Origin of the sequence: Nostoc sp. DedQUE08 (assembly GCF_034530895.1) — a bacterium.
Taxonomy (GTDB): Bacteria; Cyanobacteriota; Cyanobacteriia; order Cyanobacteriales; family Nostocaceae; genus Nostoc.
In genome coordinates this window covers 1-48,279 of sequence record NZ_JAVRCD010000061.1, presented here as the reverse complement: position 1 = coordinate 48,279, position 48,279 = coordinate 1, and the positions used below count along the sequence as shown (strand labels likewise).

Sequence of the window (48,279 nt, the reverse complement as noted above, 5' to 3'; positions counted from 1 at the left end):
TTCAGGGAAGTGAGTTGTTGCAGGCGGGCGATCGCTTCTGGCAGTGTCGTTAATTTGTTGTGGCTTAAATTCAGGGAAGTGAGTTGTTGCAGGCGGGCGATCGCTTCTGGCAGTGTCGTTAATTTGTTGACGCTTAAATACAGGGTGGTGAGTTGTTGCAGGCGGGCGATTGCTTCTGGCAATCTCGTTAATTGGTTGTAACTTAAATTCAGGGTGGTGAGTTGTTGTAGGCGGGCGATCGCTTCTGGTAGTCTCGTTAATTGGTTGCCGCTTAAATTCAAAACCTCCAACCATTCCAGTTCAAACACCTCAGCAGGAATTTCTGTTAATTTTTCCTCGTCATTAATAAGCCAATCATTGCTTAAATCTAATTCTTTAAGCTTTTTCTTTTTCGCTTCTCGGATTTTTTCAAGGTAACTTTGAGGCGTGTTTGCCATACTGAGGTTCAGCTGTCAACGAAAGTTATATATAATGCCCCTGATTCGCTGCACAATTTTGCAACTACTTATATTTTGCACTAATCCCAACAACCACCACAGGTTTTAGTCGATTTGAGTGGCTTTGGCTATTGGTTCTTAGAACTTCGAGTTTCAGGCGATCGCGGCTACTAATTGAGAATGCTACAAGATATCAAAGCAATTTACTATCTTGTGTAACACTACATGAGCGCTAATAATTTTTACGGAATCTAAAAATAATTTATGATTACCAATGGCTCAGATTAGCTTGTAAACGAGTCTTTAATACTCATTAATGGGGCTATGAACTCCGTTAATGAGTCTTTAATACTCGCCGATGAGTCTTTGATACTCGCCGATGAGTCTTTGATACTCGCGGACGAGTCTTTGATACTCACCGATGAGTCTTTGATACTCGCCGATGAGTCTTTGATACTCGCCGATGAGTCTTTGATACTCGCGGACGAGTCTTTGATACTCTTTTACTTTTTTAGCCCTTGTTTACGCGACTTCTCCAGCCCGAAAAATCTGTTCAGCAGTTAAATTCAACTCTGGGAACGCTGGCGACTGAATATGGTCATTTCCCCTAAATTGTCTAACCTGATACTCACCTTCAATTAGTTGGTAAATCGAGATAGTTGGTTGTTTAGGATTGCCAATAAACCGCCTACCACCTAAACCTAGATAATCTACAATCCAATATTCAGGAATACCCAAAGATTCGTAATCTTCTAACTTCAAAGCATAATCATCACTCCAGTTGGTTGAAACAACTTCTACAACCAACTTGACGGAACTACCCCGCGTAATGATAGATTCTTTTTGACAACGAGGCTCATCCATAACAGCTTGTCTATCAAGAACGATTACATCTGGTTCATAACCTGAATCAGTGTTAACTGACTTGATAAGGCATTCTTTAGGGATAAACCAAGGAATAGACAAACGGGTGATTTCAATAAACAAAGAACCATTGATAAACCCGGCTATCTCTGAGTGTTTCCCTGTTGGCTTAGGCATTTCAACAATTACCCCATCATGTAGTTCATAATGCCTGTCTGAAGATTCGGGATACCAGGCGATAAATTCATCAAATGTTACTTGTTTGGCTAAGGCTTGAGTCATACTTTGCCCTCTTTATGTCAAATTTGACCCCTCTCCAAACCTCTCCCCGACACGGAGAGAGGCTTAATCAGCGAACTGAGGTTAAACTTTCGCCGCCGCAGCACTTGGTAAACTCACTTTCAATCGTTTAAACATCGCTTCTCGTGCTTGTGTAGCGAGGCTATCGTCAAAAGATTTTAAGGTAATTTCCTGTTGATACTTTAGCCGCAGCGCTGTTTGAATTAACCAATCTGCAACAAAAGGATTTTTCGGTAACAAAGGGCCGTGAGAATAAGTAGCGATCGCATTCTGATAAAATGCTCCTTCTGTCCCATCTTCACCATTATTTCCCAAACCGTACACCACGCGCCCCAATGCTTCTACTTTCCCCAGTTTGGTGCGTCCGCCGTGATTTTCAAAGCCTACCAAATACGGTGTGCTACCTGTCATCTCTTTTAAATCTCGCGCTAGACGTGAGGCTGTCACTTCAATTACCAAGTTCCCAATACAGCGTTTAGTATTTTCACCAGGATGCACGGAAACTAAATCGAGTATTCCCAAACCATCAATTCGTTGTCCCAAGCCTGGTTCATAATAATGTCCCAGTAATTGAGGTGAACCACAAGTAAATACTCCTGGTGTGCCATTTTCGATTTTGTCGCGCATTGCATCAGCTTTCGTACCTTGCAAATCACGCATGACAATTTCTTGCTGACGATCTTGTGCGCCACCACCCACGATTACATCGACAGTTTTAATATCTGCGGCTGTGGAATTTTGATCCAGGGGTAACACTTTAACATCGTATCCCCGCCACTCGGCGCGACGTTCTATAGTAATTACATTACCGCGATCGCCATAAGTACTCATCAGCGTCGGATAAAGCCAACCAATTGTTAATTCCAAATTTTGAGAACTCATAAATTTAGGGAATGGGGAATAGGGACTGGGGACTGGGGACTAGGGACTGGGGATGGTGGGGCCCCCTCTGGGGATAAGGGGTAATGGGGACTGGGGGAGATGAGGAAGCAGAGAGTAATAAAGAATATCTCCTCTACTCCTTTGCACCTCTGTATGTATGCCTTTTCCCAATACCCAGTCCCCAGTCCCCAATTTCCCAGTCCCCAATTTAAAGAATTTTACGACCAGTAAGTACTTCTCGCACTTCTAGCATGGCTGAGTAGGTGGGTAGAATATGCAGAGTTTCATTCTCTGGTGTATGCTCTAATGCAGTAGCGATCGCTTGTCGCAAATCTTCTTCCACTATTAAATTTAAGTTACTCTCAGGGGACTTTTGGCTGTAACGTAGACGTAGTGCCATATCGTAGACGCGATCGCCACTCACTACTAAAGTCCCGCCGCGTTCGACTAGTTTCTCGGTATCCACGTCCCAAATCCAGGATACATCAGTGCCATCGGGCGTGCGATCGTTCAATACCAGCAGTGTGGTTTTATCTGTGCTTTGAGTAACTACGCGAATGGTTTCATTCGTTCCCACAGGATTTTTTGATAACAATATTCGCACTCGTTTACCGTTAATTACTAAATCTTCAGCCCGACCAAAAGCAGCTTGGAAGTTGTTAATAGTATCTCTGATTGTTGCTTCATCAATTCCTAATTCAATAGCCGCAGTTGCAGCCGCCAAAGTATTATATTTATTGTATAAACCAACTAGAATTTGCGACCATTCACTACTTTCGAGAGTCGGTTTACTTTTACTAAAACCACACTTAGGACAAGTAAAATCTCCCAAATGAGACAAATAAACACCCTTGTAATCTAGGGAATGTCCACATTTTGGACAATAAATAGAATCAACAGCGTGAGGAATAGCTTCTAGATAATGTTCTGGTTCATTCAAGCCAAAGAATAACACCCGTTGAGGTAACTGCTGACCAAGGTTAGATAAAGTTGGGTCATCAGCATTAGGAATTACCACCGTTTCTACTGGTAGGGTAGAAATAACTTTTGTCCAACGCTTACTAATTGTATCTACTTCGCCGTACCTATCGAGTTGGTCGCGGAACAAGTTTAAACAGAGAATGATTCGCGGCTGGAGTGGCGCTAATACTTTCGGTACAATATTTTCGTCAACTTCTAAAATGGCGTAATCAGTATTTAGCGTACCTAGTAAGTTGGTGCTTTCCAACAGCGCTGTCATCAGGCCATTTTCTAGATTTGCACCTGTAGAATTATGAGTGACACGAAAACCCTTGCGTTCTAGGATTGTGCATAAAAGCAGCGCTGTAGTGGTTTTGCCGTTAGTACCAGCAATTAAAATCACTCCGTTTTTAACTTGCTGACTCAATAATTGTAAAAGTCTGGGTTCAATGCGACGAGCAATCGAGCCTGGTAATACACTAGCAGCACCCAGACGGAGCGATCGCACTATAAAGGTCACACTCTTTGCCACTGACACCGCGAAACCCAATCGCAGTCTATCTATGAATTGTATTTTGTTTCCCACATCTGTACCCTAGTCTTCTGGCGGTTGTTAATTAAAAGTGCAAATTTAATCTTGTGAGTTTAGCGAATCCTGGCTAAAAAAGCCAGTATTCGCAATTTTAGATTTTGGATTGTTGCGCTACTTTACCTCTGTTTTGACTTCTGCGTAGCGATACCAGCCACTTGCGAGAGATAATCTCAGTAGGCGTTATCTTAAAAAATAGTGCGTGGGCGTAATTACATATCCAGCCCAGTTGGTCAAATTCAGCACAAACTCACAACAAGTAGTAGCTTGCAAGGTTCCTTTTGATGAATAGCACAAAGTTTCTTTTTTTACATAAACAAATTACTGGCTGGCAAAGGTGGTTGTCCAAATGCCTGTTGTTGCTTGTAAGTCTTTTCATTATAAGTATGCAACCTGCATCTGCTGGTCTGAATAATGATTTATATGATGGCAACATCTTTGTCGTTTATGCTGGCAATGGTTCATTGGTTCCTCCCAGACAGACACTAGCACAGACTTTAGCGGAACATAAACCCGTATTTTTGGCTTTTTATCTGGATGATAGTAGCGATTCCAAAAGATATGCCATTTCCATTTCACGGGTACAGGAATTCTACGGTCGGGTAGCAGAGATTATGCCGATTAATGTAGATACTATCCCGCAGAAAGAGACCTACGACCCAACTGAACCAGGATATTACTATGCTGGAAGCGTTCCTCAAGTAGTGGTGTTAAATAAGTCAGGTGAAGTAGTTTTGAATAAAAAGGGTCAAGTACCTTTTGAAGATATAGACGATGAATTTCGTAAAATCTTTGATTTATTACCACGCACTGAAACAGCACAGCTAAAGCGGCGAGCTTTTAACGAGTTTAGTAGTGAGTTAGCTAAGTAACCTATGGGGTAGACCAATTTGGTCTACCCTAATTTTTAGTTATATCTGTTACTACATTGCCGCCGATGTCAAAGGATAATGATTAGAAAGTTAATCTATAGTCTATAAGTCCGTAACAACTGATTAATGACTAATGACCAATGACCAATGACTAAATAGAGTGTATTCTGATGTCAAAGGTTTACACCACTCAGGAACTAATTCAAATTTTGGCAGCCGAACGCCAAGCTTGCCTGAAAGGAAAACGCTTAAAGTTAGAAATAAAAGTCTCTGGCAATCCTGTAATTGACCAGTTTATCAGAACTGATGGGTTGCAACAGTTTACTGCCTATCAAGATTTCAAAACTGCAATTCACGACTATCAGAGAGAAAATCGAGTTTCTGGTATTATTTGGCGGGAAATGACAGTTAAAGGAAAAAACTTGCATTATCCCGAAATAGATAGTGAGTTAATTGCCCTCAATGGTGACTTAGAGATATTAAAAGCCGCTAAAAATTCCATCGTAGAATTTTGGTATGAAGTCTCTATGGGGATGGATTTATATTTGAGTTTCAATAATAGTAAACAATACCAACAAATTGTCACCTCTGATGTAGAGAGAATTGTTCAGAGAACAGAGTGGGCAAGTTTATGTAAGTGGGAAAATTCTAGCTTTTTGGAAATGATTTTGCAGCTAGGATGGGGTAAACCAGAAGAAGCTTATTATAAACGAGGAAGACCGCGATCGGGTAGTGAATATATTCATGCAGTCAATCCCGGAAATCGCCCTATTGGTTGATTGATGTTGAGTAGGAATACTAAAACCCATGACAAAATGACGGACAGAATTGCGACATAATTGTGTTTACTTTGCTTTCTCAATAAGGCACTCTATCTGTAACAGAAATTTTACCTGTACAGATAAGTAGTAACAAGAAAGTACGTAATGTAATCAAGCGACTGGAAGCTGATGGTTGGTATCTTGATAGAACTAAAGGTAGTCATCGACAGTTCAAACATCCTGATAAACCCGGTGTGGTTACAGTTCCAGGTAAATTGTCTGACGACTTAGCCCCTGGTACTCTCAGTAGTATTTGGAGGCAAGCACAGTTATAAGGAGAACCGCAATGCAGTATGTAGTGGTGATTGAAAAGGCTGAAGGTAATTACTCTGCTTATGTCCCTGATTTACCAGGTTGTGTCGCTGTGGGTGAAACTTTAGAAGAAGTCAAGCAGATGATTGCAGAAGCTATTGAATTTCATATTGAAGGGATGCTAGAAGATGGTTTACCTATTCCTAAACCTACAAGCATCGCTCATGAGGTTGAAGTTGCAAACTATAGCAAAATCTAATTATAGAAAACTACTAAATTAGTACCAAATAATCTTTCTAATATTTTGTCAAATTAGTTTTGAGAGTTTGTAGTAAGGACTTTAGTGCTTAGAAAACAAGGACTAAAGTCCTTACTACGAACTTGTAAACAAACAATGCTTATCGACCTTGAACTATGGACTCTTGACTAGAGTTTTCAAGTTCTGGAAGTTCTACTCTAGCGGGTTTCCAACCACCTGCCCAAGCAAGGCATAGATGACGGAAGCGATCGCCCCGCACCTCAAAATTCGGGTACTGGTCGAAACTCGCACAAGCCGGAGATAGCAACACCACAGGCGCTTGATACTGCTTGGCTAATTCTGCCGACTTGGGAATTGCCCTTTCCATAGTTTCCACAATATGGTAGTTATGATACCCCACCTCTCGGAGACGTTTGGCAAATGCGGGTGCAGCCGAACCAATCAATAACACAGCAGCAGCTTTGGTTTGAATTTGTGCTAACCAAGCAGTATCATCACCTGCTTTAGCTTCTCCACCAGCAATTAAAATCGCTGGACTGTTAACAGATGCTAAACCTACTTCAGCCGCATCGTAATTAGTAGCTTTGCTATCGTTAATGAAATCAATACCTTCCCATGTGCAGATATGCTCCAGACGATGGGCAACACCAGGAAATTCCCGAACTGCACGCGCGATCGCATCACGATTAATTCCCGCTAATCTTGCTGTTGCTACTGCCATCAACAGATTTTGCTGGTTATGTTCTCCCACCATTCGCAAACTAGATACTTTCACAATCGGTTCTGGTGCCGAGGTTGCAGTCAATTTTTCCACAACCCAGCCGTCTTCGATGTAAAAGCCTTTTTCGCTAATCAGAAAATCTTTTCCTCTGACACTTGTCCAATAGGCATCAGGCCAAGCACTTAAACCTAACTGGCTCAAGTACGCATCATCGCCATTGAACACTTGCAACTCGGACTGACGCAATAGCTTGGCTTTGATGTTGTAATAGTTCTCTAAAGTCTTATGGCGACTAAGATGATCCGGTGTAAAAGTCGTCCAAACACCGATCCGGGGAGCAAGAGAACTCGAAGATTCTATTTGATAGCTGCTAACTTCCGCAATCACCCAATCGAGTGAAGAGTGAGGAGTTAGGAGTGAGGAGTTAGGAGTGAAGAGTGAGGAATTATCAAATGCCTCCGCTGCTTCCCCTGCTCCCTGCTCCCTGCTCCCTGCTCCCTGAGATAGGGCAACTTCACAAGCGGCGTAGCCAATATTACCGCAGGCGGGTGCATTTAATTCTGCTGCTTGGAAAATGGCAGAAATTAAAGCTGTGGTAGTAGTTTTGCCATTAGTGCCAGTAATTCCTACCCAAGGTAGCGATTGTAAATTTCGCCATGCGAGTTCCATTTCCCCAATGGTTTCAATACCTAATTGGCGTGCCTCAACTAATACGGGAATATCCCAAGGCACGCCAGGACTAACGACTATTAATTGCGGTAAATTAGCACCATTCAATTCTAGGGATTGTCCTAGTTTAACGGTTATTTGCTCGGCAGCGAGTTCTTGTTGTTGTTCTAGGAGGGTTTCGGAGGTGTTGCGATCGCTCAGCTCTACCTCCCAACCTTCCCGTTTCAACAATCTCGCCGCAGCAACACCGGACTTTCCCAATCCAATAACATGAGCTTTGGACATAGATTGCAGCAGAGTCCCTGGTTAAGCACTCCCTATAGTAGCCTTTCTTGGCAAAAATTACACAAGTTTTTGTTGACCTACGCTACAGATTTTTGACGATCGCACCGAAGTCAGCTAAAACACGGGCATGATTGCGAACTAATCCGAGCAGATGTAACCGATTACGCTTGATTTCTGGATCGGAGTCCATAACTAAAACGCTATCTGGCCCATCAAAGAAGTTACTAACTGCCGGAGCAATTTTTGTGAGTGCTGCTACTAATAGTTGATAATTTCGTGTCTGCTGTGCTGCTTGAGTTTGTGGTACTGATTCGATTAGTGCATTATACAAAGCGTCTTCAGAGGGCTTTTGGAATAATTCTTGACGAACTACGGTTGTCGGTTCTAGCTGTTTTGTATCCAAATCACCTTGAGCGGCTAATCGTGTGGAACGGTTAACGGTTTCGTAGATGTTATCTAAGGTACTGTCGTTGCGGATTTGTTGTAAGTACAAGGCGCGATCGCGGACATCCAATAAATCTTTTAACGTCCGTTCTGTGTATTCTGGGTCATTTTCTCCCAAAACTGCATTTACTAAGTCGTAATCAATCTGTTTTTCTTCTTGTAGTAAAGTACGGATGCGTTGCAAGAAAAACTCTTGTAATGCTGTGGTTAATAATGCCTGGTCTTTATGATATTTTGCTGCAAAGTCCGTGGCTATTTGTGCCAATAAATTATCTAAATTTATCGGTAAATTATCAAACCAAGCAATTTTCATTACAGCATTAGCCGCACGGCGTAAGGCGAAGGGATCGGATGAACCGGAAGGAATTAAACCTAAACCAAAGATACTCACTAAAGTATCTAATCTATCTGCCAAACCAACAATTTTACCCGTGAGTGTTTCCGGTAAAACATCACCGGCTCCCTTTGGCAAATAATGTTGATAAATTGCCTTTGCTACTTCGGCATCTTCATCACTGGCTAAGGCATATTTTTCTCCCATAATGCCTTGCAATTCGGGGAATTCATACACCATTTGAGTGACTAAATCTGCTTTACATAATAAAGCAGCACGTTGGATTCTTTGGCTTTGACTTTCCGCTAATTCTAATTGGCTGCTAATTTGCTCGGCGATTTTAACTATTCTATCTACCTTGGCACGCACCGAACCCAATTCTTCTTGGAAGGTGACTTTTTCCAATTGCGGTAAAAAGCTTTCTAATGGTTTAGTTAAATCAGCTTCGTAGAAAAATCTCCCATCAGCTAATCTGGCACGAATTACCCTTTCATTTCCGACGGCAACAATATCTGATTTTTTGGGATCGGCGTTAGAAATGGTGATGAAGTTGGGCAATAATTCTTGCTCAAAACTCCCTGGTTTGAATACAGGAAAATAACGTTGATGAGTAACCATGACTTCCGTAATTACCTCAGTTGGTAATTCCAAAAATTCTGGTTCAAATTTACCAACAACTGCGGAAGGATATTCTACAAGGTTGGTTACTTCCGCTAACAAATCGGGGTAAATTACTGTATACCCGCCTAAATTCTCTGCAACTGCATTTACTTGCTCTTTAATCAGATTTACCCGTTCTTCTGGGTCAACGGTGACATAAGCAGACTTGAGGGCGGTAACATAATCAGTCGCTTGGGCAATTGTCACAGGTTCAGGATGCAAAACCCGATGACCTTGGGAAATGCGATCGCTCTGAATAGTTTTAGAACCATTTACTAATTCTAAAGGCAGCACCGTCTCATCTAACAAAGCTACCAGCCAACGAATTGGTCGAGAAAACCTGGCATCCCCATTCCCCCAACGCATCAACCGCTTACCTTCTAAACCCCAAATCCACTGGGGAACAAGTTCTGTCAAAATTTCCGCCACAGGACGACCGGGAATTCTTTTTTGTACAAAGACAAATTCCCCTTTGTCAGTGGGGCGAACAGACAGCGCATCTAGTTCCACACCTTGCTTTTTGGCAAAGCCTGCTGCTGCTGCTGTTGGCTGACCATCTTTAAAGGCGGCTTGGGCGGGGGGCCCTTTAATTTCTTCTTCTCGATCTGGTTGCTGCGATGGTAGACCTTTAATCAATACCGCCAGCCGCCGGGGAGTACCGTATATCTGGACACTTTCGCCCTTGAGACTGTTTGTTTCCAGGCTTTGGGGAATGCGTTCCTGCCATTGCACTAAAGCATCACTGAGAAAACTTGCAGGTAGTTCTTCTGTACCAACTTCTAATAGAAACCCAGGCATATAACACTGTTTTCAACTTTGCGTAGCTCAACTTTATCAGTTATTCTCAGGCGATCGCTCGTGATTTTTAGCTGAATCGGTCATCGAAGAGAATAAAGGGAAAACCTCATAGTTAAAAATTCTAAATTCAACCAACATTAAAGATATTTTGTCTGCGGTACGCTATGCAAATAGACGAGGATTTTAACCCCTAATGTTAGAAGATCCCCCAGACTAACTGGGCTACGTAAAAACGCAGGGATTTCAAACCCTTTAATTTCGATAAATAAGGAATGGAAGTTAAGCTACGGTGGATTGCATAGAAAGAAGCGTAGACGCAGAGGAGTTTGTTGTCAGACATCACTATAGACTTGACATTTTATGCAAAACTTTATAAAACAAGTGCTTCTCTTCATAGATTCATTACATTACATACCGTATTTTATGCGGTATTTACGGATATATATTTCTATCGTAAGCTTAGTCTTGATTGATGCATTGATATATGCATCATGAGAATCAATTTTGGAGTTATGACCATGAAAAATATTCTCGCCCAAATTACTGCGATCGCAGCAACCAGTGTTGCGATCGCTACTAGTGCTAACAACCCAGCCCAAGCTATTGAATTAAACTTTAATTGGCAAGGTAATGCTGGTTACTCAGCAACAGGTTCATTTAGCTACGACGAAACTACAGCACCAACAATCATTTCAGAACTTGGTAGTGGAGCCACCAACTTTTTACAATCCTTGAATGTCTCCTTCTTAGACCCATCTAAAAATCTTCTGGGAACCTATAATACCGTTAGTGGTGGAGTATCAGAATCTAATTTCTTCGCTTTCAATTTTAATACTTCCACTCAGACATTATTTGGCCCCTTTGATGTCGCCGGAGGAACGGGTGTAATTGGAGAATATTTCTTTCAAGGAACGGTTGGCGACTCTTTGCAATTACGTCAGGATGTCGATCAACAAGGAACGTCAACAACACTAGATCAAAATTCTGGCTTTATTCAAGTATCCAAAGTTCCAGAGCCTGCTTCTTTGTTGGGTTTGCTAGCATTTGCTGGTTTGGGTATAGCTTCAACTCTAAAGAAAAAGCAAGCCTTTTACTAGAAATTAGGGCTTTCTAGTCAGAGCTTGCCAAATTTACTGAATCTCTATTCTAGCCCTACTAGTTCAGTTAACTAGTAGGGTTATCATATAACCTCATTAAAAATATGAGTGAAATTAATTTTACTTTTACCTCAGCATTTATTACTCAGCACTCAACACTGTTTTAGTCAGCGCCTTTGAACTACTCAAAAAGTGGGATTCTCCTCAATTAATACAATACTGGTGACTTGGTTAAAAATACTTCATGTGCCAGTTGAAAAGGCGGAATGAGGGTTATATGCATAACAGTGGATATAATGTTACAATTCCTCCAGTGTAAATTTAGGCATTGATTCGTAAATAAAGAGACCAACTCTTGTCATAATCATCAGAAAATAAAGTCTATATTTATCAATAATATCACCTGTTTATACAAAGTCATATTTTGATTTTTAAGTGTTTTATGCCTGACAAAAATTATCTTTTGAAAACTATAAAGAAAATTTATAAGCAATGTTTAACACCTTTTTTTTAATTAAACAATTTAACCAGTCAAAATACAGCATTTGTAAATAAATGAGGTAAGAAAAAACAGAGAGAAAAACCAGATATAAACAGTTTCTACCTCTGCTTCCTGCCTCTAAACCTATAGCTTTATGCAAAAGAAAACGTTGTAAGCAATAAAAATAGCAGCCCCTACTGGCTATTAATAAGTAATTTGCTCGTCTCATGCTGTATTCACAAAATTCACAAATAGTTCATGCATATTCTGATTTATTCCTACAACTATCATCCAGAGCCAATTGGAATTGCTCCGTTAATGACTGAATTGGCAGAAGGGTTAGTAAAGCGAGGTCATAAAGTGCGAGTGATTACGGGAATGCCCAACTATCCTCAGCGCGAAATTTACGATGGGTATCAAAATAAATGGTATCTTACGGAACAAAAAAATGGCGTTACAATTGCGCGAAGTTACGTGCGAATTAAGTCTAAACCTAACCTCGTAGATCGCCTGTTACTGGAGTTGAGCTTTGTTTTCACGAGCTTACCCCAAGCCTTTAAAGGTGGGCGACCAGATGTGATTATCTTAACAGTTCCGCCGCTACTAGGTACATTGCCAGCAACAACATTGGGCTGGTTATACAACTGCCCAGTAGTTCTAAATGTGCAAGATATTTTACCAGAAGCTGCTGTGCGTATCGGGCTATTAAAAAACAAGTGGATGATCCGAACTCTTGCAGCTTTAGAGAAATTTGCATATCGGACTGCACACACTATTAGTGTGATCGCTGATGGGTTTCGTGAGAATTTAGTAAATAAGGGAGTACCTGTTAATAAAATCGTTTGTATTCCCAATTGGGTAAATGTAAATTTCATTCGCCCGTTACCGAAACAGAGCAACTCTTGGATATCTAACCACCAATTAGATGGGAAATTTGTAGTACTTTATTCAGGCAACATTGCTCTAACGCAAGGTTTAGAGACAGTAATCGAAGCAGCCGTTTGTTTACGTCATATCAAGGATATTGTCTTTGTCATTGTTGGCGAATCAAGAGCATTGCAAAGATTGCAGGAATATTGTTTATCAAAGGGAGCAGATAATGTTTTGCTACTACCATTACAGCCGCGAGAAAAACTACCTGAAATGCTAGCGGCTTCTGATGTTGGGCTAATTGTGCAAAAGCACAATGTGATTTCGTTCAATATGCCTTCAAAAATACCACTTTTGTTGGCGAGTGGTCGCCCAATTGTGGGTTCAGTTCCCGCCACTGGTACTGCTGCTAAAGCCATCGAACTCAGTGGTGGTGGGATAGTTGTTGAACCAGAATCGCCCCAAGCAATGGCTGCTGCGGTGCGTAATTTATATGCTAATCCGGCTCTAATGACGAAGCTAGGTAACACAGGAAGACAATTTGCCGAAGAAAACTATTCCTTAGAGCAAGCGCTCGATCGGTATGAGTGGCTTTTTTCTCATATTGTTACCAACCGAAAATCAACTGTGGGGATTTTACCAAAATTCGATTCTAAGAAATCAGTTGTGGATGGTTGAAGGGGATTGAGGATTTCTCACTCGTTAGCTACACAAATAAAACCCCGATTGGAATAAATTAAATCACCCGAATGGGTGATTTAAAGATCAACCGGTCAGGTGAACTAACTGTAGGAAGTTGAGACTGCTCAAAAATAGGAATCTAGAGAACACTAATTGATTGCACGTCGTTCTCGGTGAGGATAACTTGATGATTAATAAAGCTGAATTAATCAGCGTAGGCGTAGCCCGCCGTACCATAGGGGGAAGCAAGCTAGGCGTTGGCAAAGCCTCTCGTAAAGAAGTGTCTTCTAGAGAAGGCATCGCCCCAGACTTTTTTCTTCCCTAAGATCAGTATTCAGTACTACTCAAGAGGGATAAACTCATCTATAAATAATACTAATCTCGTTTGCTATGTGGTTATAATGCAAGCAAGCGCTTGCAAACACTCATAGAAAACATTACCATCAAGTACGGCACAAACTTATGCACCCTTGATCTAATCAGCAACTAAGGTATTTGCAACGACAGGTTTAATCACAGCGACAACGCGAGAAATTACTCGTGTTGCTGCGGTCAATGAGGTAACTTTATTTCGTCATTTACATAACTACAAAAGCAACTGCTAACTTGCTCTAATTACCAAAACGATGCCTTCTCTACAAGACGCACTCGCGTTCGGCGGGCTACGCCTACGCTTTACAGGCAGAAGCTTTAGCTGCAACAACATCAACCGTGCTTTAGCTTAGAGAGAAAGCACTGTGTTTATACTGACTACCAAAAAACTATAAATTACACTTTAAGAAATTGAACGGAGTTAAGTAATGTACAAATCAACCATAATGTGCTGAACAAAATTCCTTGATTTTAGGTGCTAGACATCGTGAGCGATCGCCCAAATACCAAAACATATTTTTCACCAACCTAGAGAAAAAAGGGCTAAAAAACTATTCAAAATAATGCTTTTTTAGCGAAAAGTAGATTGCCCAAGTCTAAATCCACAAGACGAGAAAACGAAGATGTCCCATTCTGAGTTCCCTGACTCTCCCTTACCCATTGAAATAGAACAGCCTGCTGTTACTGATTCTAGTCAAGAGTCGCAACAATTGCCAGAGCGATCGCCTAAACCACCTCAAAAACGTCGTTGGCCCCTACTATTAGGAATCGTTTTATTAATTGCAGGTGTAGGTTTTGGTTGGCGCTGGTGGCAAACTAGTAATGCTAGCAATGCACCTGCGGCTGGGGCAAATGCCGGTCAACCTAGAGCAGTTCCAGTCAAGCTAGCGACAGTGAAAACTGAAACCGTTCAAGACAGTTCGGAGTTTATTGGCTCCTTAGAAGCTCCACGTTCAGTAATCATCAAGCCACAGGTTGAAGGGCGAATTACCGAGATTTTCATCCAAGAGGGCAACCGCGTTCAACAAGGACAAGTCATTATTAGTCTGCAAAGTGATAATGTCCAAGCTCAATTATTACAAGCTAGAGGCACACTGCAAGAAGCCCAAGCAAAGCTTGCTGAACTTCAAGCAGGTACGCGACAAGAAGAAATTGCCCAAGCCAGAGCGCAGTTAGCTCAAGCCCAAGCTCGCTTTAGAGATGCTCAATCGGGATCGCAACCAGAAGAAATTGCTCAGGCTGAGGCTCAAATTCAGTCAGCTAAATCTGATGTGGAACTAGCACAGTCACGCGCCAAACGATATGCACAATTGAGAAAAGAGGGCGCAGTTTCCCAAGATACCTTAGAAGGATATGTCAAAGAACAGCAAAGTGCTGAAGCTGCTCTGGTCGTAGCCCAGAAACGCCTAGACCAACTCCGCCAAAGCAGAAGATCGAGTATCAACGAGCTAGGTGGTGCTTTGGAACAACAAAAACAAAACTTAAGGCAACTAGAAAATGGTTCCCGCCCAGAAGAAATTGCCCAAGCGCGATCGCAAGTAACTCAAGCAGCTGCCCAAGTTCAAGCGGCCCAAGTCCAATTGCAATACACAAAAGTTCTAGCACCTTTCACTGGCATTGTTGGTGATATTCCAGCAAAAGTGGGAGATTATGTACAAAAAGCCGATCAACTCACTACACTAACTAGAAACGACTCTTTAGAACTGAATATTTCCGTTCCCGTAGCCGAAGCCAGAAAGTTGCGCTTGGGTTTACCTGTGCAAATGCTGGATGTCCAAGACAAACCCATAGCAAGGGGTAAGGTGAGTTTTATCTCCCCAAATGCTAGTTCCGATTCGCAGACAGTTTTGGTAAAAGCCAACTTTGGCAATTCGAGAAATCGACTGCTTAATCTTCAATCAGTGCAAACCAAAGTGATCTGGAACGAACGTCCGGGAATCTTAATTCCAGTTACAGCAGTATCTCGCTTGGGTGGAGAGACTTTTGTATTTGTAGCTGAAGCGCCAACAGAAAAGAACGCTGAACCAACAGAAAAAAAAGCTGAAGCACCAGCAGAAAAGAAAGCTGGAGCGCCATCTTTAGTTGCTCAACAAAAACCTGTGAAATTGGGAGTTATTGAGGGGAATAATTATCAAGTTATCGAAGGACTAAAAGCTGGAGACAAAATTGTTGTTTCCGGTATTCTCAACCTAACTAATGGCGCTCCCATTACTCCTGAAAAAGAAGAAGTTGGTAGCCAGAAGCCTTAGCTGAAGAGGGAACGATGAAGGCACGGGGGCAGAGGAGCAGAGGAGCAGGGGGGAAATAACCAATGCCCAATGTCCCTATGCCCCATGCCCAATGCCAAATACCAAATACCCAAAGCCCAATTTTTAAACTATGTTTGTTGACTTCTTTATTAAGCGGCCAATTTTTGCGTCGGTATGTGCGATCGTCATCCTTTTAACAGGATTAATTAGTATTCCCTCACTACCGATCGCTAGATTCCCAGAAATTAGTCCCACCCAAATCACTGTAACTTCCAACTATAGCGGAGCTAGTGCAGAAGTCGTAGAAAGCGGAGTGACAAATATCTTAGAAAGGCAAATCAACGGGGTTGAGGGACTAAGATATCTCACTTCTAGCAGCAGTAACGATGGTACTAGTACCATTACAGCCACCTTCGATTCATCGCGTGATAAAGATATTGCAGCTGTGGATGTGCAAAATCGTGTATCTGTTGCCCAGCCACAACTACCAGACTCTGTGCAACGCACGGGAGTACGAGTATCAAAAGAATCTAGTAACATCCTCTTAGCGATTGGTTTATTCGCTGAAAATAAAGAGTACGACAATACATTCTTAAGTAACTATGCCGACCTTTACTTAGCAGATGCCTTAAAAAGAGTCAAAGGTGTGAGCAACGTTCAAATTTTTGGCGAACGCCGCTATGCAATGCGCCTGTGGTTAGATCCAACTCGCCTTGCCAATCGGGGGCTAACAACTCAGGATGTAGCGAATGCTTTATCTGAACAAAACTTGCAAGTTGGTGCAGGGAGAATTGGACAAGAACCTGCTCCTGAAGGACAAAGGTATCAACTTGATGTGCGTGCTGCTAGCCGATTAGCAGAACCATCAGAATTTGAAGAAATTGTCCTCAAAACTGGAGATGATAACACATTAGTCAAGCTCAAAGATGTCGGTAGAGCAGAACTGGGTGCAGAAAACTACAGTTCATTTCTAAGATTTCGTGGTAACGATGCTGTCGGTTTAGGGATTTATCAGATTCCTGGTAGTAATGCCTTGGATGTAGCCAAGGGAGTCAAAGCCGAAATTGCGCGATTGGCTCCAAGTTTTCCTCCAGGCATGAAATATCAGGTAGCTTTTGACACAACCATGTTTGTCGAAGAGTCGATGGCAGAAGTGCTTAAAAGCCTGATTGAATCGGTGGTGCTGGTTGTAATTGTAATTTTTGTGTTTTTGCAGGACTGGCGAACTACCTTAATTCCCGCAATTACTATTCCGCTTTCCTTCATTGGGATATTTGGCTTCGTCAAAGTTTTTAACTTTTCAATTAATAGTTTGACTTTGTTTGGTCTGACTTTAGCATCAGGGATGGTGGTAGATGATGCGATCATTGTAGTAGAGCAAATCAGCCGCTTTATTCAGGATAGAGGTATAAATCCTCGCCGAGCCGCTAGTGAATCAATGGCGGAACTATTTGGCGCGGTGATTGCCACTTCATTAGTGTTGATGGCGGTATTTGTACCAGTGGCGTTCTTTCCGGGAACCACAGGCGCACTTTATCGGCAATTTGCGCTAACGATCGCCTTTTCCATTGCGATTTCGACTTTTTTGGCTTTGACTCTGATACCTTCTTTGTGTGGGGTGTTGTTGCGTCAAGGACAAAGACCTTCAGGCTGGCTGGGTTGGATTTTTGGGCAGATAAATCGCTTTCTTGACTGGGTACAGCATAGTTATAAGCGATCGCTTACCTTTCTAGCACGCATCAAAGGTATTGTAATTGGGTTGTTTATTGTTTCCTTGGGAATGACTGCTTGGCTGTACATGACAGTACCGACAGCTTTTCTACCCGATGAAGACGAAGGTTACTTTATCACAATTATCCAAGGGCCGCAAGGCGTATCGCTGCAATATACCAGCGATGTGATTGCACAGGTAGAAAAAGAAATTCTGAAAATTCCTGAAGTAGTGGGGACTTTTGCGATCGGAGGATTTGGTTTTAGTGGTAGCACCGCCAATAGCGGCATCATATTTACCACTTTAAAATCATGGGATGAGCGCTCAAAACCCGATCAATCAGTACAGGCGATTATTGGCAGCTTGCAAGGGAAGTTGATGGCAATCCCAGAAGCCAGAGTTTTCCCTGTGAACCCCCCAGCAATTCAGGGTTTAGGCAACTTTGGCGGCTTCGTCTTTCAACTGCAAGACCGCAGAGGTAACAGTGGCTTAGAAAATTTGGTGCAGTCGATGGGTAAGTTGCTAGGTAAAGCTAATCAAACACCAGGATTACAAGCTGTATTTAGCACCTTTGCCGCAGATACACCACAATTGCTTGTGGAAGTAGACCGCAATAAAGCCAAATCATTGCAAGTTTCCATAGATGATGTCTTCAGTACTTTACAAACTGCTTTGGGATCGCAATATGTAAATGATTTCAATCTCCAGCAGCGCAATTACCGGGTGTATATCCAGGCAGATCAACAGCATCGTTCCAACCCAAAAGATATTGATAAACTGTACGTTCGTTCTCAAAAGAATCAAATGATTCCTTTAAGTAACTTAGTCACAGTTACTTCGACTGTGGGAGCGCAAACGATAAATCACTACAATCTGTTCCGCTCAATTGAAATTAATGGTGCCGCCGCCCCTGGCTCTAGTTCTGGAGACGCAATTAAAGCAATGGAACAAGTTGCTAAAGAAGTTTTACCAGCAGGTTATGGCTATGAATGGTCAGGGACTGCATTAGAAGAAATAGATTCTGGCGGTTTAGCACCCCTGATCTTTGGATTAGGATTGGTATTTGTATTTTTGGTACTAGCTGCTCAATACGAAAACTACATTGACCCCTTTATCATTCTGTTATCAGTTCCCTTAGCTATCTTTGGAGCGCTTGTAGCTCAATCGTTACGGGGTTTTTCTAATGATGTTTACTGTCAAATTGGTCTAGTAATGTTGATTGGTTTAGCTAGTAAAAACGCTATTTTAATTGTGGAGTTTGCTAACCAATTGCGAGATCAAGGTCTTTCAATGACTAAAGCTGTAATTGAAGCTTCACAAGAACGGTTACGTCCAATTTTGATGACTGCTTTTGCTACTCTTCTAGGAATTTTTCCCTTGGCTAATTCCACGGGTGCCGGCGCAGGAAGTCGCCAATCTTTGGGAACAGCAGTATTTGGTGGGATGTTAATCGCTACTTTCTTGAGTTTGTTTGTCGTCCCAATTTTGTATATCGTCATTAAGACGATAACAGAGCGATTTATCAAACCAAATCGGCATCAAGAAATAACAGTTGAAGCTGCGTCATTGAATGGTAACACTGCTATATATTCAACAAAATCTGAGGATTGAGTATTTCTCGTTATCGATTGAAGCAAATCAATTTAGAGTTAAATTAGCGGCTGATGTCCTTGTATTAAGTTTATATACAACTAGCGATCGCTAAATAAATCTAGATATCTGCTATAGCACACCTTATTCTGAAGATGAATGGAACCTCTTACAAATCAAACGAATTAAACAGCTAGAGAAAAAATTGAATTTGTAGACCGATTGCAAAAATTCCACAACGCCCTCAAAACCATGTGGGCATAATGACAAACCAGAATGTACAGTACAAATGTACGCTGAAATCAAGACAATGGTAACAATAGCAGTCAATCCCTATCTCGATGGCAATTTTGCTCCAGTTCATGAAGAAATCACCACCGACAAATTGCCAGTTATCGGTGAATTACCCCTTGACCTATCAGGGATGTTTGTGCGCAATGGCCCTAACCCTCAATGGACGCCTATCGGTCAATATCATTGGTTTGATGGGGATGGGATGTTGCATGGTGTGCAAATTAGCAACGGCATAGCCACTTATCGTAACCGCTACGTCCAGACTTTTGGATGGAAAAAAGAACGAGAAGCAGGTAAAGCTATCTGGACTGGGTTGTTAGAACCACCACAAATGGATAACCCCCACGGTCGCTACAAAAATACTGCCAATACTGCCTTAGTGTGGCACGCTGGTCAAATGTTGGCGCTAAACGAGGGGGGTAAACCTCACGCCATCAAGCTGCCTGAATTAGAAACCATTGGCGAATATAGCTACAATGGCAAGCTGGTTTCTGCCTTCACAGCCCATCCCAAAGTAGACCCAGTTACAGGGGAAATGATCTTCTTTGGCTATTCTCTGTTTGCACCACCGTATGTGCAATATAGTGTGGTCTCAGCACAAGGCGAACTGTTGCGGACGGTGCCAATTGAACTGCCAATAGGCGTGATGATGCACGATTTTGCCATCACTGAAAACTACACAATTTTCATGGATTTGCCGCTGACTTTTAACCTAGAGCGATCGCAACGGGGAGAACCCGTAATGATGTTTGAGCGCGATCGCCCTAGTCGCTTTGGCATTGTACCACGTCATGGTGACAACAGTAATATCCGCTGGTTTGAAAGTCCTGCTTGCTACGTCTTCCATACCCTCAACGCTTACGAAGAGGGAGACGAAGTAGTGCTAATTGCCTGTCGTATGAGTTCTACAACTGTTTTGAGTTCTGATGATTCGCAACCCGATCCAAACGCAAATATTCCCCGTTTGCATCGCTGGCGATTTAACCTTAGCACGGGGACAGTACGTGAAGAAATGTTGGATGATGTAGCTTCCGAATTTCCCCGCGTCAACGAAAATCGATTGGGGCGACAAAACCGATATGGCTACACTAACAAAGCAGCAAATAGTCCCGTACCTTTATTTGATGGTATCATTAAATACGACTTCAGCAATGGAAAATCCCAAATACATGAATTTGGGCAGGGGCGCTATAACGGTGAAACTGTGTTTGCGCCGCGTCCTGATGCAACGGCTGAGGATGATGGTTGGCTGATGACTTTCGTCCATGATGAGGGTTCAGATACTTCAGAATTAGTAGTAGTGAATGCCCAAGATATAACAGCTGAACCTGTAGCGCGGGTGATAATTCCTCAGCGAGTGCCTTATGGCTTTCATGGCGCTTGGTTTGCTGCAAAATAGCTAAATGGGCGGTTAGAAACCTTGTTTACACAGACAAAACCCGCTTAGGCGGGTTTCAAATTCTTTGAGTCAGCGCAGGCGGACTTGGCTTGTGTAACCACGATTTCTAATCGCCAGGTTATCCCTAATACCTTGGATTAAGAGTTATTGGTGTAAATAATTGGTCTTTCAAGACGCGATAAATCGAGTTCTGGGCTTATATGAACTCCCCCACAAATTATTTTTCCCTATATCCGCCAGCGTAGTCAATCACGCAGATTGTTCTGTATGATTTGTGAGTTCCATAAGCAACACCAGAGACTTTAAAAGCACCATTAAAAATGTTTTTTCGATGGCCGCGATCGCTCACACCATCATCAATAATTAACTGCATGACGATATCTTGAGCGCTGTTTGGCCCATAACTGATATTTTCACCTGCGGTTGTTTGCCATTTACCATAGCGGTTGATGCGAGTAAAAGGGTTGCTACCATCACTACCATCATGACCTATAGCACCTTTTGGGCCTTGGTCTTTTACGTGATCTTTTGCTCCTAAAGACATACCCTTAGATGCACTCAAGGCTCCTACAGGACGTGCTGATTTGAGAAATGCGATCGCTTCATCAACTGCTTTGACTCCTTCTTGAGTTCGTAGATAAGTATTATTAGAAATTTTGACTCGGTTCCCCTCAAAGCGCTTCCTATAGTTTTCCAGAACCGGGAGGTATGCTTTAGGATTTGTTCTTACCTTATTTGTTTCAACAATTACCTGTTGTTCCAATGGTGAAAGGTAACTCGCCTTTGCTAATAAAATTGGACTAGTTTGTTTAACTACTGCTGGGTTAGAGTTGGCTACAGACGGGTTAGATTGAAGTAGTTGATTTGAGCACCCCAATATCAAGGTAATTGGCAAAAATACCCAAAAATTCATGCGACGCATCGATTACCTCACAATTTTTCTATGGATTAATTTAGTGAATTAGAAGAAATAAGAATTTTCAACGCACAGATAAGTCTGTATACGCTTCTGCCGTTAGAAACGATATCAGGGCTTAAGTAAATTTGCTAAAGAAAGCGCAGATTAACGCGCTAATAATATTGATAAAGTTGCGATTGCCTTTGTTCCTAAAGTGTTACAATCCATCACTTAACACCTGTTGTAACATTGAAAACACTAAAACGTAAATAATAACAAAAATTTTTTTACACTTTCAAAAACCAGCGTTGCCGATACATCAGAAAACCAACAGCCCACCACAACAACACGGTGACTAAGGCAAATAACAGGGAACCATTCAGCACACCCGCCCAAGATGCGAAAAAATTCTGGTAAATCCAATTGTAGGTACTAGGAGCGTCTTTGCCGGTGCCAATAGTGGTTTTGACTAAAATTTTAATTAACAAAACCGATGCAACGAAAAGAGCGATCGCATTTAAGCCCATAATTTCAAAAGGTTTACTCCAGCGACGCATCAGCCGTACTTCGATAAGTTCATAACAAGCTGCTAGTAATAATAACGCCCAACCTGTTGTAAATACTACATAAGAACTTGTCCACAGCTTTTTGTTAATTGGGAATGTCCACCCCCATGTCCAACCGATAATTAAGCAACCGACTCCAAATAATCCTAAACCGATACTTGTACGTGACTGTACAGGTTGACTGCGTATCCATTGACCTGTGAAGTAGCCAGCAAGGACGCTTACTATCGCGGGAATAGTGCTGAAAAGTCCTTCTGGATCTCCCATAAAGTTGAAACCATCACCTTTGTATAAATGTGCTTTGGGAATAATCAGGCGATCGACATAAGCACCGAAATTACCTTCTCGCGTCAAAACTCCCGCACCATGCTCCGGTACTGCTACATACATCATCGTTAGCCAGTAGCCAATGAGTAGCACTGCTGCTAGTATCCATCGGCCTTTGCGCGGAAGGTTGAGAACAGCTAGGGAAGCCAGCAGATAGGTAAGGCTGATCCGCTGCAACACTCCCATAATGCGGATACTACTCAAATCAAAAGTCCAAATACCTTGATTCCAAAAGCCATTTAGTAGTAATCCCAAGGCAAAGAGAATAGCGGCGCGCCGCAATATCCGCCAGTAAACAGCTGAGGTTGGTTTATTGCCTTCGCTGTATTTTGACAGCGAGAAAGTCATCGCTACACCGACAATGAAGAGAAAGAAGGGAAATACCAAGTCCGTTGGTGTGCAGCCGTGCCAATCGGCGTGAGCTAAGGGAGGATATACATCATCTGCGACACCCGCCATATTAACGAGAATCATTCCAGCGATGGTAATGCCGCGAAAAACATCCAGTGAAGTCAGGCGCATAAGCGGAATTTTATGTTAGATGAGTATCTAAAGTACTCCGCTTGATGCGGGTAAGCAAGCAAAATTTATAGGTTTACTTACCAAATATAGTTTTTGATCAAGGTTCCTGCCCATACTATTTTGTATGAAAGAAGTACGCGATCGCACCCAGACCACAGTTTTAGTTTAGCTATTCAAAAAGGATTGGTAGTACTAGAACTGTTAATAAAGCTAGATATACTCAAATTTCAATCAATCTATCTATCGTTATTTAAGTGAAAATGCAGTTGTATTGTCATTAGACTTAGTATAAATTGCTATAAACAAAAGCTGTGACTAAAAAACAGCTAACTTTATTCAAGGCGTGCTTGCTTATATAACAACTAAAAATATTGCGGTTTTGTCTCATTAGATAAAAGGTTTAATTACCAATTTCATGTGGGAATGAAAGCGAATGCAGAGTCATTCACTTTCTATTTTGTTATGCACGCTAACTATTACTAAGCTAAAACTATTAAATTATATTTAAGGAATAATTATGATAAAAATACCAGAAAATCATCACCCTAAAAGCATAAATAAGTCTACTATCAAATTAATAGATGGAAGCACAAATATTGTTTTTATAGATCCAAAAGTTATAGATTACCAAAGCTTAATAGCTGGTATCACACTCGGCAGTGAAGTTGTTATTCTTGATGCCAATAGAGACGGTTTAGCACAAATTACCGAGTTTCTAGCAAAACGTGAATCCAATTCAGTTCAATCAATTCACATTGTTTCCCACGGAAGTGTGGGGAGTTTACAACTAGGGTCAATTAACTTCAACCTTAGCAATCTGGATAGCTACAAAAATCAGTTACAAAAGTGGACAAGTGCTTTAACTGATAAAGCTGACATTCTACTTTATGGCTGTGATATAGCCAGTGGTGAAGGCACAAAATTTGTACAGCAGATTAGCCAAATTACTGGAGCAGATGTTGCCGCTTCTACTGACAAAACCGGAAGTACAGCTTTAGGTGGCGACTGGGATTTAGAAGTGAAGACAGGGAAAATCGAGGCTTTCCTAGCATTTCAACCGAAAGCTATACAGGCTTACCAATCTATTTTGCCGGCTAGTTTTACTGGCACATACTCTCAAAACTTCAACACAATAGCTAGTTCTGGAACATCTATTACTTGGACTAATGATTCAACCATTTTGGGCTGGTATGCCACAAGAACAAATTACATCACTGGTACTGGCAGTAATAACACAGGTGGATTGTACAGTTTTGGTAGTGCTAATAATGCAGAACGGGCACTTGGTTCTGTAGCTTCTGGTACTACAGGGACTATTTATTATGGGTTGCGCCTCCAAAACAACACAGGTTCAACAATTACTAACTTGCAAGTAGGTTACACGGGTGAGCAATGGCGTAATAGTGGTAATACATCGCCGCAACAGCTGAAATTTAGTTATCAAACTGGGTCAACTCTCACAAGTTTGACAACAGGAACATGGACATCTGTCACATCGCTAGATTTCACTGGGCCAATTGCAACTGCAACCGCAGGTGCCATAGATGGCAATCAAAGTGTCAATCGAATTGTCATAGCACCTGTAATATTTAACCTACCTACCCCAATCGCTAACGGTGAAGAGATTATATTACGTTGGGAAGACATAGATGATGGAAGCAACGATCATGGTTTAGCGATTGACGATGTATCTGTCAAACTAAATAACACTACTTATGTAGTAACTAACACCAATGATAGCGGTGCTGGCTCGTTGAGGCAAGCTATTATCAATGCCAATAACGATCCAGGGATTGAGACAATCCTCTTTGATACGACTGGGATATTTGGTGATGTTACCCCCGACACTATTACCCTCACTTCTGGGGAATTAAATGTTACCGAAGGAGTTATAATTCAAGGAACTGGAGCTAATAAACTCGTCATTAGTGGTAACAATGCCTCCCGTATTTTTAATGCCAGTGCATCCCTCTTAATTGATGGGTTACATATAGCTGGGGGAAATGCAGGAAATAACAATGGTGGCGGCATTTACAGTACCAATAGTGTCACAGTCAGCAATAGCATCATTTCTGGCAACACCGCCAACAGTAGCGGCGGTGGCATTTATAGCACTAGTGTCACGGTCAGCAATAGCATCATTTCTGGCAACACCGCTAACAGTAACGGTGGTGGTATCTACAGTACCACTAGTGCGACAGTCAGCAATAGTACTCTTTCTGGCAACACCGCCAGCAACAGGGGCGGCGGCATCTACAGTAGCAATACCACTATTAGCAATAGTACTTTTTCCGGTAACACTGCCAACGATAACGGCGGTGGTATTTTCAGCAGTACTCTTCTCACCATAAGCAATAGCACTATTTCTAGCAATACAGCAAAAAATTCTGGTGGTGGCATCTACACCAGCAATGCCACGGTGAGTAATAGCACTATTTTTGAGAACACTGCTGATAGTGATAACAATGGCACAGGTAATGGTGGCGGCATTTTTAGGTCTGGCGGTACGGTAAGCATCAGCAATAGCATCATTGCTAGCAATATTGACCGAGGTAATCAAGGGCCAGATATCTCTGGGATCAACTTCAATGGTAATGCTTACAACCTAATTGGCAATCTTGCTGGTAAATCATCCGGGACTCTAGGCACGGGTACAGATATTATTAACCCCAATCCCGGACTCAAACCGCTAGGAGATTACGGTGGTTCTACACAAACTCATGCTCTATACTTTAGCAGCCCTGCCAGGAATGGTGGCGATCCCGCTTACAGTGGTGGCTTAACTACGGATCAGCGCGGCACGGATTTTAACCGAATTGAAAGCGGGAGAATTGACATTGGAGCATTTGAATATGTGCTTCCAAAAGTCAACTTTGGTGCTGCTACGTACAATACAACAGAAGATAGTACCGCCACTACAGTAACTATTTCTGTTACCTTAGATGCCTCTCCTGAAACCGCTGTCACAGTTCCTATTGTCGTCAAAAACAATAGCACAGCTACTAATGGCAACGATTACACTTTTTCCCCCGCTATCATCTCCTTTACTGCTGGGGCAACAGGCGCAAATTTAACACAGCTAATCACTTTTACTATAAACCCAGACGATTTACCTGAGAATGTAGAAACAGTTGTACTCAACTTCGGCACGCTAACAGGTGCTGATTTAGGGACAATAACTGAAACTACTCTAAATATTGCTGCTAATGATGCGATTCAATATGCAATTTCTACTCCTACCTCGACTTTAACTGAAGGTAATAGCGGTACTCAAGCTGTTACCTTCACGGTTACTCGCAGTGGTGGTATTGGCGTGGCTAGTACTGTAAATTATGCTTTTAACGGTGCGGCAACTTTTGGCAGTGACTATAACAATATTCAAGTTACCGGTGGAGGAACTGCTACATCTGGAACTTTAAGCTTCGCTGTTGGGGAAACCACAAAGACAATTACAGCTAATGTTTTGGGTGACAACACATTTGAACTCAATGAAGACATTACTATTATTCTGAGTAACCCCAGCCTCATAACTGGAGCGCCAAATTCTACAATTACTAACAGTTCGGCTACAGTAAACATCATCAACGATGATAGCCAACCAACTATCAGCATCTCAGATGTCTCTGTTACTGAAGGCAACACAGGTGCAACAACTAACGCTAACTTCACTATCAGTCTTTCTAACCCTAGTTCTCAACAGATTACTGTAAATTACAACACCAGTGATGGCACTGCTCAAGTTTCTGACTCTGATTACAATTCAGCTTCTGGAACTATTACTTTCAATCCTGGCGAAACCAGTAAAACCCTTAACATTGGTGTTGTAGGCGATAACAAATTTGAAACCGACGAGGCATTTTCTGTCAATCTTTTAGGTGCGACAAATGCCACGATCGCAGATAATTTAGCAGTTGCTACCATCATCAATGATGATAACCAACCAACTATCAGCATCTCGGATGTTTCAGTCTCTGAAGGTAATACAGGCACAACAACTAATGCCAACTTTGTTGTCACTCTCTCCAATGCCAGTTATCAGCAGATTACTGTAAATTACAACACGAGTGATGGCACTGCTCAAGTTGCTGACTCTGATTACAACTCTGCTTCTGGAACTATTACTTTCAATCCTGGGGAAACTAGCAAAGTTATTAGCATTGGTGTTATTGGTGATAACAAAACTGAAACCAACGAGACATTTTCTGTTAATCTTTTGGGTGCGACAAATGCCGCGATCGCAGATAGTTTAGCAGTTGGTAGCATCATTGATGATGACAACCAACCAACTATCAGTATCTCAGATGTCTCAGTTACCGAAGGCAATACAGGCACAACAACTAATGCCAACTTTACTATCAGTCTTTCTAATCCTAGTTCTCAGCAGATTACTGTAAATTACAATACGAGTGATGGCACTGCTCAAATTGGTGACTCTGATTACAATTCGGCTTTAGGGACGATTACTTTCAATCCTGGTGAAACGAGCAAAGTTATTAGTATTGGCGTCGTCGGCGACAACCAAACTGAAACTGATGAGACATTCTCTGTCAATCTTTCGGCTGCAACAAATGCCGCGATCGCAGATAGTTTAGGAGTTGGTACTATTCTCAACGATGATAACCAACCAACTATCAGCATCTCGGATATCTCTGTTGCTGAAGGCAACACAGGCACAACAACTAACGCTAACTTCACTATCAGTCTTTCTAATCCTAGTTCTCAACAGATTACTGTAAATTACAACACGAATGATGGTACTGCTAATGCTGCTGACTCTGATTACAATTCGGCTTTAGGGACGATTACTTTCAATCCTGGTGAAACCAGTAAAACCCTTAGTATTGGTGTTGTAGGCGATAACAAATTTGAAACTGATGAGACATTTTCCGTCAATCTTTTGGGTGCGACAAATGCTGCGATCGCAGATAGCTTAGGAGTTGGTACTATTATCAACGATGATAATCAACCAACTATCAGTATCTCAGATATCTCAGTCTCTGAAGGCAATACAGGCACAACAACTAATGCCAACTTTGTTGTCACTCTCTCCAATGCCAGTTATCAGCAGATTACTGTAAATTACAACACGAGTGATGGCACTGCTCAAATTTCTGACTCTGATTACAATTCTGATTCAGGAACAATTATTTTTGCTCCTGGTGAAACTAGCAAAACTCTTAGCATTGGTGTTTTAGGCGATAACCAAAGTGAAGCCAACGAGACATTTTCTGTTAATCTTTCAGGCGCGACAAATGGCACGATCGCAGATAGTTTAGGAGTAGCTACCATCATTGATGATGACAACCCAACAACTGTCAGTATCTCGGATGTCTCAATTGCTGAAGGTAACACAGGCACAACAACTAATGCTAACTTTATCGTCACTCTCTCCGCAGCGAGTTTACAGCAGGTTACTGTAAATTACAACACTAGTGATGGCACTGCTAAAGTTTCTGACTCTGATTACAACCCTGCTTCCGGGACAATCGTTTTCAATCCTGGCGAAACCACCAAAACTATTGCTATTGGTGTCATCGGTGATAACAAAGCTGAAACTAACGAGACATTTTCCGTCAATCTCTTCGGTGCTACAAACACCACGATTACTGATAGCTTGGGAGTGGCTACTATCATAAATGATGACCAACCTCCAGCCATTAGCATTGCAGATGTATCAGTCAAAGAAGGCACAACAGGGATGACAACTAATGCTAATTTTGTCGTCACTCTCTCGAATGAATTCTATCAACCGATAGTCGTAAATTACAGTACGAGTGATGGTACCGCTAAAGAATCTGACTCGGATTACAATTTTGGTTTAGGGACAATTGTTTTCAACCCTGGCGAAACTAGCAAAGTTATTAGTATTGGCGTCAGAGGTGATAATAAAGTTGAGTCCAATGAAACATTTTTTGTCAATATCTATGGTGCAGCAAATGCCATATTTAATAATCACCAAGGAGTTGGCACAATCAAGAATGATGACTAATCGTTATTAGACTTCTTGCAAAAGTCGGGGTAAAGGGGAAGGGGAAAAGGGTAAAGAAACTCAAAATCCTTTCCCTTTAACATGAGTCCCTTTTCCCTCTCTTGCAAAAATATATTTTGCAAGAGGTCTATTGAACAGAACATTAGCGATCGCTGCAATTATCCCAGCCCAGAGTAGCCGTTGGTAAAATACTTGTGCTATAAATTACAGATTTTTGATTTATCCAACCAAATTTTTATAAGTTAAAGTATCAAATACAACTAAACATTTACGTAGTTAAAGTTCGACTAGCATTTTAAAATACAGGATTAAGCCATTATCAAAAAAATTTATCCGAAAATCAAATATTCAGTAAAATTACGTATGCGGATCGAAGTCTTCTCAATGAATAGTAGAATTAGCCCATACAGGAGAAGACTGTGACGCTCTTAAATGAAGCTCAAGTAGAGCAACTAAAGGAAATAACCACACGCTTGCGACAAGTAAGACAAGAAAAATCTATTCGCATAGAAGAAATAGCCTCTCAGACAATGCTTCGAGTAGGTATTTTGCAAGCGTTAGAAGAAGATCGATTTGAAGAATTGCCTGAGCCGATTTTTCTGCAAGGATTCATCCGTCGTTATGGAGATGCTTTAGGGCTGGATGGAAATGCTTTATCGTACAGCCTTATAACCAATGTTGTCTGTAAAGACTCTAAAAATGCTCGCCACTCAGACAATAAACAAAATACATACATACCTCTTGTTCTGACCTATATTTTATTATTGGTTGGTGCATCTGCTGGTCTTCTTCATATACTTAATCCACAACTGACAGCTGAATCTCTAACTCCAGAAAATAATAATCAACAGTCAATAGTTAGTAATCAGACTAACAAATGACCAAAAACATAGAGGGAGTGGAAAGACGCGATTAATCGCGTCTGTACCGAGTAAAGGAAAAGAATTAATAACCAATGACAAATGACCAATGACAAATGACAATTTTCAAGATATTTGGGGTTTACGCAGATGCCAAGTAGTAGATTGTTCATAAGCGTAAGCTACCTGAAACAGTTGGTCTTCTCGCAGCACATTGCCAATTAGCTGCAATCCTATCGGTAGCCCTTGGTCGTCAAAACCACATGGCAAACTCAAACTGGGTAAACCAGCAAGATTTACAGGAATAGTCATCAAGTCATTTAAATACATACTCAAGGGGTCAGTAGTTTTTTCCCCTGCTTTAAATGCTGTAGTGGGAGATGTGGGACAAACTAACACATCAACCGCGCCAAAAGCCTTTTCAAAGTCTTGCTTAATCAAAGTACGGACTTTTTGCGCTTTCAGATAGTAAGCGTCATAATAGCCAGCCGAAAGAGCGTAAGTGCCAATCATAATTCGGCGTTTGACTTCTGTACCAAAACCAGCGGCACGGGTACGAGTGTACATTGATAGCAGATTATCTGCATCAGGAGCGCGATACCCATATTTAACGCCATCGTAACGAGCCAGATTTGCTGATGCTTCTGATGGGGCGATGATGTAGTAGGTGGGTAAGCCATAGCGAAAGCGGGGACAGGAAATTATATGAATTTCGGCTCCCAAACTTTGTAGTTGATCTACTGCTTTGGTAACAGCTTGTTCCACTACAGAGTCTAAACCTTCACCAAAAGTTTCTTTAATGATACCAATTCTTAGCTGACCTCTAGGTTTGAAGTTTGGTTTTAAGCTAGCAGCATAGTTGGGAATGGGAACTTTCAGGCTGGTAGAGTCTTTGGGATCGTAACCTGCGATCGCACCTAATAATATTGCCGCATCTTCTACCGTATTTCCAAATGGTCCAATTTGATCCAAAGACGAAGCGTAAGCCACCAAGCCATAACGGGAAACCAAACCATAAGTAGGTTTCATTCCCACCACACCGCAGAAAGACGCAGGTTGGCGAATCGAACCGCCAGTATCAGAACCGAGAGCAACTACACATTCTTGAGCCGCCACCGCCGCCGCCGACCCTCCAGAAGAACCACCTGGAACTCGTGACAAATCCCAAGGATTAGCCGTGACTTGATAGGCAGAGTTTTCAGTGGAACTACCCATTGCAAACTCATCCAAGTTGGTTTTGCCTACCATTACCGCCCCAGCATCTGCCAGTTTTTGCGTCGCCGTTGATTCATAAGGCGGCACAAAATTTTCCAAAATCCGGGAGGCGCAGGTGGTAGGAATCCCCTTGGTACACATATTGTCCTTGATACCCACAGGAATACCCGCTAGCAGCCCAATTTCTTCTCCTGCGGCAATTTTGGCATCCACAGCACCTGCCTGCTCTAATGCTCGATTTGCCGTCACACATAAAAAGCTGTGCAATTTCGGCTCTAACGCTTGAATGCGCTCTAAAGCTTCTTGGGTAATTTCAACGGCAGAACGTTCTTTTTTAACTAGCTGTTGGTGCAACTCGCGGATGGATGCCATGATTGCTCTCTTTGTGACTCAAATCATTGATTCTAGTACATATTGGTCAAAATTGGGTATTGGTTATTGGACTTTGGGCATTGCTTATTCTCCTCTGCTTGCCATTCCCCATTCATCTGACTAAGCGGATTAATATGTATTGAAATGTGTTTAATAGGTTTTTTTAAATAGCAAATACATGGCTATCAACCGTCTACTGAATAGTTTGTCAAAGTTTTTATATATTGGCTACTTTTGTGTAAGAGTACAGCAGTGTTTTCTAATGATATAATTTTGTATTACAACCTTATTAATACTACAAACTTCATATTTTTATTCAATTCCACAAAATTTTTCGAGGTAAGGTAGGATGATAAAAATAGCCACACGTAAATATTTAGGCAAACAAAATGTTTATGACATTGGGGTGGAGCGTGACCATAATTTTACCATAAAAAATGGCTTAATAGCTGCTAATTGTTTCAATAAATCCCATTCGACAGCCTATGGTTATGTAACATATCAAACAGCATATTTAAAAGCTAATTACCCATTGGAATATATGGCGGCACTGTTAACAGCTAACAGTGGTGATACCGATAAGGTACAGAGATACATTACTAACTGTACAAATATGGGGATATCCATAGATCCACCAGATATTAATCGTTCTGGTGTTGATTTTACGCCAACGGCAGGCAAGATTCTGTTTGGATTTTCGGCGGTGCGTAACGTGGGACAAAATGCGATCGCTTCTATTTTGTCAGCGAGAAATGAGACAGGAGAGTTTAAATCACTCGCAGATTTTTGCGATCGCGTGGATTTGCGTGCTGTTAATCGCCGCACTCTGGAGTCGCTGATTTACTGTGGAGCCTTTGACAAAATTGAATCCAACCGCCAACAGTTAATTAACGACTCAGAATTAGTGTATGATTGGGCACAATCTCGTGCGAAAGATAGAGCTAGCGGTCAAGGGAATCTATTTGATTTATTGGGCGACGGCTTTTCTTCGACTCAGAATAAAAGAGCAAATAATGCCTTTGAAACTGCTCCAAAATCTAAACCTGTGACAGATTTACCCCCACAGAAAAAGTTGCAGATGGAGAAAGAATTATTAGGCTTTTATGTATCAGATCATCCACTGAAATCCTTACGGCAGATAGCACCACTTTTGACTCCAATTAACCTTTCGCAACTAGGAGAACAAAGGGAAGATACACGGCTTTGTGCAGTTGTCATGTTGAATAACGTCAAAAAAGTGGTGACGAAAAAAGGCGATCAGATGGCGATCTTGCAAGTAGAAGACCTAACTACACAATTAGAAGCTATAGTTTTTCCGAAAACTTATGAACGCATTAGTTCCCTACTCCAAGTTGATACTAGATTGATTATTTGGGGAAAAGTAGACCGACGTGACGAGCAAACTCAATTTATTCTTGAAGATGCAGAACCAGTGGAAACAGTACAAATGGTAATGGTGGAATTAAATCCCCAGCAAGCAGGTAATATGGAAGATTTACATCGCTTGAAAACGATTTTACAAGACCATTCAGTAGACAAAGAAAAGGCAAAAATGCCAGTGATTGGAATTATTCAAACTGAAACTTCTCGTAAACTTGTTCGCTTAGGTTGGCAATTTTGCGTACAAGATTCTCGAATAACTGTTCAAGCTTTGCAAAATGCCAGTTTTCCTGCTCATATAAAATCACTGACTGGTAGCTGACACCAGAAGTAAAAAATCCACCAATACTGAAAAGCAGCTTAAAAATTAGTTTTATTGAACTGTCAACAGTAAATTGTCTTAAGTATTGAGGATTTTCATCGGTTTTTTTAGTTACTTATGCGGATGATAATTTCCTTGAGAGAGTGGTATCTTTTGATGCTAATACCCTTAAGGCTGCGACTGGGGGAAGGAGTTAGAACTTGATGATCGTCAACGAGCTACATAGATTTGTTTCATACTGTAAAAAAATTCAACCCCAAACTCACGATGACATTCAAAAATTTTTTGAAGGAGTAATCTTGTTTCCTTATGATAAGGAACTTCTATTGCAAGCTTATTTATTTCTGAATATTAAAGAATTGTTTCCCTCGTGCGCTGAATTGCTGTTGTTTGAAAAATCTCCAATTTCAGATTATACAGATTTAGGAAAGTGTGATTTTGTCTTCCTGACCTTTAAAGGTAGTCTATTTTTAATAGAAACTAAGTTTATTGATACAGAAGCAACTGGAGCAACAGAACGAAAAAGGAGAAATAAACATAGAAACAAGGTATTTGAGCAAGTCATTACTTTAAAAGGTCGATTTAGCGAATATTGGAATATGAGGCTAGATCAATTAGAGTGCGGGGTTTTCACAACAGATGCAGAAGTTGCTTGGCGAGGAAATGGTGTGAATGTCACATCTAAATCAATATCTATAGATAAGCTCGAACAATGGCGAAGAAGTTATCACAGTAGTGAAAAATTTTTATCTCATCAAGATGGGTCAAAGTTTGAGGAGAAAGTGAATTTGAAAGGTTGAACTAAGACTTAAATATAGTTATTACAGTGAATGGTGTATGGGGCATAAAAGTAATTAACAATGCCACATACACCAACCCAGAGAAATTATCTGGGTTTTCCTTCCCATCAATCTTTACTGCCAAACATAGATAAGGACAAACAAAATAATCCAGATAACATCGACGAAGTGCCAGAACAACGAAGTCGCGTTCACGCCGAAGTGGCCTGTGTCGTAGTTGCCAGGTAGGAAAGAACGTACCAAAATTATCAACTGCAACAGGATACCAGTGAATACGTGCAAGCCGTGGAAGCCTGTAAGTAGATAGAATGTTCCACCAAATACCCCGGAGGTGAAACCAAAGGCGAGGCCGTTCCATTCAATCGCCTGGCCAACTAAAAAGTAAGTTCCCATTGCCATTGTTGCCAAGAGGAACAGGCGAAATTTCACTAAGTCGTGGCGTTGAAGGGCGCGTTCTGCTAAGTAAATGACAAAGCTACTAGCGACAAGAATTACTGTGTTGATTGCCGGTTCTTTTACTTCTAATCCAGAAACACCAGCCGGTAGCCAGTTAGGGGTTGTTGTTTTGTAGATGGCATATCCAGCGAAAAAACTTAAGAAAATGACGCTTTCTGACAGTAGGAAGACAATGAAGCCAAACATTTTGTTGCCTTCTTCGTCGTGACTGTGTTCTGCGCTTGTATGGTGCAATTCTTTGGAATTGATATAGCTGTCCATTTTGCTTTTTTAGGGGGGGGGAATTTGAAACGCAAAGTAACGCAAAGGGAAGTGCAGAGGTACGCGGAGGGTTTTTGCGTCTTCCCGATGGTTGGCGTTATTCTGGGAGGTTGGCTGTTAGGGGTTCTGATTTGCCGTAGCCGTAGGGTTCGGAGATGATGATGGGAGTTTCTTCAAAGTTTTCTACTGGGGGGGGTGAAGAAACTAACCACTCTAGTCCGATTGCTCGCCAAGGGTTAGCAGGTGCTTTCTCGCCTTGCATCCAAGAAATCACCATGTTGAATATGAAGGGTAAGGTGGACATTCCTAAGAGAAATCCGCCCAGGCTAGCGATGATGTTCCAGAATTGATACTCTGGGGCGTAGGAAGCAACTCGGCGTAACATTCCTTGCAATCCTAATGGGTGCATGGGCAAAAAGTTGAGGTTGGTGCCGATGAAGGCTAACCAGAAGTGGATTTTACCCCAGCTTTCGGAGTACATTCGCCCAGTCATTTTGGGGAACCAGTGGTAGATGGCAGCAAATAAGCCCATCGTCACGGTGCCGTAGAGGACGTAGTGGAAGTGTCCCACCACAAAGTAGGTATTGTTAACGTGGACATCAACGGGCACGGAGGAAAGCATGATGCCTGTGATTCCTGCGAAGACAAACATGATTAATCCGCCCAAGGCAAACAGCATGGGGGTATTTAGTCGCAGTTTACCGCCCCAAATAGTTGCTACCCAAGCAAATACTTTAATTCCTGTGGGTACAGACACACACATTGTTGTCAGCATGAAAATCAACCGCATCCAGCCTGATGTACCACTGACGTACATGTGGTGTACCCAAACAATGCCGCTTACTCCTGCAATCAAAATGGATGAAATAGCGACTACTTTGTAACCAAATAAAGGTTTACGTGAATAAACTGGGAAGATTTCTGAGAAAATCGCAAAGACAGGCAGAATGATCACGTAAACGGCGGGGTGGGAGTAGAACCAGAAGTAATGCTGGAACATGACTGGATTTCCGCCCTTACTGGGGTCAAAAAAGGCGGTGCCAACTGTAAGGTCAAGTAGCAACATCACCGCACCAGCTGTCAATGCAGGTAGTCCGAATAGTTGGATAATCTGGGCGCTAAATACTCCCCAGACAAACAAGGGCATCCGAAAGAAGCCCATTCCTGGGGCCCGCATCTTCACGATTGTAGTGACAAAGTTGACTGCCCCCATAATTGAGGATACGCCGGATATTGCCACCGCTAAGAGCCAGAGAACTTGACCATTAATCAAGTTACCTGTGGGATTCTGGAGACTGACTGGCGGGTAAGACCACCAGCCGGCTTGGGCTGGGCCACCGGGGACGAAGAAGCTACCCATCATCAAAATCCCAACTACTGGTACCATCCAAAAGGCGACGGCGTTGAGGCGGGGAAATGCCATATCTCGTGCCCCAATCATCAGGGGTACTAGATAGTTGGCAAAACCAACCAGTGAGGGAAATGTCCACAAAAACAGCATCACAGTGCCGTGCATAGTGAACATACCGTTGTAGACGGTGCGATCTACTAAATCTGATTCGGGTGTCATCAGTTCTCCCCGCATCACCATCGCAAAGATACCGCCGACGAGAAAGAAGAAAAATGAGGTAACGAGATACTGGATACCAATTACTTTGTGGTCAGTACTAAAGCTGAAGTATTCTTTCCAGCTACTTGAAGATTCGTGGTTATGCTTCTCATCAGGGAGAAGAATACCTTCAATAGGAACATTAGTCATGATTACTTTCCTTTCAACCAGGTGAATTGACTAGAGGAGGTGCAGCAGGTGGAACTGTAACCCAACCAGTTTGGACTGATTGATTGGATGTTTGGGCATACTCAGAAGCTGCTTGATTATTTGCTACGGATGGCTTTTGGGTTACAGCTTGTACTAGCCATTGCTGATAATCTTCAGGAGATTCGACGACTACATTTGCCTGCATCGTCGCAAAGTATGTACCGCTATATTGAGAATCGGTCAATCGGTATTGTCCGGCGCGGATGGGAGTAAATTCAAAGTCGATCGCATGGTTGGGAATAATATCCTGCTTGAGGCGGAATGCAGGTATATAGAAGCCGTGGAGAACGTCTTGTGATTTCAGTGCTAAACGTATCCGGCGATCGCTAGGTAAATGCAATTCGGTACTGGTAATATCTTTTTCTGGGTAATGAAAAACCCACGCCCATTGTTTAGCTAGTACGTCGATTTTTTCTACAGGTTCCGCTAAAGCGTTAGCTGGTGCATTATTTGGTTCTGCATGAGCCGATTGCATTGCTAGCGGATTATGCAAATGAACTAATTCCGATGGGCCTTGAATCCCCATTTGTTCATAAACTTGGTAGCTGTAACCCGCAATCCAAAACACTAAAAGAATTGGGATTGCTGTCCAGACAACTTCTAAGGTGACATTGCCATGAATTGGCGGGCCGTCAGTGAAGTCATCTTTGACTGCCCGATGGAAGATCACAGAATACATCAGAGTACTTGTTACTCCCAAGAAGATGAAAGCACCCAGGGTTACTAAGAAGCTAATCAAATCATCAATTAGTAGGGATTCGGCTGCTGCTTGGGGGGGAAGCCAAAAGTAAGCCTGCTTCCCGATCCAGAGACTCGTAACAGTCACTGCGATCGCGCCTGTAAGCAGCGTCAAAATATTTAAAATCTTCTGGATTTTCATCATTGGTTATTAGTCATTAGTCATTGGTCATTGGTCATTGGGCATGGGGCATGGGGCATGGGGCATTGGTCATTAGTTATTGGTCATTGGTCACTGGTCATTAGTTATTGGTTGATCGTTAGTAACTCTAAACAAATGACAAAGGACAAAGGACAAATGACAAATGACTTATTTGAGTATTGTGTTGAGGTCTTGGTGCGATCGCAGCAAACTATCTGCGGTATTGTGTACGCCAAATTCGGTGGCTAGTTGCGCTCCTAGTGTGCCGTGGATGTACATAATGAACATGATTCCTATGCCTGCGAACAGATAGATCCATTGCACTTCTCTATCTGTATGTTTATATTCTTGTCTGCCCCAAACGAAGCGCTGCCATGCTCTCCAGATGGTCATACCAACAATCAGCGCTAATAAGAACACACCACCCACACCATGCCAAAGCATAGTTTCCATTGCCTGCAATCCCCAGGCACTCTTTATATCAGCTGGTGGTGTTGCCAACAGCATTTCGTAAAAGCCTGCTCCCACTGTGAAAAATGTGATGATGCTGGCAGCTAACATGTTGTACCAGCCAACAGCAAATAAGTTGTCACGTTCGACAGTAATTGCCAAAAATTTGAAGACCCACTTTTCAAAGGGGAACAGAACACCAACGATATCAAAGGCGATTCCAATGATGAACAAACCTATTGTCAGATGGACTAAGTTGGGATGAATGGGAATTGTGTAAGGTAATCCGTTTGCGCCTAAAGAGCCGCTCAATTGGTCAATCAATTCTAAGTTCATCGCAACAAACCATCCTTTACTGCTTCCACAACTGGCACGGTATGCAATCCATATACCCAAACAAGCTCATCTCCGAGATATACCTGCAAGCCAACTATCAGGGTTAAAACTAGTCCAGCTCCCAAATAATAAATCGGTACTTTTTTAGGATTGCGGGCACGAATTACATAGCGCCAAGCTGTAATCGCTGTGATAATTCCTGAAAGCGACCAACCAATTAGCGTATGCAAATTCAGCACCGATTTCGCTAAACTGTAAGGCTGTGCTAATCCCGCTTCAAACTGACCAAAAATAATCGCGACGAAGATGGCGATCGTGGCAACTAACATATTCCACCAACTCACCTCAAAAAGACCGGATTTACCAGTAAAATAGCCAATTACATCGCAGAAGAAGGAAAATAACACCATTGCAATTACGAAGTGGACAACGATGGGATGAATCGTATCTGGATAGGGCAAATTGTGGTCGTTCAAAGATGTCAAATACTCAAGCATCGTCTTCTCCTGGACATATCTACCGCACTTTGGTCAATAAATTTTGGATTTTTGGATTGGCGATCGCGCAGTCTTAGCGAGCATCTTTTAGATTTATTCCGTCCCAGACGAGATATAAACTAGAAGACCCTAATCAAAAATCTAAAATCGCTAGTCAAGCTTCAATAATTTATGGATACTCACTAACATCACCACAAGTATCCATCCATAATTGATCGAATTCTGTTCAATATCTGCGCGGTGCAATACGCTTAATCATGTCTTAGCATTTTGTAGCCAAATTTGATTAAATTGCCTACATGAAATAATTTTTGTTTTGATTCATTTCCTTATGCCAATAGTCTGCAACAGCAATTCTTGATGTAGCTAAATCAAATCGCTGTCGTTTGTTGATTTGCTTAACCTATCCTTTAGCTTAAGTAAATTTTTATGAATTGTCAAAACAATAAATATTAAACTTTTAACAGTTAGTTTTTTAACAAACAAAGATTTTCATAATGTATTTAATTTTGCATTTTTTTAAATACAAAAAGCCGAAAAATCATATTTGTCTGTAAAGTATTTCACTATTATGAAATATTTGTTTGTAATGTAAATAACAAAAATGTCATTACTACTAATCAGAGGTTTATTAGATAGCGTTGCTATCTGCACCGTCCCAAACCCAGTTTGATTGCCATCAGCATCAAAGAACAGCGCACCAGTAGAAGTATTATAAATAAATCGCTGACCAGCGCTAGTCTTCGCAACTGCACCACTACCTATAAGGATTTGGTCTGCCATAACGAAATCGCCAGCAGTCAACCCACTGCCAAAACCCGCAGCAGAAACATGAAGTGTATCATCAACACTTGAGAAGTCCGTAATTCTATCAACACCCTGGTTGGGACTGTTGAGAACAAAGATATCAGCACCAGTACTTCCTGTTGTCAATTTATCACTTTGCTCATGTTATTGACCTATTATTGTGCTTGATAATTTTAATTAAAAACACTCCTGTAATAGCTCCGTTGAGCATACCAAATAATAATCCATAAGCAAGTAATCCTATAACAAAATAGACAGTAAAAAGAGTTTTGAAGAATGCAATACTACCTATAAAACCACCCAAAGTCCAGCCGATAGTGTTAGCTAATATCCAACTTGTCCGCAAGTGAGATAAAGAAACATATCTTCTTAAGAAGAACCACTGCTGCACTCCAGTGAGCAAGCCCCCAAAAACTCCACTGATGGAGTAAGATAAGATTGTACACATATTATCACTATGTGTGTTTAAATAATCACACAAATTACTAAAGCTACTGTTAATTTGCACTTCTCGACCCATTAATCCATATATGATAATACCAACAACATTAGTTAATATCCACCATCTACTGAGTCCACTAATTTGCTTTCTTAATATTAACCATTGAGCTAGCCCCGGCACTAATACAAATGGAGGAACAAAAATAAGTGGAAAGCGAGGAAGACCTACAAAGAAGCTAATAGCATTGATTAACACCCACTGCATCCAAAAATCACTATCCGTTTGCTGATTTCTCATAAAAAAATATTTTTAAAATTAGCTAATAAGCGCACAAACAAGATTAAAAAAGCTAAAAAAAACTAACAGTGTTTTTAATTATCCATTGAATTTGGAACTTTTCATGATTTTGTCTATTCAGCATATGATTTCCTAGTATCAAAGTATTGTAGATATCAAAAGCTTTTCTATCGTTTTGTCTGGTCAAATTTGAGTGAAATTCATTTGCTTTAAGCTTTTACAAGAATAGTATTATTGTTGAAGTGATAATTTTTCTTGGAGTTAAAGATATCACAGTCAGTACATAACGCTAAACTGTCTACAACAAGGTATATAAGCAGGTGTAGATATAGCGAAAGTTGAACGAGAATCAATCAACTTGAAACTGCCCAAGCCTTTAGTCGAGGCACTAAGAGGGTGTTTATAAATAAAAAATAAAAAGCACCATAGCCAAAGCTTTGGTGTGTTACTGCGTACTATAACACACCTTATACATACTTAGATTTTTTCCTAAATCAAATCGGATTCCTATATTCTTTCACTTTTATCTCCCTTCTGCTAAAGTGAGGCAAAAGTGAGAAGATTATGAAATTGGTATAATGAGATTTAATATCAATAACTTTCAGATGCAACTACCGCAGCACGGGCAAAAATTGGCTTTAGCGTCTGGGCTGCTATTGTGGCTATGTTTGAGTGGGTGTAGCCCGTCAATTTCCAATTCTCAACCACAGTTAAGTCCAAACCCAGGCACAACTAACACCAACCTAGATAAAAAAGGTAAAAAAGTAGTTCTTACCACCTTTACAGTCATTGCAGATATGGCGCAAAACGTGGCAGGAGACAAGGCGATTGTTGAATCTTTGACCAAACCAGGGGCGGAAATTCATGGTTACGAACCAACTCCTAGCGATTTGGTGAGGGCGCAAAAAGCAGACCTAATTTTGAATAATGGTCTGAATTTAGAGCGTTGGGCACAGAAATTGTATAACAGCGTTCCTAATGTACCTCACGTTACCCTAAGTGAGGGAATTAAGCCTGTTGAAATTGCTGAGGATGCCTACAAAGGGAAACCTAATCCCCATGCTTGGATGTCACCAGAAAACGCCTTGATTTACGTAGAGAATATTCGTAAGGCATTGGTTAATTTGGACTCAGCGAATGCAGAGACTTATAACACCAATGCCAAAGCATACAGCCAAAAGATTAACGAAGTTGATGAGAAACTGCGAAAAGCCGTGTCGGTAGTTCCAGCAGACAAGCGCTACATGGTAAGCTGTGAAGGCGCTTTCTCATACGTCACCCGCGATTATGGCTTGAAAGAAGCTTATCTCTGGGCGGTTAACTCTGAACAACAAGCTACTCCCAAACAGCTAGAGAAAGTCATTGATGTAGTTAAAAAAAATAAAATACCTGTAGTTTTCTGTGAAAGTACAGTTAACGATGGAGCGCAACGTCAGGTAGCGAGAGAATCGGGAGCAAGGTTTGGTGGAGTGTTTTATGTTGATTCCCTATCTCCAGCAAACGGGCCAGCACCAACTTATCTTAAGTTGCTAGAAGGTAATATTAATACTCTAACTCAGGGATTAGAGGAAAAGTGAGCAAATATGCAAGAATAAATCTAACTATTGTAAATAAGCTTGTAGTAACGAATTTAGTCCTATTTTGTTCTCTGGAAAACGTTACGTCTTTGGAAAGAGGGCTGAAGCCGCTCACTACAAACTATTAATTAATTTTAGAGGTGATTTTTAATGAAATCCATTAGTATTGATGTCGAAAATTTGACAGTAGCTTACCACGGCAAAGTTGCTTTACATGGTGCTTATTTGCAAATTCAAGCAGGTTCAATCAGTGGCTTAGTGGGGATGAATGGTAGTGGTAAATCAACCCTATTTAAGGCAATTATGGGTTTTTTGAAGCCAGTTACAGGACGGGTTTTGATTAATGGTTTACCGATAAAGACTGTACAGAAAAAAAGCTTGGTCGCTTATGTACCACAGTCAGAAGAGGTGGACTGGAATTTTCCAGTAAGTGTCCATGATGTGGTGATGATGGGACGCTACGGATACATGAATATACTGCGAATTCCATCGGCGAACGATCGAAGAGTGGTGAGGGAGAGTTTGGAAAGGGTTCAAATGTGGTCGATGCGCGATCGCCAAATTGGAGAACTCTCTGGGGGACAGAAAAAACGTGCCTTTCTTGCCCGTGCTTTGGCACAACAGGGAACAGTTTTGCTATTAGATGAACCTTTCACCGGCGTAGATATCAAAACAGAAAAAGCGATGATTGACTTATTGCTGGAATTGCGAGAGGAAGGTCATACAATTTTGATTTCTACCCATGACTTAGCGTCTATCACTACTTTCTGCGACCAAGTAGTACTCATTAACCGTACTATTTTAGCTTATGGTGATACATCCGAAGTTTTCACAGAAGAGAATCTCTCACGGACTTTTGGCGGTTCTCTTGGAGATTTATCTCTCAACAAAAGTCAGATAATCCGTGGAAATCAAGGTGAATCTGATTGATTGAGAATTTTTAGTTGATATTGCTTGGATTAAAGTTATAAAAATATGAATACTCTCGCATTCTTAGACTGGTTCACTACACCCCTACAGCATGAATTCATGGTGAAGGCAATTTGTGTAAGTGCCTTAGTTGGGGTAGTCTGTTCTGTTTTATCTTGTTTTATGACCCTCAAAGGTTGGGCATTAATGGGGGATGCTGTTTCCCATGCAGTAATGCCTGGGGTAGTAATTGCTTATGTCTTAAATATCCCTTTTGCTGTGGGCGCTTTTGTATTTGGAGTAGGTTCAGTTATTGCGATCGGTTATATCAAAGCGAAAACGAGAATTAAAGAAGATACTGTAATTGGACTGGTATTTACAGGATTTTTTGCTCTTGGTTTGGTACTAGTTTCCAAAACTCCAAGCAGCGTAGACTTGACGCACATCTTGTTTGGGAATGTCTTAGGTATTTCTAATGAAGACATTATCCAAACGGTGATTATTAGCGTAATTACTTTAGTAACAATAGCTGTTTTACGCAAAGACTTACTATTATTTTGTTTTGACCCCACTCATGCACGTTCCATCGGCTTGAACACAGGAGTACTGCACTATATTTTACTATCATTACTCTCGTTAACTGCTGTCGCCGGACTCCAAACAGTGGGAATTATTCTGGTTGTCGCTATGTTAGTTACTCCGGGAGCAACGGCTTATTTGTTAACAGACCGTTTCGACCACATGATACTAATTGCAATGGCATCGGGCGTATTTTCTAGTGTCATGGGGACTTACATCAGCTATCATATCGATGGTGCAACTGGGGGTTGTATAGTGGTGTTACAAACCTTGTTGTTTATCATAGCAATGATTTTTGCACCTAAACATGGGTTACTGGTAAGAGCAAAGAAGCAAGAAAACACTGACTGATTCAGTATGAAATACCCTTTGCTATTTACGTAACCCCCATTCTACAGGTGTGAGGGCGAAATAAGTGTCGTTTAAAATTGTGGTAATTGGTACTTCTTTAGGCGGATTATCAGCATTGAAAATCGTCTTGGGTAATTTACCCGCAGACTTTCCTGTAGCGATCGCGATCGTGCAACACCGTCATAAAGAGTCTAGCAACACACTCCAGGATTTATTACAAGAATCCACTTTGTTGAAAATTCGCGAAGTGGAAGACAAGGACGAAATACTACCGGGATATATCTACATAGCCCCAGCAGATTATCATTTACTGGTTGAACCAGGTCACTTTGCTCTTTCAACTGATGAGCCTGTTTCTTATGCTAGACCATCTATTGATGTGCTATTTGAGTCGGCAGCCGATGTCTACACAGAAGAAGTTATTGGTGTAATATTGACAGGAGCGAACCAAGATGGTATGCAAGGTCTTAAGAAAATAAAAGCGCGGGGAGGAATTACTATTGTACAAGAACCTGCCACAGCTGAAAGCGACATTATGCCAGAGGCAGCAATTTCTGCTATTGAAGTAGACTGGATTTTGACACTCTCAAACATTGCTTCCCAGATGGTCAAGCTTTGTCAATTATCACCGAAATAAACCGATGCAGATGGAACGCAAAGTCAACATCCTCCTAGTAGATGATAAACTAGAAAATTTGCTGGCACTAGAGGCAATCCTAGAAAAATTAGGAGAGAATCTCGTGAGAGCTACTTCCGGGGAAGAAGCTTTGAGGTGTCTACTGCATCAAGACTTTGCGGTGATTTTGCTGGATGTGCAAATGCCTGGGATGGATGGCTTTGAAACTGCTACCTTAATTCGTAATCGGGGGCGATCGCGTCACACTCCAATTATCTTTCTCACCGCCTTTAGTACCAGCGACCAAATGCTGTTTAAAGGTTATGCCTTGGGTGCTGTTGATTATCTGCTCAAACCACTAGACCCCAATATTTTGACTTCTAAAGTCACCGTATTTGTAGAACTATTTAAGAAAACAGAAGCCATCAAGCAACAAACAGCGCAATTGGTAGCTGTAAATACCGAACTCAGGCAAAGTGAAGAACGATTCCGATCGCTAAGTACCTGCTCACCCGTTGGTATTTTTGAAACTGATACCGAAGGTGACTGTAAATATACTAATCCCCGATATCAGATAATTTGTGGCTTGAAAGCCGCAGAGAGTTTAGAGAAGAGATGGCTGGAATCTGTTCATCCAGAAGATAGAGAACGAGCGATCGCTAGTTGGTCTGCTTACATTTGTGAAGGTCGGGAATACTCAGAAGAATTTCGCTTTCAGGCTGCTCACGGTAACATTCGTTGGGTTCAAGTTCGCTCATCACCGATGCTTTCCAGTCAAGGAGACTTATTGGGTTATGTAGGCACTCTTGAAGATATTACCGAACGCAAGCAAGCAGAAGAAGTCCGCGCTCAAGTGATTCGCGAACAAACGGCAAGACAAGAAGCAGAAGCTGCAAATCGGATGAAAGATGAGTTTCTAGCTGTTCTCTCCCACGAACTCCGCACGCCTCTAACCTCAATGCTGGGCTGGTCAAAAATCCTCCGCACCAAGAAACTTGACGAAAAAGCCACTTCTCGCGCCTTGGAGGCGATCGAACGCAACGCCATATCTCAGATGCAACTAATTGAGGATATTTTGGATGTATCTCGGATTATCCGCGGTCAGTTGCGGTTAAACGTATCGGCAGTGAATCTAATCTCGGTGATGGAAGCAGCTTTAGAGGCAGTGCGTCCCCTAGCAGAGCCAAAAGAGATTCAATTAAATACTCTGCTGGATACTTCCATAGGATCAGTCTATGGCGATCCAGCCCGTTTACAGCAAATTGTCTGGAACCTACTAACTAATGCAATAAAATTTACCCCTAAAGGTGGCAGGGTAGAGGTTAGGCTATCAAAGCATTTTGGATTATCGATTTCAGACTTTGGTGTGGGCACTACTTCCACAACTATCAGTACAAGCCAGTCGAACAATTTGAGATTTGAATCTGATAGTGAAAATTTAGACTCTGCAAATACTGATGAAAGCAATAATCTAAAATCCAAAATCCAAAATCCAAAATCTCAGTACGCCCAAATTGAAGTTATCGATACGGGCGTTGGTATCAGTTCCGAGTTTTTACCCAAAGTATTTGAGCGTTTTCGCCAAGCAGACAGTACCACAACGCGATCGCACAATGGATTAGGACTAGGATTAGCGATCGTCCGTCATCTAGTGGAACTGCACAAAGGTGCAATCTTTGCCGAAAGTTTAGGTACTGGACAAGGAGCAACCTTTACTGTAAGACTACCACTTCTACAAGATAATAAGGGTAGTAGGGTGAGTAGAGAAGCTACAGGAGAAATTTCTTCCCCTGTGGCATCGACGCCCCTTGCTGGATTAAAAGTTTTAGTTGTAGATGATGAAGCAGATACCCGTAACTTTCTCAGTTTTATGTTTGAGGAGTATGGGGCTTTTGCCAGTGCGGTAGCATCAGTTGATGAAGCCCTAGTAGTAGTTGAACAAGCAAAACCAGATATCCTGATTAGCGACATCGGTATGTCAGAGCAAGATGGTTATACACTGATTAGGAAACTGCGCTCTTTAGAACCAGAAAAAGGTGGACGCATCCCCGCGATCGCTTTAACAGCATACACGCGAGAGGAAGACCGCTTGAAAGCCCTAAAAGCTGGGTTTCAGCAGCATTTATCTAAGCCAATTGACCCCAATAAGTTGATTTCTGCGGTTGCCAATATATTACAACTGCCTTTGGAAGTTCCAGTGAGTTGATTTGGAATTGGGGAGGGGAAGCAGGGGAGGCAGGGGAGAAATCAATTCAAAATTCACGCATTCAAAATTCAAAATTCAAACATTGTAGAACTTCTGCCTCCTGCCTCCTCTTTCCCAATGCCCAATGCCCAATGCCCAATCCCTAATGCCCAATCCCCAATCCCCAATCCCCAATCCCCAATCCCCAATCAAGACGAACTTAGAGCATGTTTTTTCAGTTCGTCTAGAGAAACTACTTCCAAAGCTCTAGCATGGGTTGCTGAAAGTATTACGGGTGGAGCAACACCAGCTTCTAGAGCTTCTTGCCAGCGAGAAGCACACAAACACCAGCGATCGCCAGGTTTCAATCCAGGAAAATTAAAATCAGGAACAGGTGTGCTGAGGTCGTTCCCTTGTGATTTGGTAAACTCCAGGAATTCTGATGTTACTTGGGCACATATGACATGGGAGCCGAAATCTTGACCACCTGTCCGACAAAAGCCGTCGCGGTAAAACCCAGTCACGGGAGAAGTACAGCAAACCTCTAGGTTTCCATCGATTACATTTTTAGCGTCTGTCATCGTTAATTCGTTGTACTTGATTTTTCCACTTAATATAAGCTTATATTTATTGTCAATTTTCTGGCTGAATAAAAATCGCGATCGCTAATTAATTCCCAAAAGCAGAGAATGCTAAAATTATTTACTCAAAATCGTTAAAAATAAATTTTTCAGCAGAATATCTAAGAGCGATCGCTCTCAGTTAAAATAAAAACCCCTGGCTAATTACCAGGGGTAATGCAAGTCAGTACTTTCGCATGGAATGTATCCTACTCAAATACCATAGCAACCCTGTAATTTACAGATATGCCATTTTGCCAAACAAAAAAAGCCCTCAGTGGTAAGCTGAGGGTTAATTTTTTAGAATAGCGGTAATATACAAACTTATTATTCCCAAAGAAGTAAGCAAATAATACTTGTAGTCGTTTTTCATTGGTGTAATAAAGGAGCCAGTCTTTACAAATCGAAGTGGCTTCTGACCATCAGAATTTCTTGTTCCCTTTTTTACGAAAGGCTATGCGAACAGAGGGTTACTTGCGAATCTGACTTTTCACGGTATCTGGAAAACCTCTCTTCTATTTCTCTCTTCCTTCAGGAAAGAGACTTTGAATTTTCCCCCTTCCCTATGAGGGAAGGGGGTTAGGGGGTTAGGTCAATCGTTGGCTTTTCCACATAACGTGAAAAGTCAGACTTGCGAATGGCACGCTGGTTAAGATACAGCCCTTGCCCTAACTGGTTAAGAGCCTCCAAGCTGGGAAACCTCGAAGGCTCCGCCTCCATAGCTTGACAAGAGGCAGAGCCTCTCAAAACTCATTCCCAGCCTGGAGGCTGGGAACGAGGATACAATAAGTCTTTGGGCTTTACAAGCGTGCCATTCCGCTATATATAAAGATCGCTTTGGCGTATTCTTGCCTCGTTGTTTGATTTTAAATAAGCAAACCTGATAACTCGTATCAGTTTTACTGTAGTAATAAAACTTGATTAAATTTTGTAAAGCAGTGTAAAGTAGTTTCACAGGCGAAAACAAACACGTCTGATTCATACATGAATTAAATCGCACTTATAAAACAATGACAACAACCTTACAACAGCGCCAAAGCGCCAATGTATGGGAT

General features: G+C 41.7%; 38 protein-coding genes. 21 read left to right on the top strand and 17 right to left on the bottom strand.

Going from position 1 to position 48,279, the window contains the following annotated elements; translation table 11 throughout:
• The coding region (locus tag RMY64_RS29750; protein WP_322701889.1) for a leucine-rich repeat domain-containing protein at positions 1 to 437 on the bottom strand (437 nt) is incomplete at its 3' end.
• A gap of 324 nt (positions 438 to 761) precedes the next feature.
• Between RMY64_RS29750 and RMY64_RS29745 the strand changes: the two genes are divergently transcribed.
• Positions 762 to 1,001, top strand: coding sequence for a hypothetical protein (locus tag RMY64_RS29745; RefSeq protein WP_322701888.1), 240 nt, complete (start codon positions 762 to 764; stop codon positions 999 to 1,001).
• Here the strand turns inward: RMY64_RS29745 and RMY64_RS29740 are convergent.
• The 3 genes from RMY64_RS29740 to RMY64_RS29730 form a co-directional block, all read right to left on the bottom strand.
• A complete protein-coding gene (locus RMY64_RS29740) occupies positions 960 to 1,583 on the bottom strand; it encodes a Uma2 family endonuclease (protein WP_322701887.1) in 624 nt (207 codons plus the stop codon). The genes RMY64_RS29745 and RMY64_RS29740 overlap by 42 nt on opposite strands.
• Before the next feature lie 81 nt (positions 1,584 to 1,664).
• Positions 1,665 to 2,483 carry a type 1 glutamine amidotransferase gene (locus RMY64_RS29735; protein ID WP_322701886.1) on the bottom strand — a complete coding sequence of 273 codons (819 nt, stop codon included), beginning with the start codon at positions 2,481 to 2,483 and terminating at the stop codon, positions 1,665 to 1,667.
• Between the two features lie 208 nt (positions 2,484 to 2,691).
• Positions 2,692 to 4,029, bottom strand: coding sequence for a Mur ligase family protein (locus tag RMY64_RS29730; RefSeq protein ID WP_322701885.1), 1,338 nt, complete (start codon positions 4,027 to 4,029; stop codon positions 2,692 to 2,694).
• Positions 4,030 to 4,316: 287 nt separating this feature from the next.
• Here RMY64_RS29730 and RMY64_RS29725 point away from each other — a divergent pair, with 287 nt between their 5' ends.
• The 4 genes from RMY64_RS29725 to RMY64_RS29710 all read left to right on the top strand — a co-directional run bounded on the left by RMY64_RS29725 (position 4,317) and on the right by RMY64_RS29710 (position 6,236).
• A complete protein-coding gene (locus RMY64_RS29725; RefSeq protein WP_322684607.1) occupies positions 4,317 to 4,904 on the top strand; it encodes a thylakoid membrane photosystem I accumulation factor in 588 nt (195 codons plus the stop codon).
• A 170-nt stretch (positions 4,905 to 5,074) separates the two neighbouring features.
• Entirely contained in the window at positions 5,075 to 5,683 is a 609-nt protein-coding gene (locus RMY64_RS29720; RefSeq protein ID WP_322674968.1) for a hypothetical protein, read from the top strand.
• Between the two features lie 107 nt (positions 5,684 to 5,790).
• Positions 5,791 to 6,000, top strand: a complete 210-nt coding sequence (locus tag RMY64_RS29715; protein WP_409882439.1) for a type II toxin-antitoxin system HicA family toxin — start codon at positions 5,791 to 5,793, stop codon at positions 5,998 to 6,000.
• A gap of 11 nt (positions 6,001 to 6,011) precedes the next feature.
• Entirely contained in the window at positions 6,012 to 6,236 is a 225-nt protein-coding gene (locus tag RMY64_RS29710) for a type II toxin-antitoxin system HicB family antitoxin (protein ID WP_289796608.1), read from the top strand.
• Positions 6,237 to 6,375: 139 nt separating this feature from the next.
• Here RMY64_RS29710 and murD read toward each other — a convergent pair whose 3' ends face one another.
• Complete coding sequence (gene murD / locus RMY64_RS29705; protein WP_322701884.1) at positions 6,376 to 7,911, bottom strand: UDP-N-acetylmuramoyl-L-alanine--D-glutamate ligase; 1,536 nt, start codon at positions 7,909 to 7,911, stop codon at positions 6,376 to 6,378.
• An 82-nt stretch (positions 7,912 to 7,993) separates the two neighbouring features.
• Positions 7,994 to 10,147 carry a glycine--tRNA ligase subunit beta gene (glyS, locus tag RMY64_RS29700; protein WP_322701883.1) on the bottom strand — a complete coding sequence of 718 codons (2,154 nt, stop codon included), beginning with the start codon at positions 10,145 to 10,147 and terminating at the stop codon, positions 7,994 to 7,996.
• Between the two features lie 518 nt (positions 10,148 to 10,665).
• Here glyS and RMY64_RS29695 point away from each other — a divergent pair.
• The 6 genes from RMY64_RS29695 to RMY64_RS29670 all read left to right on the top strand — a co-directional run bounded on the left by RMY64_RS29695 (position 10,666) and on the right by RMY64_RS29670 (position 20,891).
• Positions 10,666 to 11,244, top strand: a complete 579-nt coding sequence (locus RMY64_RS29695; protein ID WP_322701882.1) for a PEP-CTERM sorting domain-containing protein — start codon at positions 10,666 to 10,668, stop codon at positions 11,242 to 11,244.
• A 739-nt stretch (positions 11,245 to 11,983) separates the two neighbouring features.
• The gene (locus tag RMY64_RS29690; protein WP_322674964.1) at positions 11,984 to 13,273 is read left to right on the top strand and encodes a glycosyltransferase family 4 protein; all 1,290 of its coding nucleotides are present in this window, start codon (positions 11,984 to 11,986) and stop codon (positions 13,271 to 13,273) included.
• Between the two features lie 190 nt (positions 13,274 to 13,463).
• Positions 13,464 to 13,601, top strand: a complete 138-nt coding sequence (locus RMY64_RS29685; RefSeq protein WP_322690204.1) for a hypothetical protein — start codon at positions 13,464 to 13,466, stop codon at positions 13,599 to 13,601.
• A 670-nt stretch (positions 13,602 to 14,271) separates the two neighbouring features.
• Complete coding sequence (locus RMY64_RS29680) at positions 14,272 to 15,897, top strand: efflux RND transporter periplasmic adaptor subunit (protein ID WP_322701881.1); 1,626 nt, start codon at positions 14,272 to 14,274, stop codon at positions 15,895 to 15,897.
• Between the two features lie 130 nt (positions 15,898 to 16,027).
• Positions 16,028 to 19,219: an efflux RND transporter permease subunit gene (locus tag RMY64_RS29675; protein ID WP_322701880.1), complete on the top strand. Its 3,192-nt coding sequence runs from the start codon at positions 16,028 to 16,030 to the stop codon at positions 19,217 to 19,219.
• Between the two features lie 289 nt (positions 19,220 to 19,508).
• Positions 19,509 to 20,891 carry a carotenoid oxygenase family protein gene (locus RMY64_RS29670; RefSeq protein WP_322701879.1) on the top strand — a complete coding sequence of 461 codons (1,383 nt, stop codon included), beginning with the start codon at positions 19,509 to 19,511 and terminating at the stop codon, positions 20,889 to 20,891.
• Positions 20,892 to 21,108: 217 nt separating this feature from the next.
• Here the strand turns inward: RMY64_RS29670 and RMY64_RS29665 are convergent, their stop codons facing one another.
• Entirely contained in the window at positions 21,109 to 21,813 is a 705-nt protein-coding gene (locus tag RMY64_RS29665; RefSeq protein ID WP_322701878.1) for a CAP domain-containing protein, read from the bottom strand.
• 263 nt (positions 21,814 to 22,076) lie between these two features.
• Positions 22,077 to 23,204: an acyltransferase family protein gene (locus tag RMY64_RS29660; RefSeq protein ID WP_322701877.1), complete on the bottom strand. Its 1,128-nt coding sequence runs from the start codon at positions 23,202 to 23,204 to the stop codon at positions 22,077 to 22,079.
• Positions 23,205 to 23,721: 517 nt separating this feature from the next.
• Here RMY64_RS29660 and RMY64_RS29655 point away from each other — a divergent pair.
• Positions 23,722 to 29,193: a Calx-beta domain-containing protein gene (locus RMY64_RS29655; protein WP_322701876.1), complete on the top strand. Its 5,472-nt coding sequence runs from the start codon at positions 23,722 to 23,724 to the stop codon at positions 29,191 to 29,193.
• Positions 29,194 to 29,612: 419 nt separating this feature from the next.
• Entirely contained in the window at positions 29,613 to 30,074 is a 462-nt protein-coding gene (locus RMY64_RS29650; protein ID WP_322674957.1) for a helix-turn-helix domain-containing protein, read from the top strand.
• A 105-nt stretch (positions 30,075 to 30,179) separates the two neighbouring features.
• Here the strand turns inward: RMY64_RS29650 and gatA are convergent, their stop codons facing one another.
• The gene (gatA, locus tag RMY64_RS29645) at positions 30,180 to 31,640 is read right to left on the bottom strand and encodes an Asp-tRNA(Asn)/Glu-tRNA(Gln) amidotransferase subunit GatA (protein ID WP_322674956.1); all 1,461 of its coding nucleotides are present in this window, start codon (positions 31,638 to 31,640) and stop codon (positions 30,180 to 30,182) included.
• On the opposite strand from gatA, the gene RMY64_RS29640 reads away from it, so the two are divergent.
• The 3 genes from RMY64_RS29640 to RMY64_RS29630 all read left to right on the top strand — a co-directional run bounded on the left by RMY64_RS29640 (position 31,639) and on the right by RMY64_RS29630 (position 34,142).
• Entirely contained in the window at positions 31,639 to 31,764 is a 126-nt protein-coding gene (locus RMY64_RS29640) for a hypothetical protein (RefSeq protein ID WP_322674955.1), read from the top strand. The two genes, gatA and RMY64_RS29640, sit on opposite strands and share 2 nt — an antisense overlap.
• Positions 31,765 to 31,989: 225 nt before the next feature.
• Positions 31,990 to 33,342 carry an OB-fold nucleic acid binding domain-containing protein gene (locus RMY64_RS29635; protein ID WP_322701875.1) on the top strand — a complete coding sequence of 451 codons (1,353 nt, stop codon included), beginning with the start codon at positions 31,990 to 31,992 and terminating at the stop codon, positions 33,340 to 33,342.
• 203 nt (positions 33,343 to 33,545) lie between these two features.
• Positions 33,546 to 34,142: a hypothetical protein gene (locus RMY64_RS29630; RefSeq protein WP_292723666.1), complete on the top strand. Its 597-nt coding sequence runs from the start codon at positions 33,546 to 33,548 to the stop codon at positions 34,140 to 34,142.
• A gap of 114 nt (positions 34,143 to 34,256) precedes the next feature.
• Here the strand turns inward: RMY64_RS29630 and RMY64_RS29625 are convergent, their stop codons facing one another.
• From RMY64_RS29625 to RMY64_RS29595, 7 genes are all read right to left on the bottom strand, one after another.
• Entirely contained in the window at positions 34,257 to 34,859 is a 603-nt protein-coding gene (locus RMY64_RS29625) for a heme-copper oxidase subunit III (RefSeq protein ID WP_322701874.1), read from the bottom strand.
• Between the two features lie 97 nt (positions 34,860 to 34,956).
• Complete coding sequence (gene ctaD / locus RMY64_RS29620; protein WP_322701873.1) at positions 34,957 to 36,618, bottom strand: cytochrome c oxidase subunit I; 1,662 nt, start codon at positions 36,616 to 36,618, stop codon at positions 34,957 to 34,959.
• A gap of 13 nt (positions 36,619 to 36,631) precedes the next feature.
• The gene (locus RMY64_RS29615) at positions 36,632 to 37,558 is read right to left on the bottom strand and encodes a cytochrome c oxidase subunit II (protein ID WP_322701891.1); all 927 of its coding nucleotides are present in this window, start codon (positions 37,556 to 37,558) and stop codon (positions 36,632 to 36,634) included.
• 168 nt (positions 37,559 to 37,726) lie between these two features.
• Positions 37,727 to 38,344, bottom strand: coding sequence for a DUF2231 domain-containing protein (locus RMY64_RS29610; RefSeq protein WP_322701890.1), 618 nt, complete (start codon positions 38,342 to 38,344; stop codon positions 37,727 to 37,729).
• Positions 38,341 to 38,841: a DUF2231 domain-containing protein gene (locus RMY64_RS29605; RefSeq protein ID WP_322701872.1), complete on the bottom strand. Its 501-nt coding sequence runs from the start codon at positions 38,839 to 38,841 to the stop codon at positions 38,341 to 38,343. Before RMY64_RS29605 ends, RMY64_RS29610 begins: the two co-directional genes overlap by 4 nt.
• 519 nt (positions 38,842 to 39,360) lie before the next feature.
• Positions 39,361 to 39,774 carry a hypothetical protein gene (locus RMY64_RS29600; protein WP_322701871.1) on the bottom strand — a complete coding sequence of 138 codons (414 nt, stop codon included), beginning with the start codon at positions 39,772 to 39,774 and terminating at the stop codon, positions 39,361 to 39,363.
• Between the two features lie 13 nt (positions 39,775 to 39,787).
• Entirely contained in the window at positions 39,788 to 40,387 is a 600-nt protein-coding gene (locus tag RMY64_RS29595) for a hypothetical protein (protein ID WP_322701870.1), read from the bottom strand.
• Positions 40,388 to 40,965: 578 nt separating this feature from the next.
• Here RMY64_RS29595 and RMY64_RS29590 point away from each other — a divergent pair.
• From RMY64_RS29590 to RMY64_RS29570, 5 genes are all read left to right on the top strand, one after another.
• The gene (locus RMY64_RS29590; RefSeq protein WP_322701869.1) at positions 40,966 to 41,964 is read left to right on the top strand and encodes a metal ABC transporter substrate-binding protein; all 999 of its coding nucleotides are present in this window, start codon (positions 40,966 to 40,968) and stop codon (positions 41,962 to 41,964) included.
• Positions 41,965 to 42,114: 150 nt separating this feature from the next.
• Complete coding sequence (locus RMY64_RS29585) at positions 42,115 to 42,894, top strand: metal ABC transporter ATP-binding protein (RefSeq protein WP_322701868.1); 780 nt, start codon at positions 42,115 to 42,117, stop codon at positions 42,892 to 42,894.
• Between the two features lie 45 nt (positions 42,895 to 42,939).
• Complete coding sequence (locus RMY64_RS29580; protein ID WP_322674946.1) at positions 42,940 to 43,803, top strand: metal ABC transporter permease; 864 nt, start codon at positions 42,940 to 42,942, stop codon at positions 43,801 to 43,803.
• A 64-nt stretch (positions 43,804 to 43,867) separates the two neighbouring features.
• The gene (locus tag RMY64_RS29575; protein ID WP_322690191.1) at positions 43,868 to 44,440 is read left to right on the top strand and encodes a chemotaxis protein CheB; all 573 of its coding nucleotides are present in this window, start codon (positions 43,868 to 43,870) and stop codon (positions 44,438 to 44,440) included.
• Positions 44,441 to 44,444: 4 nt separating this feature from the next.
• The gene (locus RMY64_RS29570) at positions 44,445 to 46,625 is read left to right on the top strand and encodes a response regulator (protein WP_322701867.1); all 2,181 of its coding nucleotides are present in this window, start codon (positions 44,445 to 44,447) and stop codon (positions 46,623 to 46,625) included.
• A gap of 188 nt (positions 46,626 to 46,813) precedes the next feature.
• Here RMY64_RS29570 and RMY64_RS29565 read toward each other — a convergent pair whose 3' ends face one another.
• Positions 46,814 to 47,185: a DUF2237 domain-containing protein gene (locus RMY64_RS29565; protein WP_322684623.1), complete on the bottom strand. Its 372-nt coding sequence runs from the start codon at positions 47,183 to 47,185 to the stop codon at positions 46,814 to 46,816.
• Between the last annotated feature and the right edge of the window lie 1,094 nt (positions 47,186 to 48,279).

Coding starts and splice junctions, on each gene's coding strand:
- RMY64_RS29670 (WP_322701879.1), top strand. CDS start 19,509: ATGGTAACAATAGCAGTCAATCCCTATCTCGATGGCAATTTTGCTCCA.
- RMY64_RS29745 (WP_322701888.1), top strand. CDS start 762: ATGAACTCCGTTAATGAGTCTTTAATACTCGCCGATGAGTCTTTGATA.
- RMY64_RS29605 (WP_322701872.1), bottom strand. CDS start 38,841: ATGCTTGAGTATTTGACATCTTTGAACGACCACAATTTGCCCTATCCA.
- RMY64_RS29625 (WP_322701874.1), bottom strand. CDS start 34,859: ATGGACAGCTATATCAATTCCAAAGAATTGCACCATACAAGCGCAGAA.
- RMY64_RS29580 (WP_322674946.1), top strand. CDS start 42,940: ATGAATACTCTCGCATTCTTAGACTGGTTCACTACACCCCTACAGCAT.
- glyS (WP_322701883.1), bottom strand. CDS start 10,147: ATGCCTGGGTTTCTATTAGAAGTTGGTACAGAAGAACTACCTGCAAGT.
- RMY64_RS29590 (WP_322701869.1), top strand. CDS start 40,966: ATGAGATTTAATATCAATAACTTTCAGATGCAACTACCGCAGCACGGG.
- RMY64_RS29635 (WP_322701875.1), top strand. CDS start 31,990: ATGATAAAAATAGCCACACGTAAATATTTAGGCAAACAAAATGTTTAT.
- gatA (WP_322674956.1), bottom strand. CDS start 31,640: ATGGCATCCATCCGCGAGTTGCACCAACAGCTAGTTAAAAAAGAACGT.
- RMY64_RS29680 (WP_322701881.1), top strand. CDS start 14,272: ATGTCCCATTCTGAGTTCCCTGACTCTCCCTTACCCATTGAAATAGAA.
- RMY64_RS29610 (WP_322701890.1), bottom strand. CDS start 38,344: ATGAACTTAGAATTGATTGACCAATTGAGCGGCTCTTTAGGCGCAAAC.
- RMY64_RS29595 (WP_322701870.1), bottom strand. CDS start 40,387: ATGAGAAATCAGCAAACGGATAGTGATTTTTGGATGCAGTGGGTGTTA.
- RMY64_RS29585 (WP_322701868.1), top strand. CDS start 42,115: ATGAAATCCATTAGTATTGATGTCGAAAATTTGACAGTAGCTTACCAC.
- RMY64_RS29695 (WP_322701882.1), top strand. CDS start 10,666: ATGAAAAATATTCTCGCCCAAATTACTGCGATCGCAGCAACCAGTGTT.
- RMY64_RS29615 (WP_322701891.1), bottom strand. CDS start 37,558: ATGAAAATCCAGAAGATTTTAAATATTTTGACGCTGCTTACAGGCGCG.
- RMY64_RS29640 (WP_322674955.1), top strand. CDS start 31,639: ATGATTGCTCTCTTTGTGACTCAAATCATTGATTCTAGTACATATTGG.
- RMY64_RS29720 (WP_322674968.1), top strand. CDS start 5,075: ATGTCAAAGGTTTACACCACTCAGGAACTAATTCAAATTTTGGCAGCC.
- RMY64_RS29660 (WP_322701877.1), bottom strand. CDS start 23,204: ATGCGCCTGACTTCACTGGATGTTTTTCGCGGCATTACCATCGCTGGA.
- RMY64_RS29570 (WP_322701867.1), top strand. CDS start 44,445: ATGCAGATGGAACGCAAAGTCAACATCCTCCTAGTAGATGATAAACTA.
- RMY64_RS29655 (WP_322701876.1), top strand. CDS start 23,722: ATGATAAAAATACCAGAAAATCATCACCCTAAAAGCATAAATAAGTCT.
- RMY64_RS29710 (WP_289796608.1), top strand. CDS start 6,012: ATGCAGTATGTAGTGGTGATTGAAAAGGCTGAAGGTAATTACTCTGCT.
- RMY64_RS29565 (WP_322684623.1), bottom strand. CDS start 47,185: ATGACAGACGCTAAAAATGTAATCGATGGAAACCTAGAGGTTTGCTGT.
- RMY64_RS29690 (WP_322674964.1), top strand. CDS start 11,984: ATGCATATTCTGATTTATTCCTACAACTATCATCCAGAGCCAATTGGA.
- ctaD (WP_322701873.1), bottom strand. CDS start 36,618: ATGACTAATGTTCCTATTGAAGGTATTCTTCTCCCTGATGAGAAGCAT.
- RMY64_RS29685 (WP_322690204.1), top strand. CDS start 13,464: ATGATTAATAAAGCTGAATTAATCAGCGTAGGCGTAGCCCGCCGTACC.
- RMY64_RS29725 (WP_322684607.1), top strand. CDS start 4,317: ATGAATAGCACAAAGTTTCTTTTTTTACATAAACAAATTACTGGCTGG.
- RMY64_RS29735 (WP_322701886.1), bottom strand. CDS start 2,483: ATGAGTTCTCAAAATTTGGAATTAACAATTGGTTGGCTTTATCCGACG.
- RMY64_RS29665 (WP_322701878.1), bottom strand. CDS start 21,813: ATGCGTCGCATGAATTTTTGGGTATTTTTGCCAATTACCTTGATATTG.
- RMY64_RS29740 (WP_322701887.1), bottom strand. CDS start 1,583: ATGACTCAAGCCTTAGCCAAACAAGTAACATTTGATGAATTTATCGCC.
- murD (WP_322701884.1), bottom strand. CDS start 7,911: ATGTCCAAAGCTCATGTTATTGGATTGGGAAAGTCCGGTGTTGCTGCG.
- RMY64_RS29630 (WP_292723666.1), top strand. CDS start 33,546: ATGATCGTCAACGAGCTACATAGATTTGTTTCATACTGTAAAAAAATT.
- RMY64_RS29675 (WP_322701880.1), top strand. CDS start 16,028: ATGTTTGTTGACTTCTTTATTAAGCGGCCAATTTTTGCGTCGGTATGT.